Source organism: Algorimicrobium echini, assembly GCF_900115185.1.
Classification (GTDB): Bacteria; Bacteroidota; Bacteroidia; order Flavobacteriales; family Flavobacteriaceae; genus Algorimicrobium; species Algorimicrobium echini.
In genome coordinates, this window is the sequence record NZ_FOVN01000007.1 from 1 (window position 1) to 57,671 (window position 57,671).

General features: G+C 32.4%; 58 protein-coding genes and 1 other RNA gene (1 of these 59 running past the window's edge). 34 read left to right on the forward strand and 25 right to left on the reverse strand.

Going from position 1 to position 57,671, the window contains the following annotated elements; all coding sequences use genetic code 11:
- The 3 genes from BM239_RS13365 to ssrA form a co-directional block, all read right to left on the reverse strand.
- Positions 1 to 286: transposase (locus tag BM239_RS13365; RefSeq protein ID WP_092209487.1), on the reverse strand; the 286-nt coding region annotated here is incomplete at its 3' end.
- 188 nt (positions 287 to 474) lie between these two features.
- Complete coding sequence (locus BM239_RS13370) at positions 475 to 1,086, reverse strand: hypothetical protein (RefSeq protein ID WP_092209489.1); 612 nt, start codon at positions 1,084 to 1,086, stop codon at positions 475 to 477.
- Positions 1,087 to 1,671: 585 nt separating this feature from the next.
- Positions 1,672 to 2,067, reverse strand: a transfer-messenger RNA (tmRNA) gene (ssrA, locus tag BM239_RS13375).
- A gap of 272 nt (positions 2,068 to 2,339) precedes the next feature.
- On the opposite strand from ssrA, the gene BM239_RS13380 reads away from it, so the two are divergent.
- Together BM239_RS13380 and BM239_RS13385 are read left to right on the forward strand one after the other, a co-directional pair.
- Positions 2,340 to 3,542, forward strand: coding sequence for an NAD(P)-dependent oxidoreductase (locus BM239_RS13380; protein WP_092209491.1), 1,203 nt, complete (start codon positions 2,340 to 2,342; stop codon positions 3,540 to 3,542).
- Positions 3,543 to 3,552: 10 nt separating this feature from the next.
- Positions 3,553 to 4,335, forward strand: a complete 783-nt coding sequence (locus tag BM239_RS13385) for an SDR family NAD(P)-dependent oxidoreductase (RefSeq protein ID WP_092209493.1) — start codon at positions 3,553 to 3,555, stop codon at positions 4,333 to 4,335.
- Here the strand turns inward: BM239_RS13385 and BM239_RS13390 are convergent.
- From BM239_RS13390 to BM239_RS13420, 7 genes are all read right to left on the reverse strand, one after another.
- Positions 4,332 to 4,997, reverse strand: coding sequence for a DUF1361 domain-containing protein (locus tag BM239_RS13390; RefSeq protein ID WP_092209495.1), 666 nt, complete (start codon positions 4,995 to 4,997; stop codon positions 4,332 to 4,334). The genes BM239_RS13385 and BM239_RS13390 overlap by 4 nt on opposite strands.
- Positions 4,994 to 5,368, reverse strand: coding sequence for a ribosomal maturation YjgA family protein (locus tag BM239_RS13395; RefSeq protein ID WP_092209497.1), 375 nt, complete (start codon positions 5,366 to 5,368; stop codon positions 4,994 to 4,996). Before BM239_RS13395 ends, BM239_RS13390 begins: the two co-directional genes overlap by 4 nt.
- Positions 5,369 to 5,384: 16 nt before the next feature.
- Positions 5,385 to 5,672 carry a hypothetical protein gene (locus BM239_RS13400; protein ID WP_092209499.1) on the reverse strand — a complete coding sequence of 96 codons (288 nt, stop codon included), beginning with the start codon at positions 5,670 to 5,672 and terminating at the stop codon, positions 5,385 to 5,387.
- Positions 5,673 to 5,745: 73 nt separating this feature from the next.
- On the reverse strand, positions 5,746 to 7,122 hold the full coding sequence (creD, locus tag BM239_RS13405; protein ID WP_092209501.1) for a cell envelope integrity protein CreD: 1,377 nt from the start codon (positions 7,120 to 7,122) through the stop codon (positions 5,746 to 5,748).
- Positions 7,123 to 7,197: 75 nt separating this feature from the next.
- Positions 7,198 to 7,491, reverse strand: coding sequence for a winged helix-turn-helix domain-containing protein (locus BM239_RS13410; RefSeq protein ID WP_092209503.1), 294 nt, complete (start codon positions 7,489 to 7,491; stop codon positions 7,198 to 7,200).
- A gap of 42 nt (positions 7,492 to 7,533) precedes the next feature.
- Positions 7,534 to 7,824 carry a hypothetical protein gene (locus BM239_RS13415; protein WP_092209505.1) on the reverse strand — a complete coding sequence of 97 codons (291 nt, stop codon included), beginning with the start codon at positions 7,822 to 7,824 and terminating at the stop codon, positions 7,534 to 7,536.
- An 11-nt stretch (positions 7,825 to 7,835) separates the two neighbouring features.
- The gene (locus tag BM239_RS13420) at positions 7,836 to 8,450 is read right to left on the reverse strand and encodes a hypothetical protein (protein ID WP_092209508.1); all 615 of its coding nucleotides are present in this window, start codon (positions 8,448 to 8,450) and stop codon (positions 7,836 to 7,838) included.
- An 88-nt stretch (positions 8,451 to 8,538) separates the two neighbouring features.
- Between BM239_RS13420 and BM239_RS13425 the strand changes: the two genes are divergently transcribed.
- On the forward strand, positions 8,539 to 8,904 hold the full coding sequence (locus BM239_RS13425; protein ID WP_317042742.1) for a DUF1801 domain-containing protein: 366 nt from the start codon (positions 8,539 to 8,541) through the stop codon (positions 8,902 to 8,904).
- Here the strand turns inward: BM239_RS13425 and BM239_RS13430 are convergent, their stop codons facing one another.
- From BM239_RS13430 to BM239_RS13445, 4 genes are all read right to left on the reverse strand, one after another.
- Positions 8,905 to 9,369 (reverse strand): GNAT family N-acetyltransferase, encoded by a 465-nt coding sequence (locus BM239_RS13430; RefSeq protein WP_092209512.1) that lies wholly within the window; start codon positions 9,367 to 9,369, stop codon positions 8,905 to 8,907.
- A 2-nt stretch (positions 9,370 to 9,371) separates the two neighbouring features.
- Positions 9,372 to 10,211, reverse strand: a complete 840-nt coding sequence (locus tag BM239_RS13435; RefSeq protein ID WP_245758243.1) for a hypothetical protein — start codon at positions 10,209 to 10,211, stop codon at positions 9,372 to 9,374.
- A 193-nt stretch (positions 10,212 to 10,404) separates the two neighbouring features.
- A complete protein-coding gene (gene kdsA / locus BM239_RS13440) occupies positions 10,405 to 11,223 on the reverse strand; it encodes a 3-deoxy-8-phosphooctulonate synthase (RefSeq protein ID WP_092209516.1) in 819 nt (272 codons plus the stop codon).
- Positions 11,224 to 11,256: 33 nt separating this feature from the next.
- On the reverse strand, positions 11,257 to 11,616 hold the full coding sequence (locus BM239_RS13445) for a hypothetical protein (RefSeq protein WP_092209518.1): 360 nt from the start codon (positions 11,614 to 11,616) through the stop codon (positions 11,257 to 11,259).
- A gap of 349 nt (positions 11,617 to 11,965) precedes the next feature.
- On the opposite strand from BM239_RS13445, the gene typA reads away from it, so the two are divergent.
- Complete coding sequence (typA, locus tag BM239_RS13450) at positions 11,966 to 13,765, forward strand: translational GTPase TypA (RefSeq protein WP_177209047.1); 1,800 nt, start codon at positions 11,966 to 11,968, stop codon at positions 13,763 to 13,765.
- A 138-nt stretch (positions 13,766 to 13,903) separates the two neighbouring features.
- On the opposite strand, the gene BM239_RS13455 is transcribed toward typA, so the two are convergent.
- Positions 13,904 to 15,067, reverse strand: coding sequence for a glycosyltransferase family 2 protein (locus BM239_RS13455; protein WP_092209522.1), 1,164 nt, complete (start codon positions 15,065 to 15,067; stop codon positions 13,904 to 13,906).
- Positions 15,051 to 15,917, reverse strand: a complete 867-nt coding sequence (locus tag BM239_RS13460) for a hypothetical protein (RefSeq protein WP_143094929.1) — start codon at positions 15,915 to 15,917, stop codon at positions 15,051 to 15,053. Before BM239_RS13460 ends, BM239_RS13455 begins: the two co-directional genes overlap by 17 nt.
- A gap of 14 nt (positions 15,918 to 15,931) precedes the next feature.
- Between BM239_RS13460 and BM239_RS15325 the strand changes: the two genes are divergently transcribed.
- From BM239_RS15325 to BM239_RS13490, 7 genes are all read left to right on the forward strand, one after another.
- The gene (locus BM239_RS15325; protein WP_143094930.1) at positions 15,932 to 16,135 is read left to right on the forward strand and encodes a hypothetical protein; all 204 of its coding nucleotides are present in this window, start codon (positions 15,932 to 15,934) and stop codon (positions 16,133 to 16,135) included.
- 476 nt (positions 16,136 to 16,611) lie between these two features.
- Positions 16,612 to 17,544 carry a glycosyltransferase gene (locus tag BM239_RS13465; RefSeq protein WP_092209526.1) on the forward strand — a complete coding sequence of 311 codons (933 nt, stop codon included), beginning with the start codon at positions 16,612 to 16,614 and terminating at the stop codon, positions 17,542 to 17,544.
- Positions 17,545 to 17,587: 43 nt separating this feature from the next.
- Positions 17,588 to 18,895: a glycosyltransferase family protein gene (locus BM239_RS13470; protein ID WP_092209528.1), complete on the forward strand. Its 1,308-nt coding sequence runs from the start codon at positions 17,588 to 17,590 to the stop codon at positions 18,893 to 18,895.
- Entirely contained in the window at positions 18,892 to 19,890 is a 999-nt protein-coding gene (locus BM239_RS13475; RefSeq protein ID WP_245758244.1) for a GNAT family N-acetyltransferase, read from the forward strand. Before BM239_RS13470 ends, BM239_RS13475 begins: the two co-directional genes overlap by 4 nt.
- Positions 19,887 to 20,987 (forward strand): DegT/DnrJ/EryC1/StrS family aminotransferase, encoded by a 1,101-nt coding sequence (locus tag BM239_RS13480; RefSeq protein ID WP_092209530.1) that lies wholly within the window; start codon positions 19,887 to 19,889, stop codon positions 20,985 to 20,987. The genes BM239_RS13475 and BM239_RS13480 overlap by 4 nt, the downstream gene beginning before the upstream one ends.
- Entirely contained in the window at positions 20,988 to 22,301 is a 1,314-nt protein-coding gene (locus tag BM239_RS13485; RefSeq protein WP_092209532.1) for an O-antigen translocase, read from the forward strand.
- A 2-nt stretch (positions 22,302 to 22,303) separates the two neighbouring features.
- Positions 22,304 to 23,134, forward strand: coding sequence for a phytanoyl-CoA dioxygenase family protein (locus BM239_RS13490; protein WP_092209534.1), 831 nt, complete (start codon positions 22,304 to 22,306; stop codon positions 23,132 to 23,134).
- Here BM239_RS13490 and BM239_RS13495 read toward each other — a convergent pair.
- Positions 23,124 to 24,266, reverse strand: coding sequence for a glycosyltransferase (locus BM239_RS13495; RefSeq protein WP_092209536.1), 1,143 nt, complete (start codon positions 24,264 to 24,266; stop codon positions 23,124 to 23,126). The genes BM239_RS13490 and BM239_RS13495 overlap by 11 nt on opposite strands.
- A gap of 57 nt (positions 24,267 to 24,323) precedes the next feature.
- Here BM239_RS13495 and BM239_RS13500 point away from each other — a divergent pair, with 57 nt between their 5' ends.
- Entirely contained in the window at positions 24,324 to 25,412 is a 1,089-nt protein-coding gene (locus tag BM239_RS13500; protein ID WP_177209048.1) for a glycosyltransferase, read from the forward strand.
- A complete protein-coding gene (locus BM239_RS13505; protein ID WP_092209540.1) occupies positions 25,396 to 25,806 on the forward strand; it encodes a sugar 3,4-ketoisomerase in 411 nt (136 codons plus the stop codon). Before BM239_RS13500 ends, BM239_RS13505 begins: the two co-directional genes overlap by 17 nt.
- Here the strand turns inward: BM239_RS13505 and BM239_RS13510 are convergent.
- The 3 genes from BM239_RS13510 to BM239_RS13520 form a co-directional block, all read right to left on the reverse strand.
- Complete coding sequence (locus BM239_RS13510; protein ID WP_092209542.1) at positions 25,789 to 26,727, reverse strand: glycosyltransferase family 2 protein; 939 nt, start codon at positions 26,725 to 26,727, stop codon at positions 25,789 to 25,791. The genes BM239_RS13505 and BM239_RS13510 overlap by 18 nt on opposite strands.
- Positions 26,728 to 27,621: a glycosyltransferase family 2 protein gene (locus BM239_RS13515; protein WP_092209544.1), complete on the reverse strand. Its 894-nt coding sequence runs from the start codon at positions 27,619 to 27,621 to the stop codon at positions 26,728 to 26,730.
- A gap of 161 nt (positions 27,622 to 27,782) precedes the next feature.
- Positions 27,783 to 28,463: a cell division ATP-binding protein FtsE gene (locus tag BM239_RS13520; protein WP_092209546.1), complete on the reverse strand. Its 681-nt coding sequence runs from the start codon at positions 28,461 to 28,463 to the stop codon at positions 27,783 to 27,785.
- A gap of 244 nt (positions 28,464 to 28,707) precedes the next feature.
- Here BM239_RS13520 and BM239_RS13525 point away from each other — a divergent pair, with 244 nt between their 5' ends.
- The 5 genes from BM239_RS13525 to BM239_RS13545 all read left to right on the forward strand — a co-directional run bounded on the left by BM239_RS13525 (position 28,708) and on the right by BM239_RS13545 (position 38,709).
- Entirely contained in the window at positions 28,708 to 31,740 is a 3,033-nt protein-coding gene (locus BM239_RS13525; protein ID WP_092209548.1) for a tetratricopeptide repeat protein, read from the forward strand.
- A 54-nt stretch (positions 31,741 to 31,794) separates the two neighbouring features.
- Positions 31,795 to 33,549: a porin family protein gene (locus BM239_RS13530; protein WP_092209782.1), complete on the forward strand. Its 1,755-nt coding sequence runs from the start codon at positions 31,795 to 31,797 to the stop codon at positions 33,547 to 33,549.
- 199 nt (positions 33,550 to 33,748) lie between these two features.
- Entirely contained in the window at positions 33,749 to 36,286 is a 2,538-nt protein-coding gene (locus BM239_RS13535; RefSeq protein ID WP_092209550.1) for a T9SS type A sorting domain-containing protein, read from the forward strand.
- Positions 36,287 to 36,430: 144 nt separating this feature from the next.
- Positions 36,431 to 38,053, forward strand: coding sequence for an amidohydrolase (locus tag BM239_RS13540; protein WP_092209552.1), 1,623 nt, complete (start codon positions 36,431 to 36,433; stop codon positions 38,051 to 38,053).
- 29 nt (positions 38,054 to 38,082) lie between these two features.
- The gene (locus BM239_RS13545) at positions 38,083 to 38,709 is read left to right on the forward strand and encodes a hypothetical protein (protein ID WP_092209554.1); all 627 of its coding nucleotides are present in this window, start codon (positions 38,083 to 38,085) and stop codon (positions 38,707 to 38,709) included.
- Here the strand turns inward: BM239_RS13545 and BM239_RS13550 are convergent.
- Positions 38,682 to 39,386: a class I SAM-dependent methyltransferase gene (locus BM239_RS13550; protein ID WP_092209556.1), complete on the reverse strand. Its 705-nt coding sequence runs from the start codon at positions 39,384 to 39,386 to the stop codon at positions 38,682 to 38,684. The genes BM239_RS13545 and BM239_RS13550 overlap by 28 nt on opposite strands.
- Before the next feature lie 75 nt (positions 39,387 to 39,461).
- Here BM239_RS13550 and BM239_RS13555 point away from each other — a divergent pair, with 75 nt between their 5' ends.
- The 4 genes from BM239_RS13555 to BM239_RS13570 all read left to right on the forward strand — a co-directional run bounded on the left by BM239_RS13555 (position 39,462) and on the right by BM239_RS13570 (position 42,384).
- A complete protein-coding gene (locus BM239_RS13555; protein ID WP_092209558.1) occupies positions 39,462 to 39,956 on the forward strand; it encodes a YkgJ family cysteine cluster protein in 495 nt (164 codons plus the stop codon).
- Between the two features lie 34 nt (positions 39,957 to 39,990).
- The gene (locus BM239_RS13560; RefSeq protein ID WP_092209560.1) at positions 39,991 to 40,830 is read left to right on the forward strand and encodes a sterol desaturase family protein; all 840 of its coding nucleotides are present in this window, start codon (positions 39,991 to 39,993) and stop codon (positions 40,828 to 40,830) included.
- A 166-nt stretch (positions 40,831 to 40,996) separates the two neighbouring features.
- Positions 40,997 to 41,380 carry a hypothetical protein gene (locus BM239_RS13565; RefSeq protein WP_092209562.1) on the forward strand — a complete coding sequence of 128 codons (384 nt, stop codon included), beginning with the start codon at positions 40,997 to 40,999 and terminating at the stop codon, positions 41,378 to 41,380.
- Between the two features lie 215 nt (positions 41,381 to 41,595).
- The gene (locus tag BM239_RS13570; RefSeq protein WP_143094931.1) at positions 41,596 to 42,384 is read left to right on the forward strand and encodes a hypothetical protein; all 789 of its coding nucleotides are present in this window, start codon (positions 41,596 to 41,598) and stop codon (positions 42,382 to 42,384) included.
- A gap of 7 nt (positions 42,385 to 42,391) precedes the next feature.
- Here the strand turns inward: BM239_RS13570 and BM239_RS13575 are convergent, their stop codons facing one another.
- Positions 42,392 to 43,657 carry an exo-beta-N-acetylmuramidase NamZ family protein gene (locus BM239_RS13575; RefSeq protein WP_177209049.1) on the reverse strand — a complete coding sequence of 422 codons (1,266 nt, stop codon included), beginning with the start codon at positions 43,655 to 43,657 and terminating at the stop codon, positions 42,392 to 42,394.
- Here BM239_RS13575 and BM239_RS13580 point away from each other — a divergent pair, their 5' ends adjacent.
- Together BM239_RS13580 and BM239_RS13585 are read left to right on the forward strand one after the other, a co-directional pair.
- Positions 43,658 to 44,893: an ABC transporter permease gene (locus tag BM239_RS13580; RefSeq protein ID WP_092209566.1), complete on the forward strand. Its 1,236-nt coding sequence runs from the start codon at positions 43,658 to 43,660 to the stop codon at positions 44,891 to 44,893.
- Between the two features lie 238 nt (positions 44,894 to 45,131).
- Entirely contained in the window at positions 45,132 to 46,112 is a 981-nt protein-coding gene (locus BM239_RS13585; protein WP_092209568.1) for a PLP-dependent cysteine synthase family protein, read from the forward strand.
- A gap of 14 nt (positions 46,113 to 46,126) precedes the next feature.
- Here BM239_RS13585 and BM239_RS13590 read toward each other — a convergent pair whose 3' ends face one another.
- The 3 genes from BM239_RS13590 to BM239_RS13600 are packed head-to-tail and all read right to left on the reverse strand — an operon-like array spanning position 46,127 to position 47,850.
- Complete coding sequence (locus BM239_RS13590) at positions 46,127 to 46,510, reverse strand: DUF3037 domain-containing protein (RefSeq protein WP_092209570.1); 384 nt, start codon at positions 46,508 to 46,510, stop codon at positions 46,127 to 46,129.
- Positions 46,500 to 47,279, reverse strand: a complete 780-nt coding sequence (locus tag BM239_RS13595; protein WP_092209572.1) for a HipA family kinase — start codon at positions 47,277 to 47,279, stop codon at positions 46,500 to 46,502. Before BM239_RS13595 ends, BM239_RS13590 begins: the two co-directional genes overlap by 11 nt.
- 34 nt (positions 47,280 to 47,313) lie before the next feature.
- Positions 47,314 to 47,850, reverse strand: coding sequence for a CIA30 family protein (locus BM239_RS13600; RefSeq protein ID WP_245758245.1), 537 nt, complete (start codon positions 47,848 to 47,850; stop codon positions 47,314 to 47,316).
- A 91-nt stretch (positions 47,851 to 47,941) separates the two neighbouring features.
- Here BM239_RS13600 and BM239_RS13605 point away from each other — a divergent pair, with 91 nt between their 5' ends.
- The 10 genes from BM239_RS13605 to hpf all read left to right on the forward strand — a co-directional run.
- Positions 47,942 to 49,213 (forward strand): DUF2851 family protein, encoded by a 1,272-nt coding sequence (locus BM239_RS13605; RefSeq protein WP_092209576.1) that lies wholly within the window; start codon positions 47,942 to 47,944, stop codon positions 49,211 to 49,213.
- A 15-nt stretch (positions 49,214 to 49,228) separates the two neighbouring features.
- Complete coding sequence (locus tag BM239_RS13610; RefSeq protein WP_092209578.1) at positions 49,229 to 49,456, forward strand: PspC domain-containing protein; 228 nt, start codon at positions 49,229 to 49,231, stop codon at positions 49,454 to 49,456.
- Between the two features lie 2 nt (positions 49,457 to 49,458).
- Positions 49,459 to 50,481, forward strand: a complete 1,023-nt coding sequence (locus BM239_RS13615) for a potassium channel family protein (protein WP_092209580.1) — start codon at positions 49,459 to 49,461, stop codon at positions 50,479 to 50,481.
- A gap of 95 nt (positions 50,482 to 50,576) precedes the next feature.
- Entirely contained in the window at positions 50,577 to 52,646 is a 2,070-nt protein-coding gene (locus BM239_RS13620; RefSeq protein ID WP_092209582.1) for an amino acid carrier protein, read from the forward strand.
- An 18-nt stretch (positions 52,647 to 52,664) separates the two neighbouring features.
- Positions 52,665 to 53,534 (forward strand): ComEA family DNA-binding protein, encoded by an 870-nt coding sequence (locus BM239_RS13625; protein ID WP_092209584.1) that lies wholly within the window; start codon positions 52,665 to 52,667, stop codon positions 53,532 to 53,534.
- Positions 53,535 to 53,556: 22 nt separating this feature from the next.
- Positions 53,557 to 54,726, forward strand: a complete 1,170-nt coding sequence (locus tag BM239_RS13630) for an acyl-CoA dehydrogenase family protein (RefSeq protein WP_092209586.1) — start codon at positions 53,557 to 53,559, stop codon at positions 54,724 to 54,726.
- Positions 54,727 to 54,824: 98 nt separating this feature from the next.
- Positions 54,825 to 56,252 carry a carboxypeptidase-like regulatory domain-containing protein gene (locus BM239_RS13635; protein ID WP_092209588.1) on the forward strand — a complete coding sequence of 476 codons (1,428 nt, stop codon included), beginning with the start codon at positions 54,825 to 54,827 and terminating at the stop codon, positions 56,250 to 56,252.
- Between the two features lie 136 nt (positions 56,253 to 56,388).
- A complete protein-coding gene (gene rpsU / locus BM239_RS13640; protein WP_092209590.1) occupies positions 56,389 to 56,583 on the forward strand; it encodes a 30S ribosomal protein S21 in 195 nt (64 codons plus the stop codon).
- A gap of 137 nt (positions 56,584 to 56,720) precedes the next feature.
- A complete protein-coding gene (locus tag BM239_RS13645; protein ID WP_092209592.1) occupies positions 56,721 to 57,614 on the forward strand; it encodes a tyrosine-type recombinase/integrase in 894 nt (297 codons plus the stop codon).
- Positions 57,615 to 57,652: 38 nt separating this feature from the next.
- A protein-coding gene (gene hpf, locus BM239_RS13650) for a ribosome hibernation-promoting factor, HPF/YfiA family (protein WP_092209594.1) crosses the window boundary here: on the forward strand, positions 57,653 to 57,671 show its beginning. The gene runs 284 nt beyond the window's last position; the window shows 19 of its 303 coding nt (coding positions 1-19); its start codon is at positions 57,653 to 57,655; its stop codon lies off the right edge, out of view.

The following is a 57,671-nucleotide window of genomic DNA, read 5'->3' on the forward strand; positions in this document are numbered from 1 at the left end:
GTACCATAGCATCTAAATCCTTTTTTAGCAAGAGTTTTTTAAGCTGTTCAATCTCTTTTTGCAGTTCTTTAATACGTGTTATTTCATCTTTTGTTTTCACAGTTATTCTAGTGTTCATAAGGTCTTTACGGTTGTACTTTTTTATCCATTCATTAATGGTAGTAGGTGCAATACCGTAGGCTTTACCTAGTTGATACTTGTTTAGTTTTCCAGTGGTAAGTTCGTCTAAAATTTTCAGTTTAAAAGGTTCTGAATACCGTCTAATTACTTTGTCATTTTTGTACATAATGTTTAAAATTATGTAGCCTTTATTCAGGACGGGTCAACATTACTGCCAACGGTTTTGTGTATGGTTAGTTGCGTGTTTAAGCAACTAATTTAGTAAACAAAAACGAACGCGAGAAAATTCCGAAGGAATTTTCCAAATAAACAACGACCAAAGCAATTAATTATACACGTTGTTGTAAAACGTTTTTATTTTTGCTTTAATTCAATCGAATCAGCACTATGGATTTTGATTTCCCAATCTTTATCTATCACACGCCATCTACTAAATCCGCTCAATATTTTATTTTCCCTCCATTTATTGTCGAAATAGTAAAGTAAACGAATTTCATTTTCATAATCGTTTTCCGTTTTATAGTTGATTCGTTTTCCTTTAAAAATTTTAGTCTCATTTTCGTCAGGTGCTAACGTGTCAATTTTAGTCATTGCATTCCGACCAATTAGCGTAATATTTGAAATTCCGAGTTCAGTTTTGTTAATGACTTTTACATTAATCCGATTACTTTTTTCAAATGCAAAGGATTGAAGAAAATAGATTAGAGCTGAACATAACATTAACGCGAAAATATTAACACTCGATTCTTTAATTCCGCTTAAAAATCCAAATTTTTTAAAATTCGAAATGAGCAATGTTAATAGCGATAATGTAAATAAAGGAATTATTAAATAGACGAATGAATAACCAACTAAAAGATAAAGGTTCTTAAAAATTCCAAATCCGAAAACTGCGATTCCGAGTAAAAGTGAAATACCTAATATGTAATAAAAAACTTTATTTGCTATTCTCGAAATTTTATACATTCACGGTTTTTTTTCAAATGTGTTACAACGTATGTGTATGTGTAATGGTGTGTATATATCTATTATATCTACACCAAATCTAATCATTTCCAATAAGTTTATGCATACGTAGTTCTACGTAATTTTAATTATAATTTAATCGGGTTTTTTATTAAGACCTGTAATGGATTGAAGCTTTTTTAAGTTTAAAAATCTTAAAAACAACTAAAACAAATTGTCAACTAAAAAAAACAAAACCGTGTAAGTCAATTTAATACAGGGTTTGAAGTGGAGTTGTCGAGATTAACTACGTTGTTCCCAATGACTCCCATGTTGTAAATGCAACCTGTTGTACTTTCAGTCCAAGCGCTTATAAACAACAAAGCACAATCAAGTAAAACTTGTTGCGCTTTTTATGTTTAAAATCGCAACCATGTTGCGAGTAATTGTGGAGTCGTCGAGATTAACTGCGTTGTTCCCAATGTCTCCCATGTTGTAAATGCAACCTGTTGTACTTTCAGTCCAAGCGCTTATAAACAACAAAGCACAATCAAGTAAAACTTGTTGCGCTTTTTATGTTTAAAATCGCAACCATGTTGCGAGTAATTGTGGAGTCGGAGGGAATCGAACCCTCGTCCAAACAAGCCATCAAAGGGCTTTCTACACGTTTATTCTTTTCTTGGTTTTTCGTGTGTTAGCTGGTTAAAGACAACCTACTAACACCTTATCTTTTTTAGTTTCACATACACATCAAAGCGCCATGTATGCTATATTAACTTTTACGATGCCTCTAATAGAACGCCGTTAATCAAGGCTTTCAGGAGACATTTAGCCTTCCTACCTAGTAGGAACTAGCACAATCTTACTGTAATTCAGATTACGCAGCTAAAGCGTAGTTATTCTCGCCGTTTAAAAGTGTGACCTAGCCTTTTACGTGTTTCAAAGTCATTACACGACGTGCTTACCAAATGAGTGATCTCGCTGTCAAAACCAGTCGACCCCATTTTCATACAGTAGCAATATGTTGGTTGCTACTTTCGGTGCTTTCCAAATTTACATTGGAAACCTAGTTCAAAAAAACGTTTTTATAATTTTTCTGAAAAGGAAGGCGAAGTTACCAAAAAAAAGTTGTGCAACAATCGAATTCCATGTATTTTCGTGCAAAACATGTACCAAAATTTTATTCGGTAAATGTGTCAGTTAAGTATTAACGCGTTTTTCGTTTTTATAAACAGACTGGGTTTGGTAAACGAAAATATAATAAAAGAGTATTCATGAAATTTGCCATTATAAAAGAACGTAAAAATCCACCAGATAGACGTGTGGTATTTTCACCTGAAAAATTGGCTGAAGCCCGAAAGCAATTTCCTCAAGCGGAATTTATTGTGGAATCTAGCGATATTCGGATTTTTCCAGATTCTGCTTACCAAGCACTTGGTTTTACCGTTACTGATAATGTGAGCCATTGCGATGTTATGCTGGGCGTTAAAGAAGTGCCAATTGCCAATTTAATTCCAAATAAAAAGTACTTTTTCTTTTCGCATACCATTAAAAAACAGCCTTATAACAGGAAGCTTTTATTGGCTATGTTGGAGCAAAATATTGATATGTATGACCACGAAACGATTGTTAAACAAAGTGGTGCTAGACTTATAGGCTTTGGTCGTTATGCCGGATTGGTTGGTGCATACAATGGGTTTCGGGCGTTAGGTTTGCGTGATGGGTTGTTTAACTTACCAAAAGTAGAAACCTTGGCAGATTTAGATGCTGTAAAAGCCGAATTAGATAAAATTACGCTGCCTAATATTAAAATACTACTAACTGGAACTGGAAAAGTAGCTTATGGAGCCAAAGAAATTCTAGATCATTTAAAAATTAAAGAGGTTAGTGATGCGTTGTATTTAACCAGTAAGTTTGCGGAACCTGTTTATGTCATGGCCGATGTTATGGAATATAACAGACGGAAAGATGGTAAAGTAGGTTTTAAACATGAGTTTTATAAGGACCCAACAGGTTATGAAAGTAATTTTATGCCCTATGCTAAAGAAACAGATTTCTTTATTGCAGGGCATTTTTATGGAAATAATGCGCCTTACTTATTTACCAGAGATGATGCAAAACATGCGGATTTTAAAATAAATTTAGTGGCGGATATTAGTTGTGATGTTGATGGTCCAGTAGCTTCTACCTTGCGAGCATCAACCATTGCAGATCCGTTTTACGGATATGATGCGCAAACGGAAAGCGAAGTTTCTTTTAATGCTAAAAATGCTATAACGGTAATGGCTGTAGATAATTTACCTTGTGAATTACCAAAAGACGCTAGTGAAGGTTTTGGCGATATGTTTTTAGACCACGTTATTCCTGCTTTTTTCAATAATGATGAGCGAGGAATTTTAAAACGTGCCCAAATTACCGACCAAGGTAAACTGACCAAACGATTTGCGTATTTACAGGATTATGTAAACGGCAATTAATTATTGGATTATGAAAAAAACCGCATTAATTACTGGAGGTGCATCAGGATTGGGGCTGGAATTGGCACTATTGTTTGCCAAAGATGGTTATAATTTGATATTGGTAGATATTAATGCTGAAAAACTTGAAGCAACTAAACGGAACATTGAAAATTCATTTTCTGTTTCTGTGAAGATATTGGACAAGGATTTAAGTCAAATTAATATATCTTCAGAAATCATGTCGGAAATAGGCGATGTTGAAATTGATGCGTTGGTTAATAATGCTGGTTTTGGTTGTTTTGGTGCCTTTCATGAAGTGGAGTGGGAGCGCCAATCTGAAATGTTAAATTTGCATGTACTAACAACTACGCATTTAACTAAATTGGTGGTTGAAGGTATGGTGAAAAGAGGTTCTGGAAAAATATTAAACCTGTCCTCGTTGGCTGCCTTTCAACCTGGTCCATTAATGAGTTTGTATTATGCTACGAAAGGGTATATTTTATCGTTTTCAGAAGCAATTGCCAACGAGCTTAAAGGAACAGGTGTAACGGTTACCGCCTTGTGTCCTGGACCTACAAAAACATCGTTTCAACAGGTGGTGGCTAGTAATTCTTCAGAAAATAAAATTACGTTTAATATGGCCAGTGCCCAAGCCGTTGCTGCTTACGGTTATAAATCCATGATGAAGGGTAAATGCGTAGCCATTCCTGGAGGTATTAATAAAATACTAGGAACCTTACCGCGTTTTATTCCTAGAAATATGGCAGCCAATATTGTTCGAAAAATTCAAGAAAAGAATCGGGAGGATTAGCGTTCATCTGTTTTCTGAAATGTTGAAAACAGACTAAATCCAATTCCTAAAAATGCAGCAAATGCAAAGGTAAATAACCATGCTTCTCTATGAAGATTGGGTGTTAATAAAATATTCAGACTATCATTTAATAGTTGAATTGGTTTATTGAGTATTTCCCACGAGTTATACCTTAAAAATCGACCTAAATAAACTCCAAATCCAGTTAGTAAAAATATAAGCGGAAAACCATAGCTAACAATTGATTTCTTAATGTGTGCTAAAAGTAATTTTTGCATGTCCATTAGTGTCAGGAAAAATAGCATCAATCCGTTGTAGGCGAATGATGTTATCAGTAAAACATCAAACCATAAAAGTTTATTAGAACTAATTTTTAAATGCAATAAATCTGTAATTATATAGGGTGCATTTGGTAGAAATAATAACCAAATACTTCCACTTAAAATTAATGAGGGTTTTGAAATCTTGGGTTTGCTTATTATAAATGTAGATATGGCATACGAAATGGCAGCTAAAAACAGATTCCAAACTAAAAAAATAAGAAAGAAGGACTGGGTAAGTTTCATTCTGATTACTAATAATCCCATGCTCAATGTCATGGATATGGTTAGTAGAGATAGGATTTTAAATCGTTTTATAATATGTTTTTTTAGGGTACTCATAAGTTTTTAAGTTTAAGTTCAAAAATCAAAACGGTAAAAATCCCTAAAGTATAAGCAACTAAATCAGTTGTTTGAAATGTGCTTCCTAAGATGAGAATAGCAACTGAATGATCTTGAAGCTGTAAGTGTTTTAATAGGTTTCCCATTTGTAAAAACTCTATAATGAACGCAAAAACAAGTACGCTAATAGCAACGGGAAGTGGTTTGGTTTTTATAAAACTTTTGGTAAAACAGTAAAGTAGGATTACAATAAGAAAATCGCCAAATGTATGACGGATAAAACCTGACTTTAGAAAGTATGCAATGAGTCCTTCAATTATAAATAATATCAAAAAGCCTAAAAAATATGTTTTATTAAAATAGCGTGTCATAAGTATTTTTAAATAATTAGATAATAAAGAGAAGGTAGAAATATAAAATGACGACTGGAATATTTAACAACATAATTCCGCATGTTTTTAGTAATTCTATTCTGTTTTCAGACTTTAATAATGCCGCACCAATTAAAACTAAAACAATGGCAGTATTTATAACGAGTGCTCCTATAACAAATAGGATTCCAATTTGAATTGGGAAATCTGGCTCACCAAAATATGAATACAATGCAAATATGGTAGAGCCTGCTACAAAGCTAGCTAAAGCGGTTATTTTTCCGAAGTTTTGTAACTCGTTCATATATTTGTTTTTTTTTATAAACCTCACTCAATATACATGATATGCCGAGTGAGGCTTGCGTTACCAACCAAACTTAATCGTTATTCCAATCTATTTTTCTAGAAACAAACATAACGCTTGCTAATATTAGAAACAGACCAATACTACCCACTAAAAGGGCATAGTTTTCTAATTGAATAATAACATAAATAAATGTGTATAGAGCTGTTAGAGAAAAGCCAATAAATAGTGGGAATTTCATGGTTTTCAAAATGGATTTTGAATAGATAGTAATTAATACAATAACAGCTACTCCAGCAACCAAATACGCTTTTAAAAAGTTGCTGTGTTCTGAAATAGAAACCAACAATGTATAAAACATGGTTAATGCTAAGCCAATCATTAAATATTGAAAGGGGTGGATGTTTATATTGCTTAGGGTTTGAATAAGAAAGAATACTAAAAACGTTAATCCAATAACCAAAAAGCCATATTTTGCAGAGCGTTCACTTTTTTGATATTCATCAACCATAACCATAAACTTGGTTCCAAATGCAAACTGGTTTAGGTTTGGGATTTTATTTAGATACTGTTGGGAAAATGCCCGATTAATATGAAGCACTTTCCATTGAGCTTTAAAACCGTCTTTTGATATATGCTTTGTTTCATCATTAGGTAGAAAATTACCAATAAAACTCGGGTCTGCCCAATTGGAACTCATAGTCATAAAAGTGGTTTTTCCAATAGGCACAATTTGAATGTCTTGACTACCATTGAATGCCATGCTAAAACTAAATGAAACAGCTTGGGATTTTGGAACATCGGTTTCATTTAAAAAGCCAGATTCCAATTCGTCCAAATTTCCAGAATAGTGATTGGTATTATCGGTAAAATTGGTTTCAAATTTATAATTGGTATCGTTCAGATTCAGGTTTACATCATTTTTAATGCCTTTTAAATTGGAGGTTTTTATAATGATGCTCGCCTTGTCCCAAATTATATCAGCATCCTTGATGCCTTTAAGTTCGAGTTCCGGCTTGCTGTAATGACCGTTAAATGTCATATTTGATGTATATACAGCCGATTCAAAATTACCACGTTTGAGTGTTTTAGAATTAACATCAGCGGTTGCGTTTAAATTTTCTGGAAATATATAAGCGTGGTTAATATTTGTTTTAGTTTCAGTAAAATAGGTTTTTGTTTTTTCATTAAAGGTTTTTGTTTCAGTATAGGTTTTGTAAGGTAGCTTTAAAATGGGGCCAAAAACCAATATGTTATTTCCCCATTTATCATTAATTTCACTAACAACGTCTTGCTGTCTTCGGGAGCGTTCTGCTATCAACTCATTTATAAATGACAAGGGAATTAGTAGCATTATAACTAAAAAGCCTACCATGAGCATTCTAGCTGTTATGGATGTTTTAATCCAGGTTCCAAATTTGTTTTGATGCGGTTTGTTTGTGTGATTCATATGGTTTATTTTAAAGTACTTTGAAATACAAAGTAAATTGATAAAAAAATAGTGCTCGTTAAGCGAAGTTAAATTTTACGTTTTATGTATTAAGGTTTCAAGGGCTTCAATATGTTTTTTAAATTCCATTCTGCCTAGTTTTGTGGTGGCATAACGCGTATTAGGTTTTCTAGCAATAAACTGTTTTTCTACAGAAATGTATTCAGCTTTTTCCAATGCTTTGGTGTGGCTAGCTAAATTGCCATCTGTAGCACCTAAAAGGTCTTTTAACATATTAAAGTCTGCATACTCATTTACCATCAGTACAGACATGATGCCTAAACGGATTCTATGATCAAAAACTTTATTTATGTTGTTTATTATACTCATGAATATCTAGTTGCGCTAGATTTAATTTGTAAAAAAATAGTATTAATTGCCAGCAAAAGGTGTTCCTAAAATACCAACAGCTAATTCTATAAAAACTGTAATGAAAATAAGAATCATTAGTCCAATTAGCCCTATACGGATGTTCTTTCTTTTTGTTTTTTGCAGAATATAATCCGTCATCAAGAGTGTACCCAATACTAATATTCCGGCTACAATAAAATCGGAGAGTTTCCAATTTACTTCTGTTGTAAACTGCATGGCCACCAAAGGGATGGCTAATAGAATCATTGTAATTACTACAGAAATTATTTTTCTTTTAATTTGTACAGTCATAGGTGTTATTTTTAAGGTTGTTTTCTATCGTATTTTAAATACATCCAGGTGCCATAAACAATATGCATGATGCCAAATCCTAATATCCAAAGCCAAAATCCGTATCCAGGAAATAAAGCACATATTAGGCCAATTATAATTTCAATAAAGCCTAAATAGCGAATGTCTCCAATACTATATTTAGAAGCATTAATTAATGCTAATCCATAAAAAATTAGCATTAATGCACCTGTTTGCCCATACTTTTGTTGACCTAAAATAATTAGAATGTATAAACCGCCTACTAAAAGCGGAATTAAAAAATTTACAACTAATCTTTTGGATGTACCATCCCATATTTTTTCACCTTGTTTTTTTGCTTTTCTTGTTGTTAGTATAATTGCAGTAACAATACTAAAAAAAGCAACTAGAAATAAATCAATTAATACAAGTTTAAAAATAGTACCGTCCAGAAGCAGCGTGCCGTTGCTATAAGTTTTAACTAGCCAATAAGCAAAACCAGCACCAATAAGTGCATATATTCCAGCAAGAATACCAGATAATCCACTCAAGGAAATAAACCGTGAGGATTTATTCATTAAATGTTTTATTTCACTTATATCCTTTAAATAATCTTTTGACTCCATATAAAAGTACTTTGAAAAACAAAGTTAATATTTTATTTTTAAATGTAACTGATAATTTATTGTTAAATTTGAAAGTGCCAATAAACTAATGATGAAACCAGCTGAAGTCTACATATTAAATAAACCGGAGCCCTTTAAGTCTATTTTGATGCATCTTCAGGCTGTTATAGAGCATACTTTGCCAACAGCTGACTTAAAATTTAAGTGGAAATTGCCGTGTTATTATATTGGAAAACGGCCTATTTGTTATATCAATCAAAGTAAAGATTATGTGGATGTTGGTTTTTGGCATTCGGCATATATATCTAAAAAATTCGATCAGTATTTAGTTTCAGAAAAGCGTAAAATAGTCAAATCGCTCCGGTATAAAACTCTAGATGGCGTTAATGATTCTGTTTTAATAGATATTCTAAACGAAGTTTATGAGCATAAACACAAATCGTTTTGGAAGTAACTACAAGGTTTTATAAATAACATAATTTTCAAAAACTTCACCTTTTAGATGCTTAAGCTGTTTTTTTTCAACTTCGTAGTAGTAATCATCAAAAAAAGGAAGGGCTGTTTTACTAACGTCCGATTTTATTTCTTTGTAGCCAGTCATGATTACTTGCGACTCTATAACCCGTAATAATTTAGCGCCAATGCCTTGTCGTTGAAAATCTTTATGCACAAACAAACCATCTAAATTATTGCCTTGTGTTAAGTAGGCAAATCCAACAATGGTATTATGCTGTTCGGCAACAATAAAATAATTTTTTGCGATGCGAGCTTTCCATTTCTTTTCATTATCTGCTCCAGATGCCCAAACAGCTATTTGATTTTCAGTATAGTGCTTGGAATTAATATGTGTAATGGTATTCCTGAAAAGCGCTGTTATTTCAGGTAAATCAGTTAAATTGGCCTCTCTTATTTCAATCATGATTATATTCTAAATATACCTCCTAAAGATATAACACTTTGAATAAACATAAAATGTTGTGATGCACTATCATTAGGATTACTTGTTGTTTTGATGTCTGGCATATTTATAAACCCACCTCTTAAATCACCCTGAATAAAAAAATGTTTGAAGAACGTTAAATTTAATCCTGCATTTAAAGACACGCCATAGCCAGATATATGAAATTCATCATAGCGGTTTTTTTGTAATAATTTGGTGTTTGTTTTTGGGTATAAAACACCAGCACCTAAAGCTTCAGTTAAATTAATTTGAATTATATCTGTATTCTTGATTCCAAATACAAATGATAAATCATCAAATCTTCCAAATTCCAAATACACGTAGTTTAATCCGTTGGTGTGTTCAAAGGTTAAGAAATCTTCCGTGGTTTTAATTTGTTCGTTTTGATAATTGCCATTATATAAAGCACCAGGTTCATCAGTTGGTAAGTTAATATAACCATTTATATTGGCATATTGATTTTGGGTCATTACATATTTCATATGATCCACACCAAATGCAATATAGTAGTTGTCAGTTATAAAATAGCCAACTTTTAAATTGGTTTGTGGAATGGTAATACGTGTTGGGTTAATATAATCTATATGCCAACCTTTTGGTTTATCATGAGCTTCCACGTCTTGAAGTGTGAAATGGTAATTATCACCTTTAAAAGTGATATCAGACTTTGTGAAAGCCTCTCTATTGCCTCCCCAACTTAAAAATATTTTACCTTTGTTAAAGGCTGTGTAACGTGAAGTTGAATCTTTTTGAGAAAATGCACTCCAATTAAAAATGCTAAAAAATACTATTACTAGCATTTTAGTTGGGTTTACTATCATTCGTTGGTATAAATTTAGTTAGTTGAATGCTTGGACGTAAGAAAAATGATTTCCTTAACCTTTAGATATAAAAAAGTAGCAGTTTTGTTGTGTACTGAATTACCGTGATAATTCAAATGTCTTAACAAAACTGCTACAATATTTTTATCCAGTACTCAAAAGTAACTAAATTTTATAGATTTTGTACTGTTTTTCTAATAGCAACTAAATTAGTTAATAGCTTTTCCAGATTGTCTAGGTGTAGCATATTAGCGCCATCGCTTTTGGCATTAGCTGGGTCAAAATGGGTTTCAATAAATAAACCATCCACATGATTTACAATTCCAGCTCTAGCAATAGTTTCAATCATTTCTGGACGACCACCTGTTACACCTGCTGATTGATTAGGTTGTTGTAGTGAGTGGGTGACATCCAAAATAGTTGGTGCGTATTCACGCATGGTTGGGATACCACGAAAATCGACTATCATATCTTGATATCCAAACATGGTTCCTCTATCCGTTATCCAAGCTTTGGTACTACCTGAATCTTTCACTTTTTGTACGGCATGTTTCATAGATTCAGGGCTCATAAATTGCCCTTTTTTCAAGTTTACTACTTTGCCAGTTTGGGCTGCAGCAACCACTAAATCCGTTTGGCGTACCAAAAAAGCAGGTATTTGTAAAACATCTACAAAATCAGCAGCCATGTTAGCATCTGCAACTTCGTGAATATCAGTAACTGTAGGAATATCAAATGTGTCAGATACTTTTTTTAGAATTTTAAGTGCTTTTTCGTCTCCAATTCCTGTAAAACTGTCAATACGACTACGATTTGCTTTTTTGAAACTTCCTTTAAATATAAACGGAATTTCAAGTTTATTGGTTATGTTCAGAATTCTTTCTGCAATACGCAGCGCCATTTCTTCACTTTCAATGGCACATGGTCCTGCCAGTAAGAAAAAGTTATCAGATTCTGTGTGTTTTATTTTTGGAACGCTTTTAAGTGTCATTTGGACTAATTTTTAAGCTTCAAAGATACACATTTAAAAAGTCTTTTTAATGCTATTTCGTATCATCCATAATGACATGGCAAAATTGGTAAAAACAAAAAGACCTCCAACAATGATAAAGCTTTTAACGGTTTCAGAAAATGAAATGATTTTAAACAAATCTGATAAATAAGCAAGTATCATATAGGATGATAAACATACAAACACAATACCGAGCGTAAAGTTAAGGTGTTTACTAGGTTTAAAAAGTTGCCAAATAAAAGGAACGGCAAACAATAAAATGGGATAGGCAGATATACCTTCTTGCTTATTTACATCCGTAAACCAATAGGCTATGGCTGCAATAAAATATAAATAGGGAATAAATTTGTAATATTGATTTAATGGTTTCATGTCTACAAAAAATTAGGTTTTACACCGATGTTTCGTAGTAAATAAAAGCCTCTTTTTTGCTATTAATCGAGGGAAAGTTATATTTACTATCAATTATTATACAACGAAATATACAAATTGTTCGTATATTAAAAACAGACTATAACAAATTATTAACGAAAGTAAAATAGATTTTGGAGATTACTATCCAGAAATATTTCTCACCGTTTATGGCGTTAAAGTACAGATTAATCTTACAAAAATAAATATATAACCCTTATATTTCAAGGTGTTTAACATTTATTGATTTTGATGTTTATTTCCATTATAAATTAACGTACATTTGCGCGCTTAAAATAAGGCACTAATTATGGCTCAAATAAAAAATATAGCAATCATTGCTCACGTCGATCACGGTAAAACAACATTGGTTGATAAAATTATGTATCACTGTCAATTGTTTCGTGAAAATGAGAACACTGGTGATTTAATTTTAGATAATAACGATTTAGAACGTGAACGTGGTATTACCATTACGTCTAAAAACGTATCTGTAATTTACAAGGATACTAAAATTAATATTATAGATACACCAGGTCACGCCGATTTCGGAGGTGAAGTAGAACGTGTATTAAACATGGCAGATGGGGTTTTATTATTGGTTGATGCCTTTGAAGGTCCAATGCCTCAAACACGTTTTGTATTACAAAAAGCAATCGATTTAGGTTTAAAGCCTTGTGTGGTTGTTAATAAAGTAGATAAAGAAAACTGTACTCCAGATGAGGTGCATGAAAAGGTATTTGATTTAATGTTTGAATTAGGTGCAGAGGAGTGGCAGTTAGATTTTCCAACTGTTTATGGTTCAGCCAAAAATAACTGGATGAGTGACGACTGGAAAATAGAAACAGATAATATTGAACCACTTTTAGATATGGTTATCGAGCATATTCCGTATGCTAAAATTGAAGAAGGAAATACACAAATGTTAATTACATCTTTAGATTTTTCGTCATTTACTGGTCGAATTGCTATTGGTCGTCTAACACGTGGAGGTCTTAAAGTTGGCCAAAATATATCGCTAGTAAAACGAGACGGAAGTATCGTAAAAAATAAAATTAAAGAACTACATATTTTTGAAGGTGTAGGACGTAAAAAAGTTGATGAAGTTCAAGCAGGTGATATTTGTGCCATTGTAGGTCTTGAAGGTTTTGAAATTGGTGACACAGTTGCCGATGCAGAAAATCCTGAAGGATTAAAGACAATTGCTATTGATGAGCCAACTATGAGTATGTTATTTACCATTAACGACTCGCCATTTTTTGGTAAAGATGGTAAATTTGTAACGTCTCGTCATATAAAAGACCGTTTATATAAAGAGCTTGAAAAAAACCTAGCATTGCGCGTAGAAGAAACAGATAGTGCTGATAAATTTATGGTTTTTGGTCGTGGAGTTTTACACTTATCAGTTTTAATTGAAACCATGCGTCGTGAAGGGTATGAATTACAAATTGGTCAGCCACAAGTAATCATCAAGGTTATTGATGGTGTTAAATGTGAGCCAATTGAAGAAATGACTATTGATTTACCAGAGCACGTTTCCGGTAAAGCCATTGAAATGGTGACGATGCGTAAGGGTGAAATGACGAGTATGGAGGCTAAAGGCGACCGTATGGTTTGTCAGTTTTTAGTACCATCACGTGGGATTATTGGTTTACGTAACCAATTATTAACAGCTACAGCTGGTGAAGCTATTATGGCACACCGTTTTAAAGAATACCAACCCTTAAGAGGTGGAATTCCAGAACGCCAAAATGGTTCTTTAGTGTCAATGGAAAAAGGTCAAGCTATTCCTTATTCTATTGATAAATTACAAGATCGTGGTAAGTTTTTTGTTGATCCAGGTGAAGATATTTATGAAGGTCAAGTAATTGGAGAAAACTCTCGTGGTGATGATATGGCTGTTAATGTTACAAAAACGAAAAAGTTGAGTAATGTTCGTAGTTCTGGTGCAGACGATAAAGCAAAAATTGTACCTGCAATTAAATTCTCTTTAGAAGAAGCTTTAGAATACATTCAAAAAGATGAATATGTTGAGGTAACTCCAAACCACATTCGTTTGCGTAAAATTTTCTTAACAGAAGTTGAAAGAAAGCGTAACAAAAATTTCTAATAAAATTTAGTTAATAAATAATCTAAATTAAGAGGAGTCTGTAAAAAGGTTCCTCTTTTTTTTATTTCAAATAATTAGTGAACACCTATAAATAAAAAATAGTCATTTATTTACCTAAAAAAAGAGCGGTATAAGACTTTAGTCATCCTGATTGTTTTTTAAGCCCAGAATACTAAAAAATAAGCTAAAAAAAATAATTTGCATACCAAATAATATTGTAAAAACAGCTGGTATTATTATTCGAAATGTATGTGATGGATTTAAGTTGCCAAAATGCGAGTCTTTCCATATGGAGAAACCATAGAAACTTAATAGTAGTCCAAAGATCAATAACAACCCACCAACAAGTAAACCTAATTCTAAATTTATATACTTAAACAGTTTGTGGTACCGGCTACTTTTGGGTAGTAAGCCATTTTCAACAGCGTATATTTTAGTTAATGCATAAAATACAATAAATTGAAATCCAATAAGAATCATACTGGATGTATACAATAAGGTGTGTATATCAAGCATGATATACTCAATGGTTAAGGGTTCAATAATTAATAATGTTGAAACTGAAAAACCTATAACCATTAAAATTATTCCAGGAATTAAAAATAGCCAAGTTGGACTGTATAATAATAAAAAGCGAAGGTGTCTCCAGCCGTCGCGCCATGTGTTTAAATGTGGTGGTCTGCTTCTGCCATCTTTATGTAGTTTTGTTGGAACTTCAATAATGGAGAGATTATTAAGTTTGGCTTTAACAATCATTTCTGAAGCAAATTCCATACCCGTAGTTTTTAAATTCATTTTTAAGTATGCCTCTTTAGAAAATCCGCGTAAGCCACAATGAAAATCACCTATTTTTATTTTAAAAAATAAGCGACCTAAAAATGATAAAACAGGATTTCCCAGATATTTATGTAAAAAAGGCATGGCGTTTTTGTCTATACCTCCTTTAAAACGATTGCCAATGACAAAATCTGATCCTGACCTTAAGGCTGATAAAAATGGTTGAAGTGATTCAAAATCATAACTATCATCTGCATCTGCCATAATAATATACTTTCCCGATGCAGATTCTATACCGCCACGTAAGGCGCTTCCGTAACCCTTTTCTGATATTGAAATTATTTTGGCATTATGAGAGTTCGCAATTTTTTGCGAACCATCAGTACTACCATTGTCCGCAATTATAATTTCACCATGAACTTGATTTTGTTTTAAAAAATTTTGAGCTTTTCTAATGCAAATCTCTAAAGTTTCTGCCTCATTTAAGCAGGGCATAACAATAGATAATTCAATTTTTTCTGACATCTTTTATAAATTTAAAAATTGATACGAGGATTAAAAAAAACAGTGAATAATTATAAAACAAATACCTCATGATAGAATGGCTAGCAAAGGCAACTACTAGTGCGTTAGATAGTATTAAGGCAGATAAAAACAATAAAATATAAACGTATTTGTTAGCCGATTTAAACGTGTAAACAGCACTTAAAATAGTTATTGATAGAATGAAGAAAAGTACCAAATGATGTTTAAACCCATGGATTAAATTACTATAAAACAAACGAATCCATTCTTTAAAATTATTTGTCACCAATGTGAAAAACATATTTTTTGCTGTTTTTTCTACCAAATATCGTGCTTCTACAATTGTTTTGTTTTGGTTTAAATAATATGTAGTACCACGCTCATGTAGCGTTAAATTGCAAATCTTACCTAGATTTTTATGAAAGTGCTCATAATCTTCGACATTGTTAATTCTATCTTCACTAGATAAGAGCCATTTGTTTTTGGATATAAATGCATAACAATCCTTAAAAATGATTTTGGTATCCTTGTTTTCAAAGCTGTTAGCATCTTCGGGTGTGCTAATATACAATGCGGATGCAGTAGCGTTTATATATGTAAATGGAGTGGAGATAAATAAGCCGTCTTTTATTTTGTGATATGATTTATCTAATAGTATTGAGCCTAAAGGAACTACTAATAATATGATGAATTTTATAAAATAAGCTCGATTAAAAATAATTGCCTTATTTTTTAAAAAATAAACAATAGCTAGAACAACAGGAAGAATTAAAAACTGTCCTCTGGTTAAAGCAAGTAGTATGGAGCAAATTATTAAGTAAAAGAAATGTGTGTTTTTTTTTAGGAACAAAAAGTTTAGAGAAAGTGATAGAAAAAATAAATATAAAGGATAGCTTAATCCTTCAGAACTTATATTATTTGCCACTTGAAGAGGAGCTAAAAAAGGAAAAATTAAAAGGAGTATTAAAAATATTCTCAATAAAAAATTCAATCGAAATGTTCTTTGAACTATTGATGAAAAAGTATAAACAGCAAAAAGACCTAATGATGTTTGAATTAAAACTATAAAAAAATTAAAATAATCTTGCGAAATAACCTTAATAATACGTACAAAAATGGGATAGCCAGGAGATCTAAAGATATTTGCATTTATATAGCTGGGAGTATCAGGAGAATATATAGCATCATGGAAAATACAAATGGCAAGAACCATTATATATATAATAATTTCAACACTTCTTTTATAAATTATGCTCCATTTTCTTGGCATTTACAAACTATTAATAATTAAGTTTGAAATATAAACTAATAATATTTTTACAACAACCAAATGTTTTAAAATAATAAGTATTTTAGTGCTTGTATTTTCAGACTAGATAAATTAAGCCAAATTTATTTGAAACAACTTCAAGCTAATAAAACGTATATTCCTATTTACGAAAGATGCACTTTTTGGTATCAATGAGTATATTAAAGAGCCGATGAATTTGTTTGTAAAAAAAACTGTTAAATAAAGAAACTATATTTTTGAATTATAAGAGTGTATGAAAAAAATAGCCATTCTGTTGCCTTGTTTTAATGAAAATTCAGGAATTGAGATTCTAACGAATCACTTGGTTTCAGAATTAGAAAAACTACCTTTTTTATTTGAATTAATCTATATTGATGATGGCTCCTTAGATGACACAAAAACCAGAATTGAAAGTTTGAAAATTAATTCACCCTCTATAAATGCTGTGTTATTAGCCTTGAATTTTAATGTGGGACACCAAAAAGCTATTCAGCAAGGCTTATTATTTGTAGAAACTAAAAAATTTGATAATGTGATTATCATGGATGCCGATGGTGAAGATGATCCTGGAGCCATACAAGAAATATTGAAACATACAGATAAAGATTTGGTGCAAGTAATCCGTGGAAAACGGAATGAAAACTGGCGTTTTAAATTCTTTTATAGGTTATACCAAAATTTATTTAAGGTGGTTATCGGTAAGCGATTAAATTTTGGTAATTTTTGTATGTTGAGCCCCAAATTGGTTACTACTGCTACCGAAAATTCCTTTGTACATTTAGCAGCATTTCTAGATAATCAGAAATGTTTTAAAACCAAAGTCACTTGGGATCGTAGTCACCGAATTTCGGGCGAATCCAAAATGGGATTTAAAAACTTATTTTATCATGCAGTAAACTCTTTTGTTGAAAATGCACAAAGCCTACTTTTTATCTTTATAAAATTGTGTATGTTTTTAATTTTGGGCATTATTATTTTAACGGGTTTTATTCTTTACAAGAAATATGTAACAAACGTTGCTGTGCCAGGCTGGAGTAGTACTTTAATGGCCACACTGTTTAATTCCCTATTAATAAGTATAGGTGTTTTTGTTTTAGGGTCTCTTCAATTAAATATTTTAAATAAACAAACAGCCAGCAGAAAGGTTATTTATTTTACCGACAAACAAATTACTACCAACTGGTAATTTTAAATTACTCATTCTTTAAGTTTAATACCATTTACCTGTTATGATAAAAGATAAAAATATACTATATATTAGTAGCTTTGGCATATTGATACGTTTGTTGCTGTTTTTTGTTTTTTACACCCATGTAACAATTTATCCAGATAGCTCTGGTTATATTGATTTAGCCGAACACATTGCCGCTTTAAGCTATTCTGGTTATGATGGTGCACGAACACCAGGTTACGCTTTAATTATAGCACTATCCTTTGGTAATTTGTATGTAACGGTTTTTTATCAATTTCTATTAGGCGTTATTACAGCAATACTGTGGTATTTACTATTACAAAATTTAAGATTTTCTAAAAAGCAAAGTTTATATATCACACTGTTTCTACAAACATTCATTCATATATACTTTTTTGAGACCGCTATTTTAATGGAGTCTTTTATTCTCTTATTAATAACATTAGTTTTTTACTTAATAACATTAAACAAACAAACGTTTGTTATGCACGTTATACTTGGTTTGTTATTTGGGTATTTGGTACTTACCAAACCATTCTATTTGTATATCCCTTTTCTACTATATGGTTTTTGGTTTTTGAAGGCACCTAAAAATATAAAATTATTAGCTTCCCGATTTATTATGCTAGTATTTCCTGTTTTAGCTTATTTAGGATGGTCATCAGTAATTGAAAAACATCATGGTTATTTTTCATCCACTACACTAATGGGTGTTTATATTTCTCAAAATTGCGTGCGATTTGCAGAAAAGTCTCCCGATAAGTTTAAATGGCTTTCAGAGCCTTACGTGGCTTATCGTAACAAAGCTATCAAAGAAAATAAGGATATTGCCATGTCTATTTGGTATGCTTATGATGATGGTGCTTACAATAAATATGGTTTGGAGTTTTCAGAATTATCTAAAGCTTTAACCGAATACGCCAAAGTAACCATAGCCAATAACCCTTTAGAATATTTGCATCAAGTGGTTTTCTATTCGTGGCGTGATTTCTGGAAACCCACACTTTATTGGAATTATAACGACTTCAATTTTAAATATGCTAATAAATTTTTTCGTGGTATTTGGTATGTACAAGAACCCATTTTATATTTATTCCGATTTGTATTTTTACTTCTAGTTCCTGTTATAATTATTAAAGCTATTAAAAAGAGAACGATAGATATCGGTTTTATCATAATGTCTGTTATATTTATAGCATCAATACTTCAGGCGCTTTTAACCTATGGTACTAATAATAGATTTAGTTTTCCATTTGAATTTTTAATCATCATAAGCGTTCTATTGTATTTTAAAGATAGAGATTGGTGGTTTTTAAAACCCCTTGTAAATAAATTTAAATTTTGACAGATTATACTATAAATAATTCAAACTATGTTGTAAAGTTTTATGAACCATCTTATTATTCTCATTGGAATAAATTGGTTCATACAGCTAAAAATGCTACATTTTTGTTTCATAGGGATTTTATGGATTACCATCAAGATCGCTTTCAAGATGCGTCTGTTATTGTATTTAAAAATAGTAAACCAATTGCCCTTTTTCCTGCTAATAAAACAGAAAATACCATTTTTAGTCATCAAGGACTAACCTATGGTGGTTTAGTTTATGGCTTAAAGTTAAAGTTCCAAACAGTTTTAGAAATTTTTAAACACCTTTTACAATTCTACAAATCGGAAGGGTTTGATTTTTTGCAAATTAAACAGTTGCCTGAAATTTACGCAAGTGCTCCCAATGATGAATTAGACTACCTGATGTTTTTGTTAGATGCTAAACTAACAAGACGAGATGTGTTGTCTGTTGTAAAACCTGCCGAAGAAATAGCTTTTTCAAAGGATAGAAAAGATGGTGTAAAACGGGCTGTTAAAAACAAATTGATTGTTAAGAATGATAATTTTTTTGATAGTTTTTGGAATACCATCCTTATTCCAAACCTAAAGGAAAAGCACCAAACTAAACCCGTTCATTCTCTGCAGGAAATAAAATTATTACACCAACGATTTCCTAATAATATTAAACAATTTAATGTGTATCAAGAAACTGAATTGGTGGCAGGAACAACTGTTTTTATTACAAATCGTGTAGCACATTCGCAATATATATCGGCAAATTCAGATAAAAATAAGTTAGGAAGTTTGGATTTTTTACATGACTACCTTTTAAAAAATATATTTAAGGAAACACCTTTTTTCGACTTTGGTATTTCTAATGAAAATCAAGGTAAACAGGTTAATTCTGGATTATTATATTGGAAAGAAGGTTTTGGAGCACGTAGTATAACACAAGATTTTTACACAGTTTCAATAGCGAATCTTAAAAAATTAAACAACGTAATGCTATGATTAAATTTTTAGATCTTCCAGCCATTAATGCACGTTATGAAGTTGCGTTCCAAGAAAAGTTTCAACAGTTTTTAAAAAGTGCTAATTATATTTTAGGTCCTGAAGTGCAAACTTTTGAACAGAATTTTGCAAGTTTTTGTGGAACCAAACATGCTTTAGGGGTAAGTAATGGTCTAGATGCTTTAATACTAATTTTTAAGGCTTATATAGTATTAGGGGAGTTGTCTCCAGGTGATGAGGTAATAGTACCTTCAAACACATTTATAGCAAGTATTTTAGCAGTTGTTCAAGCAGATTTAAAACCCGTATTTGTTGAGCCAGATTTCGCGACTTTTAATTTAGATCCGGATAAAATAAAGAAATATATTTCGCCAAAAACAAAAGCTATTCTAGCTGTTCATCTATACGGTCAGTTGGCAAACATGACAGCTATCAATCAAATTGCCAAGGATAATAAACTACTCGTTATTGAAGATGCTGCCCAAGCCCATGGCGCAAAAGACGTTTTTGGAAAAAGAGCAGGTAACCTTTCGGATGCAGCGGCTTTCAGCTTCTATCCAGGTAAAAATTTAGGAGCTTTAGGTGATGCAGGAGCTGTAACTACAAATAATAACCCATTAGCAAAAATTATTTTGGAATTGCGGAATTATGGTTCAGAAAAAAAATATGTAAATTCGCGTCTTGGTTATAATAAGCGTTTAGACGCATTGCAAGCAGCTTTTCTATCTATTAAATTACCAGATTTAGATGCTGATAATAATCAACGTCGCCGTATAGCAAATCAGTATTTGAAAGGAGTTAAAAACCCTAAAATTAGATTGCCATTTTATGATGGTTCTGAAAATCATGTGTTTCATTTGTTTGTCGTAACAGTTGACGATAGAACTAGATTTATTACCTATTTAGAATCTCATGGTGTTGAAACATTAATTCATTACCCTATTGCTCCGCATCGGCAAATAGCGTTACATGATTATGCCCATTTGAAACTGCCAATTGCAGAAACCATGCACAAAAATGTGGTGAGTATTCCTATAAGTCCCATACTTTCAATGACAGATGTTTCTACCATTATAAACCTATTAAATGCCTATTAATTGAAACGCCTACTAAACTATATTAACAGTAACGTCTTGTTTAAAGTAGCATCTTTAAACTCGGTTTCTATGATTGTAAAAATCATTTCTGGATTTTTAACATCTAAAGCTATTGCTTTATTTGTTGGAGCAGAAGGGATGGCTTTAATAGGGAATCTGCGTAATTTTTTAAGTTCAATTCAGGCCGTTTCAATACTTGGGCTTTATAATGGAATTGTGAAATATGTTGCCGAATTTAAGGAAAACACTTTAGAGTTAAGTAAAACAATTTCCACTGTTTTCTATTTGGGTTTTATAGCCACTATTCTTGTTTCATTTTTCTGTTATTTTAATGCTGAAGCTTTAAATGATTATGTGTTTTCTTATTATAATGATTATGCATACGTTATTCGAATCATGGCTATTGCATTACCGTTTTATGCCTTGAATATGTTCATTTTTGGAATTCTGAATGGGTTTTCCAAATATAAAATCCTGATTATTATTAATATTATAGGCCAGATTTTTGGCTTGTCCATAACCATTTTATTAATTTATAAAGAACGTATAGATGGTGCTTTAATTTCAGTAGTAATTTCAGAATCTCTACTGTTTTTTATTACACTGGTAGGTATTGCTAATAGACGTAGTTTGGCACCTTTGGTTCAAGTAAAACGTATTAGTTTAGAGTATATTAAAAAATTGAGCTCTTACTCGATAATGGCTATTTTTTCTGCTTTTTTGTTGCCCATTGTAGCAATTGCCATACGAAATTATATTACTGATACGGTTGGGCTCAAAGAAGCTGGTTTTTGGGAAGCTATGAATCGTGTTTCTAGATACTACTTAATGTTTGTGTCTTCTTTGCTAACACTATATATTTTGCCTCGATTTTCAGAAATCGATAATAAAAAAGAGTTTCGTGCTGAAGTTTTTAATTTCTATAAATCTATTATTCCAATATTTGCAGCTGGATTAATTGCTATTTATTTATTACGGCATATAATTGTATTAGTGGTGTTTTCGGAAGAGTTTGAGCCTGTAGCCGATTTGTTTTTGTGGCAATTATTGGGCGATTTTGTAAAAGTACTCTCCATAGTTATTGCCTATCAGTTTTTAGCTAAAAAAATGTTTTGGCATTATATTATTACCGAGGCTTTTTCTGTTGCTATTCTATATCTTACAAGTATTTATTTTATAGATATATATGGTGTAAAAGGCGCCAATATTGCTCATTTTGCATCCTATGTTTTATATTATGGACTTATATTACTTATTTTTAGTTCATCTTTATTTGGCGTGATTTCTGAAGATGATAATGAATTAAACTCTTAAAAATGGATGTAAAAACTTGTCGGATTTATATTGATGAAAAACCTTATGAGTTTAATGTTAAGGGCCAATTTTTCTGGGGACAAGAAGAATTACTTTACAACAAAGCAAATAGTGTTTTATCTAAAATGCCATGGGAGAAGGAAGGTTATAGCATTGTAAAGGCCTTTATTAATGACGAATTTTATAGGCTAAAAGAGTCCATAAGGCAAAATATAACTAAAGCTATTAAGGCTAACAACATACCTTTTAATGAAGCAGATTTTACGCTGGCCAAATACCATGAAATTGTAAATACAGACCAACTTCATAATCAAGTTATTAATATCACTAGAAATTTAGAAAATCACGATTTCGATTTTAATATTGATGCTTTGGCAGAGCGATTTGGTTCTATTTTAGGTTATAGACTAACATCTTGGATTGAAGAACTCCAAAAATCGCATATCCAAATCAGAATTAGCAGGCCAAATTCTTTAGATATAAATCCACCTCATAGAGATGGGTATTTAAGTTATTGGGAAGATATTATTAACGTGTGGATTCCAATTGAAGGTTGTAATGAAAATTCATCTTTACCTGTTTTTCCCGGGAGCCATCTGATTTCAGAAAATAATATTTTACGGACCGAAAGTAAGGGCGCCGAAATTAATGGCAATACTTATTATGTGCCATGTATTTTAGAAACGAAAAAAGGGAGTATTAACATGATTCGTCCAAACCCCAAAGAGGGAGAGGCTATAATATTTACGCCTTTTTTAATTCATGGTGCAGCCGTTAATAATAATAAAAATATAACAAGAGTTTCTTTAGAGTTACGATTTCCTAGGGTTTAGACTCCCACTTTTCTAAATACAGTTTTGCAACAGCAACATAATGGTGTTCTTTTTCAATAAAAGCTCTGGCGTTTTTGGAAATTTTAGTAATTATTTTTGGATTTAAAATGAGCCACTCTAGTTTTTTAGCAATTTTTTCAGCATCAGGTTCCGCATTAATAGCAACGGTATCTTTTTCAATATTATAATAATCAAGCCATTCTTGTTCTGCTCCAGTAAATACAACTTTTCCTTTAGCCATGGCTTCTAAAGCATTAAATCCTTGGTCATAAGCAAATACTTGGTCTAATAAAATATGTGCTGCATCAAAAGCTTTAATATACGCATCATAGGGCAAGCTCTTTACGGTTATAATTTCAATTTTATTAGGGTGTTTTTTCTTTAAAATTTCCAAAGCAGCTTCAAAAATATCATTACCTTTTTTGTAATAATTTTTTTCGTTGATTCCATGAAAAATAACAATTTTATCAGTCACTTTTAAATCAATAAAATTTAGTTTTTCTAAATTTATTGGGTTTGGCATCATCCCTAAATACTTTTCGTTTTTTAGTAGTGGTATGTGGTAGTCTAAATCGCTAGCTAAAACACCTTGTATATTATTGTACACATATGTATGTAAGTCCACATAGGGTTTTGTTAAGTACATTAGTGCATGCCAAAAATCTTTTTTAGAACCTTTTTTTTCAAAATATGGTGTTAATATGGAATATTTAAATTTTTTATCAAAGGCATATTTTACGCTTACGTAATCGGTTCCGCAAGACAATAAAAAAACCTTTTTATTATTTTTAAATATAAACTCTAATAGGGTTTTTTCTGTTTCAGGCGTGGTGTTAAAAGCTGTTTCGTTAATTAATTGAACAACATCAAAACCTGTTAATCGGTCTTTAAAAGATTCAAATTGTTTTTTAACATCCATGGATGTTATATCGAAACCAAATAATCTGTATAATACAGATTTAAGCTTACCAGAAAAGCCTTCAGTATATTTTAATGTGTACTTTATATCAACTTTTCTTTTTTTAAAACCATCACCATGTCCTACTACCAATACATCATGTCCCAGTTTTTCCAAGCCTTCTTTTAAAGTATAATGTGATGAGTTGTATTCTCCTAATAATAAGATTTTCATTTACTATATTTGATTTCTAAAAACTAATTCTTGCAAAGTAACAATAAAAAGATTTGTTTGGTAGTATCATCCCTTGGAAAAGGTGGTGCACAACATGCAGCAGCTTTGCAGTCTAAATTGCTATATAGGTTAGGTTACGATGTGCATATTGTTACCATTTTTCCGGACATATTTTATGCTTATTCTGGAACCTTATTTAATCTAGGGCTTTACAAATCTGAAAAACATTCGCTTTTCAACCGAGTTTCTAGACTATTTAAATTTAGAAGTTATTTAAAATCACAAAATTTTGATGTTATTATAGATCATCGTTCACGGGTACAATCCTACCGAGAGTTAATTATTTCAAAATTCATTTATAAAACGCCAACGGTATATGTAATTCATTCATTTGAAAAGAATATCATGTTTCCAAAACAAGACTGGTTAAGTGAATATTTGTATAAAAATGAGGTTATGGTTGGTGTTTCTGAAGGTATAACAACTCATTTTAAAAAGAAATATAACTTAAAGCACATTGAAACAATTTATAATGCTTTTGACTTTGAAACCATAGTAAAACGTGCGTCGGAGTCTCAAAGTGATCCGTTTTTAAAAAATGATTTCATCTTGTTTTATGGACGATTAGATGACCTTTCTAAAAACCTAAAATTGCTTATAAAGGCTTACAAAAATTCTGCTTTAATAAAACACAATTATAAACTTTTAATTTTAGGAAGTGGTTCTGATAAAGCCATGTTGACCGACTTTGTACAAACCCTTAAATTAGAAAAAGATGTCGTTTTTAAACCGCAAACCGATAATCCGTATGTGTATGCAAAACGTGCAAAATTTACGGTTTTAAGCAGTCGCTATGAAGGCTTTCCGTTGGTGTTACCGGAATCCCTATATTTAGAATCACCAGTTATTTCTGTTGATTGCCAATCGGGTCCCAATGAAATTATTAGCCATAAACATAACGGATTGTTAGTTGAAAATTATAATATAAATGCGCTGGCAGAAGCCATGAATAGTTTTATATTTGATGAACCACTTTATCAACACTGTAAATTTAATGCCAAAAAAAGTGTAGAAAAATTTTCGTTAGAAAATATTAGTAGTAATTGGAGAAAATTAATTGAAAATTTAAATGAAAACAACTATTAATGACGTTTTAACTGTTCAAATTCCAACAGTTAGTGATACACGAGGGAAATTGGCAGTAATTGAAAAAGATTGTGCTCCATTCGGTATACAAAGGGTTTACTACTTATATGATGTGCCAAGCGATTCCTACAGAGGTGGTCATGCACATAAAAAGCTATACCAAATGCTTATTGCTTTAAGTGGTAGTTTTGAAGTGCATTTAAAAGATGGTGAAAATGAACGCAAAATTACCTTAAATAAACCAGATAAAGGCTTACTCATTGTTCCAGGTATTTGGCGAGAAATTGATAACTTTTCTTCAGGTTCGGTCTGTTTAGTGTTAGCATCCGAAGCGTATGATGAAGGTGATTATATTCGTGATTTTGAAGATTTTAAATTATTTAAACGGACTTAAGTCTATATGAAACTGGCGTAATGCATTTTGAATGTTTAGTAATAATACAAGCATTCTTTTATTACAACCTAAAATAAAACGCTGCTTTCTATTTAAATTTCGCTGATCTAGCTGTTCTAAATAATGAGCCTGTTGTATTTTATTTCCAGCTAACTTATATTGAATGGCTATTGAAAAGCGGTTAAAATCTAAATACTTTTTTAAAGATGTATTGTGTTTTGCAGCTTCCTCATAGTCATCTAAATTTAAAAAACGCCGTAAATTGGTATTAGAGTTAGAAATTCTGTTTTCAGCATGTAAATTGTAAATGGCAGTAATGTTATTATTAAATGCTACGGGATGATTTAAGGCAATTCGAATCCATAAATCGGTATCTTCACCAGCGCCAAGTGTAATGTTTTCATCAAAACAGCCTAAAGTAATTAGGAGGTCTTTTGGGGCAGCTACAGCAGATGTCCAAGCTATACTGCTACTTAAACTGGATTTAAAATAATCTTCAACAATTCCTTTCCAATTTTTCGGGATGTTTATATAGTAGGGTTCTAAAGTAATATCACCTTTTTTCTTAATATAAGCATTCGCATATAAGCCACAATTTGGAAAGGTGTCAATAAGCTGTTTTAAGGATTTTAAATGGTTTGGTAACCACAAATCATCTGCATCCAAAAAAGCAATAAATTTAGCCGATGCTTTAGCTATACCATAATTTCGAGCATGAGACACTCCTTTGTTATTAATAGTATAAATATTAATTCTAGAATCTGTAAAACGCGTTAACTTTTCTAAACTGCTATCCGTAGAGCCATCGTTAACGATAATAATTTCAAAATCGGTAAAGGTTTGGTTTAACGCACTTTCTACGGTTTTAACAATAAAATTCTCCTTATTGTATAACGGAATAATAATAGAAAACACAGGCATTTATTTGGTGTATAGATTACAAAGGTAGCTTAATCTACATAAATCGAAAATGAAAAGTGACGGTTTTTCAGAAAGTAAGTTTTTTCTAAAAAAACCTTTGAATATCTTATAAACCAAAGCTAATAAATAATGAAGTCCCAATTTTTTTAGTTTAAAAAATACGCGTGTAATTTTCGTGTAATCTTTTGGAATAAGTTCTTGTTTTAAAAACAAATGTAAAGCATCAACTGATTCTAATGATTTTTTAAAAAAATGGTCACTTTCTTCTAAACCCAAATGATAAGTTGGATTTTCAATGTGTTCTACTAGAATGTTTTTCATTTTTAAATTATAAGAAAAAAGGGTGTCCTCATGTCTTAAATTAGGAATATTTTCATTGAAAGATACATTTGAAAAGACCGCTTTTTTAATCAGAAAATTTAAGGTTAAAAACGTCACGTAGCAGTTTTCTTGTCTGTATTTTGTAGGTAAAGCTTCTCGTTTATGACCATATACCCAGCGTAATAAATGACTTTGATTTGGCTTTTCTTTAGTGTATAAAATGCCACCATAAATAACTTCCGATTCAGGCTTAATGGCATCTAAATAAGTTGTAATAAAGTCTCTGTTTTTAGGAAATACATCGGCATCTAGAAACAACAACCAATCAAATTTGGCGTCTGTAGCTAATAGGTTTCTAATGGCGCTTCTTCCCATGTTTTTAGTTTGTACATGATAAGACGTGAATGCTAATGTATTGATGCTTTTATTCACGTTTATTATAAACTTATTCGTAGAACCATCATCATAACACCGAATTTCAAATGGAACATTTAAAGGGGTTATTTGCTTGTGAATTTCTTCAACAAGAGCGGTAATGTTATAATTGTATGTTGGAATTAAAATTGAAAGCATATATAACTTTGGTCAGTCGTTCAAATCTACAGTATTAATGGCGGTTTTTAAGCTTTAAATTATAGGTAAAACGGACTTTGTACATTTTAAAATTGTCTTAAAATAAAATATAAGCTTATTTGTAACGCTGTCAATTATTAAAGAAAGGCTTTAAATGTAAATTAGGCTTTGCGTTGCACCACCTCAAAAATCTGATTGTCGTCACATTTTAGGGTTTTACTCGGGTATTTCAATAGTAACGCATAATCGTGAGTTGCCATTAAAATGGTATTACCATTTTTATTAATATCACGTAGTACTTCCATGACTTCCACACTAGTTTGGGGATCTAAATTCCCAGTAGGTTCATCAGCTAAAATAAGTTCCGGATTGTTTAATAGCGCGCGTGCAATAGCCACACGTTGCTGTTCGCCACCGGATAATTCATGAGGGAATTTAAACCCTTTTGTTTTCATGTCAACCTTATCTAAAACCTCCTCTACACGTGTATTCATTTCCTTTTTGTCTTTCCAGCCAGTTGCTTTTAAAACAAATAGTAAATTCTCGTTTACCGTTCTGTCGGTTAATAATTTAAAGTCTTGAAAAACGACACCTAGTTTTCGTCTTAAAAAAGGAATGTCTTTTTCTTTTAAATTGCGTAAATCGAAATCTACAATACTGCCTTCACCTTTAGTAAGCTGTAAATCACCATACAGCGTTTTCATAAAACTACTTTTGCCAGATCCCGTTTTACCAATTAAATACACAAAATCACCTTTGTTAATTTCCACATTAACATCAGATAAAACTAAACTATCGCCTTGAAATATAGAGGCATCCTTAAGATGAAGTACGTGCTGCATGAATTTAAATAAATTATTTGTATTGTTTTATTACGCCTGACAAAGTACGTAATTATTGGTAAAATGGGAAAGCAGTTGGATAATTTGTTGCATAAATTTCGGCTTTTGGTATTCAAGTTGTAATCTTTGCGGTTTTCTGCCTAACAAGTCATATTTTTATATGTCTGTTTATAATTATAACATATTTCTAACGTTATAAAATACATATTAAATTATCTTTGATTTTAAATCTAAAAACGGTTTCATGTTGAAAAAAACGGTTCTTTTACTCATATTCTTATTAGGAATTCTTCTAAAAAGTCATGCCCAGCAATCCGAGGCTTACACCAATCATTTAGTGGATTATCAAAAAGCACTGACTTTATATAACAATAGTCAATATCAAGCAGCACAATCCTTATTTAAGGAGTTAAAAAAAACAGCAGACAATGATGAAATTATTGCTGATTGCGATTATTACGTGGCTAATTGTGCTGTTCGTTTAAACCAACAAAATGCCGATAAACTTATTGAAGATTTTGTTGAAAATCATCCAACAAGCACCAAGCGAAATTCGGCTTTTTTAGATGTAGCCGACTATTACTTTACTAATGGAAAATATGCGTATGCCAAAAAATGGTATGATCGTGTAGATGAAAATAGTTTGTCTAGAAGCGAACGTGATAAGTTTAGTTTCAATATGGGCTATGTAGCCTTTGCAACCAAGGACTATAAAACGGCTAGAAACTATTTGTCGCGTATTGAAAACTCCAAAGAATATGGCTCTCAAGCTAAATATTACATTGGGTTTATGGCTTACGAAAGTGATGATTATCAGGAAGCAAATACCTACTTTGATCAAGTTAGCGATCAAGAAAAATACAAAGAAAAACTGTCTTATTATCAAGCAGATTTAAATTTTAAATTAGGGAATTTTGACGAAGCTATTAAACTTGCCAAAGCCCAATTGCCAAAAAGCAACCGAGTTGAAATTTCAGAGCTCAATAAAATTATAGGTGAAAGCTATTTCAACCAGCAAAAATATGCGGAAGCCCTTCCTTATTTATCCGAATACCAAGGTAAAAATGGCAAATGGAATAATACGGATTACTATCAATTAGGTTATGCGTATTACAAACAAGGCGATTTTGAAAAAGCTATTTCAGAATTCAATAAAATTATTGACGGTAATAATAGTGTGGCGCAAAATGCCTATTACCATCTAGGAGAAAGCTATATCAAATTAAATAAAAAACAAGAGGCTTTAAATGCGTTCCGAAATGCATCACAAATGGATTTCGATTTAAAGATTCAAGAAGATGCTTGGTTAAACTATGCTAAAATTAGTTACGAAATAGGTAACCCGTATCAATCGGTTCCGCAGGTGTTAACAACCTATTTGGAAACCTATCCAAACTCAACCTATAAAGAGGAAATAGAAATTCTATTAATTGACTCTTATATCACCTCTAAAAATTATCAAGAAGCCTTAAAAATATTAGAAGGAAAACGCAGTTTTGCTAGTAAGGAAGCCTATCAGAAAGTAACCTTTTATCGTGGATTAGAATTGTACAATGAAGGCAATTATCAGGAAGCAAAAGCACTTTTTAATAAATCCATTAAAGAAGCCATTAACGAAACTTACACAACGCGTGCAACCTTTTGGAAAGCCGAAAGCGATTATAATCTAACAAATTATGATGAAGCATTAATAGGTTTCAAACAGTTTCAACAATCCAATACCGCTCAAGTAACACCAGAATATAAAAACAGTGATTATAACCTAGCTTACACGTATTTTAAACAAAAAAATTACACGAAATCGAGTGAATATTTTAACAAATTTCTTCAAAGAGCAGATTTAGACCCTGTACACTTAAACGATGCGTATTTGCGTTTGGGTGATGCGCATTTTGTATCCAGTAATTACAGTGCTGCTATTGCTGCTTATGAAAAAGCTGTAAAAATAAACAAGGTGGATGCTGATTATGCATTTTTTCAAAAAACATTAAGTGAAGGTTACGAAGGTAAATCTTCACAGAAAATAAGTGGTTTAAAAGAATTTATTCAGAAATATCCAAATTCAACACTTCGTGATGATGCCATGTACGAACTGGGAAATTCTTACATAAAAGCAAATGAAACGGTAGAAGCCATGAAAATGTACGATCGTTTAGCAAATGAAAACCCGAGAAGTACCTTCGTTCCTAAAGCCTTATTGCGTCAAGGTTTGGTGCATTATAATGCCAGTAGAAATAACGAAGCACTCGATAAATTTAAAACCGTAGCAACTAATTATCCAAATACAGCGGAAGCCAATCAAGCGGTTTCAACTGTCAGGTTAATTTATATAGATTTAGGTCGCGTTAATGACTATGCATCATGGGTTCAAACGCTAGATTATGTATCTGTTTCTGATGCCGATTTAGATAATGCTACTTATGAGTCTGCCGAGAAGAAATATTTAGATAATAAAACAGACGATGCCATTAAGCAATTTAATGGCTATTTAAATCAGTTTCCAAATGGGCTTCATAACTTGAAAGCGCATTTTTATGTAGCCCAGTTGTACTTTAAGAAGGATTTAAAAGAAAATGCAGCGCCACATTACCAGGCGGTTATTAGTGCTACACCAAGTGAGTTTACTGAAGAAGCTTTATCAAGATTATCACAAATTTATTTAGATGCAAAAGATTGGTTGTCGGCTATTCCAGTACTAAAACGCTTGGAAAGTGAAGCCCGTTTTCCTCAGAATGTCGTTTATGCGCAATCCAATTTAATGAAAGCCAATTATCAATTAAATAAATATAATGAAGCTGTTGGGTATGCTGAAAAGGTATTGCAACAATCAAAAATTGATAATAAAATTACCAGTGATGCTTATGTTATCATTGCGCGTTCTGCCATGAAAACAAACAATGAAACGCGTGCGAAAACAGCTTATGCCGAAGTAGAAAAAACGGCGTCTGGCGAAACAGCTGCAGAAGCTTATTATTTTAAAGCATATTTTCAAAATAAAGCAGGAGATCATGAAGCGTCTAATATTACGGTTCAAAAATTAGCCAAGGATTTTTCAGGTTATAAAAAGTATAGTGCCAAAGGTTTGGTACTTATGGCTAGAAATTATTACGCTTTAAATGATGCCTTTCAAGCTACCTATATTTTAGAAAGCGTTATTGAAAATTTTAAAGATTATGACGATGTGGTTACAGAAGCTCAAATTGAACTAACCAAAATTAAAACTGAGCAAGCAAAAACAAACGCATCCGTACAAGAACAAGATCCAGAAGGAAACTAATTGGATATAATTATGACAAAACAGCAGCAATTTCAGCAATCTAAAAATAAATCTATGCGCAAGCACATTCAGATAATAGTTACAACTTTATGCCTTTTAACAACCGTTTTTTCTTGGGCGCAAGAACGCGATAAAGATACTTTAGATACCAACGTTATTAATGTGGTTAAACCGTATACGCCTTCTATTTCCGATGCGTTCAAGGTGAAAGAAACACCATCATTAGATGACGATGTTACGGCAACTAAAAAGGACATTGAGTATAATATTTTTTCCATTCCAGTAGCGTCAACATTTACGCCTGCAAAAGGTAAAGCAGCTGTTTTAGATAAGCAAAAGGCACCTAAATTGTATGATAATTATGCATCTTTAGGATTTGGAAGTTATACGAGTATTTTAGGAGAGGTATATTTAAATCATGCCATTAGTAGAACAGAAAATGTTGGCGGTTATTTTAGCCATCATTCGTCGCAAGGTGGCATTGATGACTTACTGGTGGATGATAATTTTTACGACACCAAAATGCAAGCAACTTACGGTCAAAACAATCGCGATATGTCTTGGAATGTCAATCTTGGCGGTTTGCACCAAATGTATAATTGGTATGGATTAGATCAATTGCGTTTTACAGAAGCAGATGCTCAAGGCCTTGACGTTGGACATACGTTTTATGGTGTTCATGTTGGAGGTGATGTTGCTTTCGAAGATTCCTATGTCGATAAAGGAACTGTATTGTTTAGATATTTTGGAGATGATAACGGGTCGGGAGAAAATCATTTCAATGCGAAAATAAGTTCCGATATTGCTATTAGCGATTTCGAAATCAATGCAGAATTAACCATTGACTATCTTGGAGGTAGTTTCGATAGAAATTATATAACGAATAACGAATTGAAATACGGAAATTTCAACATTGGTTTAGCACCAACGTATCAATTAATTCAAGAGGATTTAACATTAGATCTAGGTGTAACCTTGGTATACTTAAACGATACCGAAGCTGGAGACAACAAATTCTATGTGTATCCAAATATTTCTGCTTCCTATCGTGTGGTGGATGAGTTGGTTATTGCGTATGGTGGTATTAAAGGAGGCTTAATTCAGAATACCTATTATAGCTTTGCGCAGGACAACCCATTTGTGTCACCAACATTAGGCATTATGCCAACAGATCAGCAATATCACGCTTTTCTTGGACTGAAAGGAAAAATATCGAATAGTATGGGTTATAATATAAAAGGTGCTTACATAGCTGAAAATGATAAAGCCTTATTCCGAAACAATTTAATTCCTTTTGGTTTCGATTTAAATGAAACCTATCAATATGGGAATTCGTTTGGTGTTGTTTATGATAATGTATCAACCTTTTCATTTGGAGGCGAATTGAATGTGGATGTGAATCGTAATTTCACCTTAAGTCTGGCTGCCGATTATTTTATTTATGATACTAAATATGAAGCCGAAGCCTGGAATTTACCTAACTTAAAGGCATCGTTATTTATGGACTATCAAATTAGCGATAAATGGTTTGCAGGTGCGAGTCTGTTTTATGAAGGTGAACGCGAGGCATTATCAGGTTTTCAAACCATTGATAATCCGTTATTTCCTTCATTGTTAAACCCAACACAACAAGTAACATTAGATGGCTTTTTTGATGCCAATGCACATGTTGGTTACCATATCAACGACCGATTATCAGTATATGCAAAAGCTAATAACATAGCAGGCCAGAATTACCAACGCTGGGTGAATTATCCTGTTCAAGGTTTTCAAGCTTTAGCAGGTGCGACTTATAAGTTTGATTTCTAAAAGATAACAGGTCATTGCGAGGAGGTAACGACGTAGCAATCTCATTAATTACATCTAAAATTACTATAAAAGCGTTCAAATTTGAACGCTTTTTTTATTTACTAACGTCTGATATTCAATCGCATTTATTTTATCAATATTTGGAATCATTTAATTTGTTAAAATAAATATTATATTGCCTGCTCTTAACTAATATATAATGAAAAAAATCTACTTTTTACTATTGGCTTTTATGGTCATTACGTTTGCCCAAGCCCAAATTGTTAATATTCCTAATTCTAGTTTTAAATATAATTTAGTGAATTTAAACTGTGTTGATGTCGATAATGATGGTGTGGCTGATTTTGATGCTGACACAAATAATGATGGTGAAATTCAGGTTTCGGAAGCTGAAGCTGTGGTCCATTTAAGGTTAACTAGTGGGAATATCACTTCTTTAATTGGTATTGATGCATTTTCAAATTTAGAAACTTTATATATTCGTAGTAATACTAATTTGACATCACTTGATGTTACAACCTTATCGAATTTAACTAGTCTCACTTCATTTCAAAATGGATTGACTTCAATAAATGTTAATGGGTTAACCAACCTAACTTATTTGCAGGTAGGCTTTAGTCAATTAACAGCAATAGATTTAGGTGGGTTAACAAATCTTAATGAATTAATTCTTAATAATAATTTATTGACCACGTTAGATATAAGTAGTTTAACAAATCTTGAAATTTTGCAATGTAGTACAAATCAATTAACAGAATTGGATGCAAGTGGTTTGTTGAATCTTGAAAATTTAGATGTTGGAGCGAACCCCTTAAATACGTTAAATTTATCAGGATTAATAAATCTTGAAACCTTGTATTGTTTCAGTAATTCCTTGACAACTTTAGATGCAAGTAACTTAAGTAGCTTAAGCTATTTAAATTGTAATTTCAATCCAATGACACTATTAGATATTAATGGGTCATTTAACTTAATTGAATTACAGTGTCGCGATACTCAATTGGAAACAATTAATTTAGATGGATTATATAACCTTAGAGAAATATATGGTGATGGTAGTCAGTTTACAGAATTAGATGTTAGTATGTTGCCAAATCTTCAGGCATTGGATTTAAAAAATAATCAGTTAGAAACATTAAATTTAAGTGCATCTTCAAACATTACTTTCTTACAGCTTCAGAATAATCAATTAAAATCAATGTTTCTTAAGAATGGAAGCGAGTTTACAGGTTCTACTTTAAGTTTTAATTTTATAAATAACCCTAATTTGGAATATATATGTGTTGATGATTTTGAACTTGATAGCATTTTAGCTAAAGTTGATAATTATGGCTATACAAATTGTGTTGTTAATTCCTATTGTTCATTTGCACCTGGAGGCGAGTTTTACACCATTCAAGGAGAAAGCAAATTAGATACAGATTCCGATGGCTGTAATATTAACGACCCAATATTTCCTAATTTAAAATTTAATATGACAGATGGGAATAGCACAGTAACTATTATTTCTAACGCAACTGGAGACTATTCTATTCCAGTACAGACAGGCAGCCAAACCATAACACCAATTTTAGAAAACCCAACATACTTTACTGCGACACCTACAAGCGTAATTGTCAATTTCCCTTCAGATTCAAGCCCATATAATCAAGATTTTTGTGTACTGCCAAATGGTATTCATAATGATTTAGAAATAATCATTTTAGCATTAGAACAAGCACGACCAGGTTTTGATACAGATTATAAAATAATATATAAAAACAAGGGTAATACAGAACTTTCGGGAACAGTGAATTTAACATTTCAAGATGAGGTTATGGATTTGATTTCCGCAAATCCTGTTGCAGATACACAAATTGTTAATGAATTATCATGGAATTTTTCAAACTTACTACCTTTTGAGAGTAGAGAGATTAAATTTACCATGAATTTAAATGCTCCAACTGAAGCACCTCCTCTAAATGTAGACGATGTTTTAATATTTACTGCAACCGCCAATCCAGTTTCTGGAGATGAAACACCTGATGATAATGAATTCATTTTAAATCAACCCGTGGTAAACTCGTTTGATCCAAACGATAAAACTTGTCTGCAAGGTGAAACTATCACGCCTGAACAAGTTGGCGAGTTTGTGCATTACATGATTCGTTTTGAAAACACAGGAACAGCTAGTGCTATAAATGTGGTGGTTAAGGATGAAATAGACACTAATAAATATGATGTGTCTTCGCTTATTCCACTAAATTCAAGTTATGAGTTTGTTACAAGAATTAAAGATGACAATGTGGTGGAATTTATTTTTGAAAACATCAATTTACCGTTCGATGATGCTACTAATGATGGTTATGTATTATTCAAAATTAAAACATTAGAAAGTTTAACGCTTGGCGACACATTTTCAAACGATGCGGAAATTTATTTTGATTACAATGCGGCAATAATCACAAATGACGAACTAACAACGGTTGCCGAAAACCTATCCATTCAAGAAACAGAATTACAATCAACAGTCGAGATTTACCCAAATCCAACAAGCGATTTTGTACATTTAAAAAGTGTTAATCCAATAGAATCCGTAGTCGTTTATGATATTCATGGTAGACAAATTCAAGCTTTTTATGTAACAGGATCATCTAATAACACAAAAATAAACTTGGTTAATCATGCTAATGGTGTTTACTTCTTAAAGATTAAAACCACAATTGGTGTACAGACTTCAAAAATTATTAAACAGTAGGTTTTTAGCTGAATATATTAATAAGCACATATTTAAAATAGTAAAAGCGTTCAAATCTGAACGCTTTTACTATTTTTACAAAACGGTCATGTACCTATGCCAGCTTATAAGCGGAACGCATTGATAACTTATATTTAAATTACTATGAAAAAACTTTTAACACTAGCCATTTTTGCAACCATACTTTCTTGTGAAAAAGAAAAAATAGCAGTTGATACACTTGTAATTAACGGAAACATCTACACGGTAAACGGTAATTTTGATAAAGCGGAAGCCTTCGCCATAAAAGATGGTAAGTTTTTAGAAATTGCCTCTTCAAAAATACTTCAGGAAAAATACGCTGCAGATACTATTATAGATGCCCAAGGCAAAACTATTGTGCCAGGTTTAATTGATGCCCATTGCCATTTTTATGGATTGGGAATGAATTTGCAAGAAGTAGATTTAACAGGAACGACTAGTCTGGACGCGGTAATAAAACGTGTATTAGACTATCAAAACGAAAGGCAAATGCCCTTTATAATTGGTCGTGGTTGGGATCAAAACGATTGGGATGACAAAAATTTCCCGAATAAAAAGTTATTAGATGCTTTATTTCCTGAAACTCCTGTAGCATTAACTAGAATTGATGGTCATGCTATGTTATGTAATCAAGCGGCATTAGATTTAGCTAAAATTACTAAAGACACAAAAATTGAAGGAGGCGAAATTAGTGTTGAAAATGGTGAACTAACAGGTATTTTAATTGATAACCCAATGCTTTTGGTGGAAGCTGTTTTTCCAAAACCAACCAGAACACTTCAAATTAACGGATTATTAGATGCTCAAAAAATATGTGCTGATTTCGGTTTAACCACCGTTTCAGATGCTGGATTAGATAGAGGTGTCATTGAATTAATTGATAGTTTACAACAAACAGGCGATTTGCAAATGCGTGTTTATGCTATGATTTCTAACACGAAAGAAAATTTAGATTATTATTTGCCTAACGGAAAAATTAAAACAGATAAGTTAAATGTGCAATCAGTAAAAGTCTATGCAGATGGCGCATTAGGTTCCCGTGGAGCTGCCCTTAAAGCACCATATTCGGATAAAGAAAATCATTTTGGTGCCATGGTTATTGGTCTGGATGATTTTAAAAAGTTAGCCACCCGTATTGAAGCTGCAAATTTCCAAATGAATACGCATGCTATTGGAGATTCCGCTAATAGATACGTTTTAGCAACGTATAATAAAACCTTACAAGGAAAAACCGACAAGCGATGGCGCGTGGAACACGCACAAATAATTACAGACAACGATTTTGATTATTTTAAAAATGAAAACATCATTCCTTCCATTCAGCCAACACATGCCACTAGCGATATGTATTGGGCGGAAGACAGGTTAGGAGCCGAACGTATAAAAGGGGCATATGCTTATAAAACACTTTTAGATATAAGTGGAAAAGTAGCATTAGGAACTGATTTTCCAGTAGAACAGGTGAGTCCGTTTTTAACCTTTTATGCAGCCGTTTCTAGGAAAGATGTTTCTGGCTTTCCTGATAATGGCTTTAATATGAAAGATGGTTTAAGCAGAGAAGAAACTTTGAAAGGGATGACTCTTTGGGCTGCTTACTCTAATTTTGAAGAAACCGAAAAGGGCAGTATTGAAGCTGGAAAACTTGCCGATTTTATTATTCTTGATCGTGATATAATGAGTGTCGATATTCATAAGGTTCCTGAAACAAAAGTTGAGCAAACTTATATAGGTGGTAAAAGTCTATAAAAAAATATAAGTTAGATTAAATTATTAAGATGAAAAAAATTAGTACCCTAATTGTTTTCCTGTGCTTTCAGTTTAGTTTTTCTCAATATAATACGGATTGGGAAGAAGCGGTTGTTTATTTAAAAGATGGTACATCTTTAAAAGGTGAAGGAAGAATGTCTATGCAATCTTCTCCTATTACTTCAGGTGGTAACGAAACGTTCCGGCTTTCGGAAGGCAAGGGGAAACCAACACATACTTTAAAAGCTAAAGACATTGATAGTATTGTTTTTAAATTGGATTTCAGAACAAAAATAAACGGGAGAAAAGAGGATAGAAAAAGATCTGCTAGATTTGTTGTTTTTCCTAAAAATGAGAAAGAATCTAAATTTGGTTTTGCTGAATTGCTTGTTGATGGAAAATTACGACTGTTGCAAAGAACGGTATCTTCATCAAATAACAACCATCACAGAATTTTTGATCAACAATTGCTTCAATTTAAAGGAGAAATTCCTTTAATCGGGTCTACCAATATGGGTCTACCAGCGTTTAAAAAGAAAGCGAAAGAGTACTTTCAAGATTGTCCTACCTTGGTAAGTAAATTAGAAGCGAAAACCTATAGAAGTGATGATTTGGAAGCTATAGTAAATTACTTTAACGCTAATTGCGCCAAATAATCAAAATGTTCACCTTCCAGTATCTTTTTACATTTTAAACCAACCGATTGACAAGCAAGGTTTAACGTTTCAAAATCTAAATACAACCATTTCATTGGAATTTCATCTTCGCCTTGGTAACTTAAATAGTAGTCCAATTCGCCATAATAATTCGCTTGGGTGTCAATCCATAATCCGCCATCATCATCTTCGTACATATATTTTATATCTGAAGAATCTATTAAAATCTGACCATCAGGTTTCAACAGCGATTTTAAATGTTTTAGGTACTTACTGACTTCCGATAGCTCTTGGAAAATTCCCGTACCATTCATTAATAATAAAACGGTGTCAAAAGTTTCGGTTTCATCCAAAAGTGATTTTAACACCGCGTTTTTAACACCGCGTTTTTTAGCAACAGCAATGGCTCCCTCGGAAATATCAATGGCTTTAACCGAAAAACCTTTTTCTTGTAAATATAAGGTATGACTTCCTGCACCACAACCAACATCTAAAATGGTTCCTCTTGCTAATTTTAATGCTTTTTGTTCTAGTTTGGGCATTTCTTTAAAGCGCCTAAATAAATAAGGAATGGGTAATTCATCATCTTCAGAAATATTAGTAGATGTGATTATGTCTTCTGTGTAATTGCCAGATTGGTAGTCTAATAACGCCTTCCCGAATAAATCTTTTGTCATAACTTTTATAATAGGCAACTCTTAAAATGGTTTAAAATAGAAAAGGTTTAAGCTAACTTTCGTTACTTTTGCAATATGCAAAACATGTTAAATATCCTTCCAAAACTTGCCAAAGATAAGCATAAGGAAAATAAAGATTTCTTTAAAAGGCTAAAAAAGAAGCCACCCAAACAATTGGATTACATCATGCAAGAACTTCATGATGCTGAATTTCAAAAAACCGATTGTTTAGCATGTGCAAATTGTTGTAAAACAACAGGGCCTTTATTTACAAATAAAGATGTAGAGCGCATTTCAAAGCACTTTAAAATGAAACCACAACCCTTTATCGATCAGTTTTTGCGTATTGATGAAGATAACGATTACGTGTTACAATCCGTGCCATGCACGTTTTTAGGTGCCGATAATTATTGTAGTATTTATGAAGTAAGACCAAAAGCCTGTAGCGAATTTCCACATACAGATAGAAAGAAGTTTCAGCAAATTTCTAATCTTACTATGAAAAATGTTGAAATCTGTCCTGCAGCTTATAATATTGTTGAAGAAATGAAAAAACGGATTAAATTTTAAATTGAACTTTTACTATATTTAAGCAAAAAAGAATTTGGAGGCTATTATTACATACTTTGAAACCATTCCTACTTTACACCGCAGTATTTTATTAGTTGGTGGTATTATGTTTTTCTGGTTTTTAGAAGGCGCTTTACCTTTGTTTCAATTTAGCTATAAAAAATGGAAGCACGCTTGGCCAAATTTATTTTTTACGCTAACAACCATCATAATTAACTTTGGATTAGCTTTTTTATTACTAAAATCGACAGATTGGGTTGCAGCAAATAATTTCGGAATCATTAATTGGTTACCCGACATGCCATTAGGTTTATATGCACTTTTAGGTGTGTTACTATTGGACTTTTTCGGAGCTTATTTAGCGCATTTTGTAGAACATAAAGTTAAACCGCTTTGGATGGTTCATTTGGTACATCACACTGATCATTATGTAGATACCACAACTGGAAACAGACACCATCCAATAGAGAGTGTTATTCGGTTTACTTTTACCATTCTTGGTGTGCTCATTGTGGGAACACCTATAGCTATTGTGTTTTTATACCAATCGCTTTCCGTTATATTTACACAATTAACACATGCTAATATAAAAATGCCTAGAAAGCTTGATAAATTCATGAGTTATGTGTTTGTGTCGCCTGATATGCATAAAGTTCACCATCATTATATTCTACCATATACAGATTCTAATTATGGTAATATTTTTTCTGTTTGGGACAGGCTCTTTGGAACCTACATGAAATTAGATCGTGATAAAATTGTTTATGGTGTAGATGTGTTTCCAGATGAAGTGGCTAATGGTAAAATAGGGGAATTATTAAAGCAGCCTTTTCAAAAATATCAAAAGCCCACTGTTATAGCACATAAGGAGTAGAATTGGTTTGTGTTTTTAATATAAAACACCTACTTAAGCCATTTTCATCCGAGTTTCTTGCTGTTTATAGATATTATGATAATAAACTTACTCCGTTTGTTTAGATTTATCACGAGAGATTAATATACTGTTGTTGTGTTAGTTATGAATATAACACAATGATTTTATGAGAATATACATTTTCCTGATATTACTATTAATTGTTTTTTTTAATAGTCATTTAGCCATTTCCCAAAGTAGTTATAGAGCCAAAATAGAAAAGAACACTAATTTAGAAGCGCAAACGTTATTTCACGAATTAAATAAAACTACGGATACACTCCTATTACAAAGTCCTACCAAAATTAGTCATATTTATTCTATTAATACAGCCTATAAACGAGAAATAGATAGATATATAAATACAAAAAATTATAAGTTACCACTTCAAAATTTATCTAAAGGTAAACATGTTTTAGTAGTTTCTCAATCAGCTAAAAAAATAGTTTTTGTAATTCACATAATAGATGCTTTTGCAACTATTGAAAGGAGCAAACTAACCTATAACTAAATAAGTTAGAACCGTATTTTAATAACCTGCAAGCGCCATATTTTATCTGTTTGTCGATTATTTCTTCAACAATAATCTGTTTGTCTAATAAATATAAAACCTGAACGAATAAATATTCATTTATTTGAGGTGCTTGTTGCAACTCATTACTTTTACAGTATTAAATATCTGATTAATAGCCCTAAAACAGATTGTTTAATTTAAAGATATTCGTCATGAAACTATTTAGTAAAATGATGTTTATGATTTTAGTTACTAGTTGCCATTTTGTTTCCCTCGCACAAAGTAATATCTATTCTACTATAACAAAAAACATAAATAGTAAAGCAGCCACTTTGGATCATAATTTGAACACTTCAGGTGATACCTTGTTGCTTAAAAGTAAATTTCCTCTTTCAAAAATTGAAATTATTAGTGATTCTGGTGTACAAGTTATGCCACTTGGTGGTGATAAAAAGGATGTAAAAGTGCCTTTAAGTTTTTTAGATGTTGGTAATTATACGCTTTCTGTATTATTTATAGAAGGTAAAGATGATACTTATATCTACAGTAAAACCGTGGTTTTTAAAATTGCTAGATTGCTACCAATAATGGAGTTTACAGCGGCTAATACACGATTAGCAACAACTACAGACCTGGATAACGACATGGTTTTAAAATCGTCTGAAGTAAACGATTCAGAACCAAATAAATTTGCGAATTCAGAAAAGAAATCCAAACAACTTCATGACATAAAAAGTGTTTTGATAAATGAACAAACCCGAAAGCAGTTTTATCCTTCAGGTGAAACAACGTTAAAGGAAGAAAAATTTATTAATAATAATGAAGCCTTAGCGACATCCAACAATTCAAAAATTAGTAAACGTGATACCGAAGGGACAATTTTTGTTCCTTATAGTTTGTCTGATCCGAGACGTCTGAGTAATGATAAACGCTACGTCATTCAAACACGAGCAGAATACAGAGCAGTTAACTTAAGACCAAACGGAAAGCCCTACGATTAGTAATGGCCTACTGGTATATTAAATAAGGCTGTCGCATGGTGTCATAGCTTTGCAAATCACGAACCCATGTTTTCTTAATTTCATATGCGGTATGACGTGTTTCAATTTGTTTTTGCAACTCATCGGTTCCAGCTAATTTTATGAAAAAGTTATTGAAAAAAGTGTCCTTATCCGGTGTTGCCTGGTAAGCTCTAATTAAATAATTCAAATCCAATCGGTTTAATGGTTTCGTGTCGCTTAAATCCAAACCATAACAAACTTTTCCTTCATGTTTTGGATATTTGGAACCTTCATTTGGTTTTGGAGTAAACTCAAAATTATAATTGAACATCTTTTTGTCCAGAAATGGACTTCCAAAAATTTGAAACTGTTTGTCTGTTCCTCGTCCAGCACTCACGTTGGTGCCTTCAAAAAAACACAAACTTGGATACAGATTTATAGCCACATCATTCGGTAAATTTGGCGATGGTTTAATGGGTAAACTATAAGCTGTTTGGTGCGTATAATTTTTTACAGGGATAACAGTTAGCTTACAATTAACGTTGTTTTTCAACCACTTTTCGCCATTTATCATTTGGGCATATTCGCCAATAGTCATACCATGAACCACAGGAACTGGATGCATGCCAACAAAACTTTTATGAGCCATTTCTAAAACAGGACCATCTATATAATGACCGTTTGGATTGGGTCTGTCTAAAATTAAGAGCGGAATATTTTGTTCTGCACAAGCTTCCATAACATAATGTAATGAGGATATGTAAGTGTAAAAACGGGCACCAACGTCTTGAATGTCAAAAATTATATAATCAATATCAGCCAATTGTTCAGGTTTTGGTTTTTTATTATCGCCATAAAGTGAAATTATAGGCAAGCCGGTTTTGGTGTCTATTCCATCTTTTACAACTTCGCCAGCATCAGCAGTTCCGCGAAAACCATGTTCGGGCGCAAATACTTTTTTTATGTTTAAGTCTAATGCCGCTAATGAATCTACCAAATGTGTGTAACTTGAATGTCCCGAGTTTTTAAATATAACGGAAGTCTGATTGGCAACAATGCCAATTCGTTTTCCTTTTAAAAGTGGTAAATAGACATTAGTTTGATTAGCACCAACCACTAAATCTTTTTTCGTTTCAAGATTAGAATGTGCTGCTTTTTGAAGCATATTTGTTTTTTCAGCTGATTCTGTTTGTGAAAAGTTTCCACAAGAAATCAGTACCATAACAAATAATAAAACTGTATTTTTGAATCGATTTAAAAGTAATTGCATCATTTGAATTTCGAATATTTTATAGCAAAACGCATTATTGACAGTAAAGCGTATAAAAGTAGCGTTTCGGCACCAATAATAAAAATTGGAATTGCTGCTATAGCTATTGGTATTATTGTGATGATGATTTCCATTGCCACTGGAATAGGGCTTCAACAAAAAATTCGTGATAAAGTAGTGGCTTTCAACGGTCATTTAATGATTTCCAAGTTTGGTGATAATAATTCGCAAGAGAGTGATGGGGCACTTTCATTAGACCAAGATTTTTATCCTGAATTCAAATCGGTTAAAGGTGTTTCTCATATTCAGGGTGTAGCCACTAAATTTGGTATTATAAGAACGGAAACTGATTTTGAAGCCGTTATTGTAAAAGGTGTTGGTACGGATTATAAATGGGACTATTTCCAAGAATACCTAGTTAAAGGCAAATTACCAGAATATACAGATGCCTACAGTGAAGATGTGTTACTATCTGAATACATAGCCAATAGGTTGCATGTAACAGTTGGAGACACCATTCAAACCTATTTTGTTAATAATGACTACAACAAACAGCCACGTATTATTCCGTACAAAATTGTGGGTATTTATAATTCTGGATTTCAGGAGTTTGATAAAACCTATGTTATTTCGCATATCAAACATTTGCAACGTATTAATAAATGGGAAAAAGACCAAGTAGGTCATTTTGAGCTTTTTGTGGACGATTATTCGCAACTAGACCCTGTACGCGAGCAAGTTTATCAAAACACACCACCTGAATTTAATACGGTTACAGTAGAGAAAAAATTCGAATCTATTTTTGAGTGGATTACTATTTTTGTTAAAAACATTTATGGTATTATTGGTATTATGATTCTAGTCGCCGGTTTTAATATGGTTACTGCTTTATTAGTACTTATTTTGGAACGAACCCAAATGATTGGTATTTTAAAAGCATTGGGAAGTAATAATTGGACCATTCGGAAAATATTTTTATACAACGCCTCCTATTTAATAATTTTAGGCTTATTCTGGGGAAATCTCATAGGTTTAGGTATTCTATTAACCCAAAAATATTTTAAAATTTTCCCGTTAGATCCTAATGTGTATTATGTAAGTGAAGCACCTGTTTACTTAAGTATCACTTATATTGCCGCTTTAAATATAGGAACGTTTATTCTTTGTTTACTCATGTTGTTGATTCCTTCTTACATTATTACTAAAATATCGCCAGTTAAAGCTATTCGTTTTGAGTAGTAGGTAGTTTGTGGTAATCAGGGAGTTACATTAAGTTTTTTAAGCTATCTCCATAATATCTGTAAAATCGGCTCTATGAATCACTGCATATTTCCATCAATCTGTGTAAACACACTCCCAAACAAAAAACTTTCGTGCTTTCCTATCAAAATCATACCTTTGCAATTCTAATTTAAGAACGCATGTAAAAAGGTGCTCGTTATAGCTTAATTAGCACGATTACCTGAAATAATAACTTATGGATTACGCAGAAAATATACTAGAAACTATTGGTAACACACCTTTGGTGAAACTAAATAAACTAACAGCAGATTTGCCCTGTTTGGTACTTTCAAAATATGAAACTTTTAATCCTGGAAACTCTGTTAAAGACAGAATGGCATTAACCATGATTGAAGATGCGGAAGCTGATGGTCGTTTAAAACCTGGTGGAACTATTATAGAAGGAACATCGGGAAATACAGGAATGGGATTGGCGTTAGCTGCTATTGTAAAAGGTTACAAATGTATTTTTGTAATTTCAGATAAGCAGTCTAAAGAAAAAATGGATATTCTTCGCGCTGTTGGAGCGGAAGTCGTTGTGTGTCCTACAGATGTGGAGCCAGATGATCCACGAAGTTACTATTCCGTATCCAAACGTTTGGGTGAAGAAACGCCTAATTCTTGGTATGTTAATCAATATGATAATCCAAGTAATGCCAAAGCACATTACCAAAGCACAGGTCCAGAAATTTGGAAACAAACCGATGGAAAAATTACGCATTTCGTTGTTGGTGTTGGAACAGGAGGAACTATTTCGGGTGTTGGTAAATATTTAAAAGAGCAAAACCCGAATGTGAAAATTTGGGGAATTGATACCTACGGAAGTGTCTTTAAAAAATACCATGAAACAGGAATTTTTGATGAGAAAGAAATTTACCCGTATGTTACTGAAGGTATCGGAGAAGATATTCTACCAGAAAATGTGGATTTCAGTATTATAGATGGTTTTACTAAAGTAACCGATAAAGATGCTGCTATTTATACCCAGAAATTAGCCAAAGAGGAAGGTATGTTTTTAGGGAATTCGGCTGGAGCAGCAATAAAAGGTTTGTTACAGCTTAAAGAGCATTTTACCAAAGACGATTTAGTGGTTGTGTTGTTCCATGACCATGGCAGTCGTTATGTTGGTAAAATGTTTAACAACGAATGGATGGAGAAAATGGGTTATGTTGAATAAGCAATAACCTAATTTCATAATACAAACAATTCAAAGAGGCCTTCCAAGGTCTCTTTTGGATTTGTACAGAGTCCTGAGTGTGTTTTGGAGCATTGAAGAATGGTGCTTTTGGAAGCTGCCAACCATCTAAACCTATCAGAAACTTCCATTTTTTCAATAAGGCCACCAGAAGGATTGCCTTGGCAAACGGACTTCCAAGCTTTTAAATAACTCTCAACTTCAGCTATATCTATCTCGCTTGAAAATGCGGCTAGTTTTTTAGGATCTATACAATACTTTAAACCTAGAAATTTTTTCCGCTTCGAAAAAAGAATCACACCAATATTAAAGAATTCCTCCCGTTCAACTTTAGGAACCAATCTTATAATGGCATATTCAAAAGTAACGTTATCTAGCATCTTCAGCTTCTTTAACGAGTTTATCAATCATGGCAAGTTTGGCCTTTAAATAGGTTGCATAAGCTGCTCTCATGTCGTTTGGAGAAAACGCATCCGCGTCACTTTCAAGCCAATCTTCTGGGATTAATGAAATAATTTCTTCAATTTTTTTCGTGTTGAGGTGCGTTGTAATATATTGAGAAGCTTCGTTTAAGTTTTTAGCAAATTCCAAGAGTACATGATCTTTAATAAGTGGAAATGTTCTTGTTAAATGGCTTTCCCATGTTTGCCAGTTATGGTGAAAATAAAAACTGGCACCATTATCAATAACCCATAATTCTTTATTCCAACTTAAGAGGTTGGTGTTTTTAGCGGTTCGGTCAATATTACTAATGATGCTATCCATTAAAACTATTTTGGAAGCGGTCAAAGAATCAATAGCGGTTACTAACGGATCAAAAGTAATAGCACTAGATAAATAGTGAAGTCCGAGATTTAAACCCACACTAAATTTGAGTAAATCTTGAATTTCCTCATCAGGTTCGGTTTTGCTGAAGGAATCATCTAGATTCATAAACACCAATTCAGGCACATGTAAACCAATAGCGCGTGCAATTTCGCCACCAATAAATTCGGCTATCAATGCTTTTTTGCCTTGACCAGCACCTCTAAATTTTAAAACATACAAGAAGCCATCATCTGCTTTTACTATAGCAGGAAGCGAACCGCCTTCGCGCAACGGATTGATATATTGCACCACATTTACGTGTCGGATTTCTATTCTATTCATGAATGTGAAGATACTAAAAAGTTCAGATGAAAAGTTACTTTACTAAAACAATACTTTCAATTTCCAATTGGAATTTCTGTGGCTTTTTATTACCGATTAAAAAGCCAATTTCTGAAATTTTATTTCCTGCAAAAGTAGGTAGATCTAATTCGCGACCACGAAAAACAGCAGACATATCAGTAAAAGCAATATCTATGGTTTCCCAATTTCCGCTGGTTTTAAATGAAGCAGCATAGGAGAAATTTTGAGATTTATCAGATTTTAAACGAAATTGAAACGGACTACCATCGCCTTTTATTCGGATTCTTACATGTGTGAATTTTTCAGAAATTTTCATATCACAATCATGTCTTACAGATGAAAAACCACCATTATTTTCTAATGATATGTCTCCCTCAAAAACCCCATTTCCAGCTTCATTAATACTAAACGTGCCATTAGATTTTCCGCCCATTACCACATCATCAAGAATATACCAATCGGTTTGTTTACTATCTGTATTAAATTTATAAATTGTCATAGATGTCTGTGTCAGGAAAATTAAAGAGAGTAGCGTAATATTTTTCATCATGTGATTCTTTTTCTCTTAATTTCAGTTTTTGTAAAAATACGAAACTATTTGTAGAGCACTAAAATTGGTTTAAAATATGTAAATTAGAAGAATGCAAGAAGCGTTTTTACATTATTTGTGGCAATTTAAAAAGTTTCAGCTTTTGGATTTGAAAACAACTCAAGGGCAGCATATTACTGTGATAAATTCAGGTCAGCATAACCGGCTTTCTGGTCCTGATTTTTTTGCTGCACAACTTAAAATTGATAATCAGCTTTGGGCAGGAAATGTAGAAATTCATATTAAATCTAGCGATTGGTATGTACACCATCATGAAAAAGATTCAGCTTACCAAAATGTAATTCTTCATGTGGTTTGGGAGCATGATGCAGACGTATTTAGGAAAGATAATACCGCTTTGGCTACTTTAGAACTAAAGCACTACATCGATAAAAAATTACTAGATAATTATTACCACTTGTTCAGTAAAAAGCAAACTTGGATAAATTGCGAAAATGAGTTTGGTGATACCCCTGAATTTTTATTACAAAACTGGCTAGAACGATTATATGTAGAGCGTTTGGAGCGTAAATCTGTGGTTATTATTGATTTGTTAGAGCAGTCTAAAAATAATTGGGAAGCTGTTTTATTTATAATGCTTGCTAAAAACTTTGGGCTGAACATAAATGGAGATGCTTTTTTTAGCATGGCACAATCACTGGATTTTTCAGTTGTTAGAAAACATCAAAGCAAGCCAAATGAACTTGAAGCCTTATTTCTAGGGCAATCAGGTTTGTTAAATACTAAAAGTAGCGAGCCTTATGAGTTACATTTGATTGAGCTTTATCATTATTTAAAGCATAAGTATCAACTAAATAATAGTCATGTGCCACGACCAGAGTTTTTTAAGTTACGGCCACCTAATTTTCCAACCATACGCTTGTCTCAATTGGCAATTTTATACACAAAAAATGATACGCTGTTTTCTAGGATTTTGGAAATTAAAAAGTTGGAGCATTTTTACGAGCTTTTTCAAATAGGTTGTTCTGAATTTTGGAAAACACATTTCACATTTGAAACCACTTCTAAAACATCACATAAGGTTTTAACTAAAAATTTTATTAATCTGCTAATAATCAATACGGTTGTTCCTTTGAAATTTACTTACAATAAGAAGCAAGGAATAGATGAAATATCAGAACTTCTAGAATTAATGACTAAAATACCTGCAGAAAACAACACCATAACGAAGAAATTTTACAGGTTAAAAACCCTGCCAAATTCAGCAAATACATCTCAAGCATTATTGCAACTAAAGACGCAATATTGTAACCCAAATAAATGTTTGCAATGTGCAGTTGGTAGTCGCTTAATAATTAAATAATTATTACATTGCGTTATGAATTATTTTTACAATATTTTACATTATTTTCAAAAACGTGGGTATTATGTTTGCCAGCGTATTGCTGACCGTTTGGGTATTCGTGCTAAAGTGGTAAGAACCTCATTTATGTATCTCACTTTTGTAACATTAGGTTTTGGTTTTGCACTTTATTTATTCTTTGCATTCTGGATGCGTATTAAAGATTTATTATTTACAAAGCGTTCATCAGTTTTTGATTTATAAATATGAGAAATCTTGTTTTAAGCCTTTTTCGTTCTAAAATAATAACAGCTATTATTTTATTAGTTTTACTGCTTATTGTTGGTGTCGTTGGCTTTATGCTTATGTCGGGTTATCGTTGGGTTGATGCGCTTTACATGACGGTTATAACGGTAACAACGGTTGGGTTTGGGGAAGTGAGACCCTTGGATGATGCATCTAAAGTATTTACTATTTTTCTAATTCTTACAAGTGTCGTTATTGTTGGTTATGCTATTAGTGTGATTACAGAATATATTCTAAGTAAAAATAATTTTGAAGATTTAAAACAAAAGAAAATGCAAAAAAAGATTGATAATCTTTCTAGTCATATAATTATTTGTGGCTATGGCAGAAATGGCAAACAGGCTGCTCATAAATTAATGACTTATAAAAAACCGTTTGTAGTAATTGAGCGGAATAAAGATATAATTGAAAAATTTCAAAGTGAAATGGTACCCTTTGTCCATGGCAATGCTAATGAGGATGACATTCTTTTTCAAGCAGGAATTGACAGGGCTACCACGTTAATTTCCGCTTTACCTAATGATGCCGATAATTTATTTGTGGTATTGTCTGCACGCCAAATAAATAAAGACATGACTATTATTAGTCGAGCATCGCAAGAAACTTCTTATAATAAATTAAAATTAGCAGGTGCTAATAATGTTATTTTACCAGATAAAATTGGCGGAGACCACATGGCATCTTTAGTTGTGGTTCCAGACTTAATTGAATTTATTGATAATTTATCTATAGTTGGTAAATCCAATATTAATATCGAAGAAATTGCTGTAAGTAAGTTCTATGATACCACCGAAATTAGGACCATTCGCGATTTAGATTTGCGTAAAAAAACAGGTTGTAATGTTATAGGTTATAAAGATGGTAATGGCGATTATATTATTAATCCAGAGGCCGAACAGCGCTTAATGCCCAACTCTAAAGTTATTGTACTTGGAAGACCAGAACAAATTATGAAGCTTAATTCGGTATACAATATCACGTAATTGAATTTTGTTTTTAACAACAGATGTTTTAAAAACTCAATTTTTTTTAGCATCTTGTCCTACTAATTAAAAAAAACTAACTAATAAATAATCTTATGAAGAAAATTCTTCTTTCAATTCTTACTGTAATTCTGCCAATATTAGCGTTTGCTCAAGATTTTGAAATAGAAGGGGTTGTTTCTAACCCTTCAACTACTATAAACGATGGTGTTATAACGCTTAAAGTTACAGGCGGAGTCGAGCCTTACACGTATCGATGGAGTAACCAAAGTACGCCTTTAACTTCTAACAGAGCAATGGGTTTAACAGAAGGAATTTCCTATACTGTTGTGGTTACAGATGCTACTGGCGAAAGTAAAACAGCTGCTTTTAAAGTAGAAACTGAAGCTATAACAGAAGTATTTAACGGTACCATGACACCGGCAGTTAGTGCTTTAGGTTCGGTACTTTTTTGGGATCCTTTTGCAGCAATAGGTATATACGACCCTATCGTTTATGCAGATGTTAAGAATATTGGTATTCCAAATTGGACAAATGAAGTAGAGAATAAATATACGCTTAAAACATGGCTTAAAAATGAAGGAGAAAAAGTAACTAAAGATGAACCAATAGCTATTATTCAAGATAAATTAGGAAATGATATTACGGTAAATGCGTCAGCAAAAGGAACATTAAAACATTTAACTGCTGAAGGAAATGTTATTTTTAATTCGGATAATGCCGAGCACGTTATAGAGCAAGGCGCACATAATTTTGCTCAAGTTACCTATGATGAGCCTATTGTTTTAACACACCCTAACGGCGATCCGTTAACAAAGCCAATCTCATTTATTGTTATTTGGCTCGTATTTGGTGCACTATTTTTTACAATTAGAATGGGCTTTATTAATATCCGTGGGTTTGGACATGCAATTGATTTAGCTCGTGGAAAGTATGATGATCCGGATGCACCAGGACAAGTAACTCATTTTCAAGCTTTGGCTACAGCCGTTTCTGGAACAGTAGGTTTAGGTAATATTGCAGGTGTTGCGGTAGCTGTTTCGTTAGGAGGTGCAGGCGCAACATTTTGGATGATAGTTTGTGGGTTTTTAGGAATGTCTACTAAATTTGTTGAATGTACTTTAGGCGTAAAATATCGCGATATTTTACCAGATGGTCGCGTATTTGGTGGGCCTATGAATTATTTACGCTACGGACTTGAAAAACGCAATTTAAAAGGATTTGGTAAAGTGCTTGCAGGATTGTTTGCTGTTTTGGCTGTTGGTGCCTCCTTTGGTGGTGGTAATATGTTTCAAGCAAATCAATCTTTTGAGCAATTAGCAGGTCAGTTTCCTATGTTAGAAGGCAATGGCTTTTATTTTGGGATTATAACAGCTATTTTAGTAGGTGTTGTCATCATTGGAGGAATTAATAGTATTGCAAAAGTAACAGGTAGAGTGGTTCCAGTAATGGCTAGTATTTATGTTATTGCAGCATTGGCCGTTATTATTATGAATATTCAAAATATAGGTCCTGCTTTCACAGCAATTTATGAAGGTGCATTTAGCCCTTCAGCATTAAAAGGAGGTATTATAGGTGTTTTAATAGTTGGTTTTCAACGTGCCGCATTTTCTAATGAGGCAGGTGTTGGATCGGCTGCTATTGCACATAGTACAGCAAAAACCAATAATCCGCCTTCTGAAGGTTTTGTAGCTTTATTAGAGCCTTTTATTGATACAGTTGTTGTGTGTACATTAACTGCTTTAGTATTAATATTTACAGGAATGCATGAAGTAGAAGGGATGGCAGGTGCGCAATTAACGTCAGATGCTTTTGGTAGTCAAATATCTTGGTTTCCTTATGTGTTAGCCGTTGCCGTATTCTTGTTTGCTTTTTCAACCATGATTTCATGGTCGTATTATGGTATGAGAGCTTGGACGTATTTATTTGGAAAGAGTAAGAAAATTGAATTTATCTATAAAATGTTATTTTTAGTATTTGTAGTTATTGGCGCGTCCGTAAGTTTAGGTGCTGTTCTTGACTTCTCAGATATGATGATTTTAGCGATGTCATTCCCTAATATAATTGGACTTTATATTATGTCTAGTGAAGTGAAATTCGACTTAAGTGAGTACATTAAAAAAATTAAATCTAACCAATTATATAAGAAGTTGGAGAATAAGTAACCCAATAAATTTATAGTTATGAAATCCCATTTCACGTTTACTAAAAAACAGCGAAGTGGGATTTTTCTATTAGTTGTTTTAATGGTGATTTTACAAGTTTTATTTTATTTCTATAACAAGAAATTAGATGTATATGATAAAAAGAGAATTGTTAATACGCGACTTCAACAAGAAATAGATTCCTTAAAACTTGTTCAGATAGAAAACACTAAATTTAAAGTGTTTCCATTTAACCCAAATTACATTACCGATTACAAGGGATATACACTAGGTATGAGTGTTGAAGAAATTGACCGACTTCATGCATACAGAGCAACAAATAAATGGGTAAATTCGGCTACGGAATTTCAACAAGTCACGAAGGTGTCTGATTCGCTTTTGGCTATACTATCACCAAATTTTAAATTCCCAGAATGGGTTACTAATCCGAAGCCAAAATCTTTTAAAGCGAATAGTTATCATACTAAACCTAAATCTTTTTCAGAAAAAATAGATTTAAATACGGCAACTGCTTCACAATTAAAACGGGTTTACGGTATTGGTGATGCCTTATCAGAACGTATTGTTTCTTACCGTGAAAAGATAGGTGGTCAATTCATAGCGGATGTAGAGCTGACACAAGTTTATGGACTGTCACCTGAAGTCATTGAAAACGTTTTAGAGCAATTTACCGTGAAAACACCAAAACCCATTACCCGCTACAATATAAATACAGCTACACGAGACGAGTTAGTTACTATTCAATACATAGATTACGAAGTAGCCCACAACATTATCGAGCAACGAATTCTTTTAGATGGCTTTAAATCCTTGACCGATTTAACGAAAGTTAAAGACTTCCCTGTAAACAAGATTGAGATAATTACGTTATATTTGACACTCGAATAATGATAAAAAAAAACCAAAATTTATGAATACTATGTACTTCACCGAAGAGCATAACTTGTTTAGACAGAGCTTAAAAGATTTTTTACAGAAAGAAGTAGTTCCACATATTGAAAAATGGGAGAAAGAAGGGACGGTTGAACGTTTCATTTGGAAAAAGTTTGGAGAAATGGGCTTCTTTGGTGTTAATTACCCAGAAGCATATGGTGGATTAGATTTAGATTTATTTTATACCATTATTTTTCTCGAAGAATTACAAAAAGTAAATTCTGGCGGTTTTGCCGCTAATATGTGGGCACATGCCTATTTGGCTATGACCCATGTCAATGCTGAAGGAAGTGATGCTATTAAGGAAAAATATTTAACAGCTAGTATCTCTGGAGATATGATTGGTTGCCTTTGTGTAACAGAACCATTTGGTGGTAGTGATGTTGCAGGAATGCGCACGACTGCTGAAAAGAAAGGTGATACCTATGTGCTAAACGGATCTAAAACTTTTATTACAAATGGTGTTTATAGCGATTATCTAGTAGTTGCCGCTAAAACAAATCTGGAGTTAGGAAACAAAGGGATAAGTATGTTTATTATGGATCGTGATACACCTGGTATTTCGGCAACCAAATTAGATAAATTAGGGTGGCGTGCAAGCGATACGGCTGAAATAGCTTTTGATAATGTAACCATTCCTGCTGAAAATTTAATGGGAGAAGAAAACAAAGGATTCCCATACATTATGCAACACTTTGCCTTTGAGCGTTTAATTATGGGTGTCAATGCACATGCGCGAGCTGAATTTGCTTTAGATTATGCCAAACAATATATGAGTGAACGTTATGCGTTTGGTAAGAGTATTAATAAATTCCAAGCCTTACGTCATGCCTATTCAGATGCATATGCGCACATGGTGGTTTGTAAAGAGTTTAATTATTCGGTAACACACCGAATGAACAAAGGAGAATACGTGGTAAAAGAAGCCACAATTTCTAAATTACAATCTACCAAAATGGCCGATGAGGTTATCTACCAATGTCTTCAGTTTTTAGGTGGTTATGGTTATATGGAAGAGTATCCTATGGCGCGTTTATTGCGCGATAGCAGATTAGGTCCAATTGGAGGTGGTACGTCCGAGATTCTTCGTGAAATAATCGCGAAAATGACTTTGGACGGAAAAGATTATAAGCCAGCTACAAAATAAAAACCTAGTTGCTTTGGTGAAATAGGCTAAAAGAAATTGCCGCAAAATGACATTATCGGCAAAAGACTATAAGTCAGCATTAAGTAAATAAATTTTAAATGACAAATCGTTTGAAAACCTACATTTTAAGTGTCTTCCTAATTGTAATTGGAACATGTGCTTCAGCTCAAACCGAGTTAACAAACACGGTTTTGGAAGGGAGTACCTTTCAGCCTATAGAAAGCGCCAGCGTTTACATTAAAAATACCACTATTGGAACCGTAACAAACGCTGATGGTAAATTTTTATTAACCGTTCCAAACAAGTATAAAAAAGACACGTTGATAGTATCATCCATAGGTTTTAAAAGCTATAAAATTCCTGTAGATGAGTTTGATGCTGCTTTTGAAATTTATTTAGATGAAGACGTAGCATCTTTAGATGAAGTATTGTTAGTGGCAGAAACTAGACCAAAAACCGGTAAGGATATAGTTATGCGTGCTATAGAAGAACTACCAGAAAATCTACCAGATTCATCCTATTTACAAAAAGGCTTTATGCGTCATAAAGAGCGTAATAAAAAAGAATTCAAATGGCTCATTGAAAGTGCTATTACTTTATACGACTCTAGTTATATGACCAACACGGCAGAAAATCTTAAAATTAATGTCGACCAAGTAAGAAAAAGTTATGATTTAAGAGATGTAGATAGTTTATTGGCATACACATCGTATTTAAAATTTAAGAACAAGAACATCAGGTTTTCAAAAAATAATTTAAAACGAGACACTATCCAAAAGCGTTCTTTAGTAAAAGCTATAAAATGGAATGATAATCGAACCAACGGACTGGAAACCTTATTCCAAGGAAAATTGAATATGGTGCGTAATTCAGGAAGTTCACGTGCATTATTTGGTGAAGATATCATGAGCAAACACCAATTTGAATTAGATACAATTCTTGTAGAAAACGATAGAAAAATATACAAAATTAAAATTTCAGAAAGTTTTGAATATGTAAATTTAGAAACGCCTGGAATTTTTAATGATGGCTATCATCCAAAAGGCTGGATTTATATTTATTGGGATACTTATGCCATTAAAAAAATTGAATATGAATTGGTTGCAGCCTCCAAAGCACAGCGTAGCAGAAGTAAAACATTGTATGATACAGATATAACGCATAAATTGGTTTTAACTTACAAGGAGTATCAGGATAAAATGTATTTAAATTATGTGTACTATGAAACGCCAAAATTGGTTAATGTAGGCGTTGCTATTGATGATCCTAAAACTGAAATTGACGAATCGGCAATCAATAAAGACGAGCGCTATTACTATACGGTTCAAGAAATTCTGTTCACCGAAATTATTACCGATGATACGCAAGTAAAGACAGTCTTGTCGCAGCCATGGGATGCCGATTTGTTTTCGCCAAAACCTTATGATAAAGAATTTTGGAAGAACTACAATACCCTATTGGAAAGCAAAGAAGAAGAAAAACTCATCCAAGATTTAACCAAGCGTTACGCTTTGTTTAAAGAATGACCTCTAAATTTCACAATCAGAATTCATTTTTAAACTTTAAATTAAAGTTTACATTTTTTTATTTTTTTATTGCGCAATTTAAAATTGTTAGTATTTTTGCATCCTGAAAATTCTAAAAGAGAGGAGGTTAAGAACTATGTTAATTATACCAATTAAAGAAGGAGAAAATATAGATAGAGCGCTAAAACGTTACAAACGAAAGTTTGATAAAACAGGAACAAAACGTGCTTTAAATGCGCGCAAGCAGTTTACAAAGCCTTCAGTAGAGCACAGAGCTCAAATTCAGAAAGCCCAGTACATACAGCGTTTAAGAGATCAAGAGAATATCTAATCTTAAAAATGATAATAACAAAAATCCTGCAATCATGCAGGATTTTTTTTGCTTTAAATTTAAATACCAATTAATCTTTGTAGATTTACCTGTAAGCAATTAATAAAAATGCATACCACCATATAATTCATATTAACATGTCATTGAAACCTTTTCTTGATTATTTGCTTTTGGAAAAACACTATTCCAAGCTAACTGTGAAAGCCTATGAAAAAGATTTAAATGATTTTCTCACTTTTTTATCAGAAACCTATCAATCTAATGATATGTTATCTGTTAATTATCCAGAAATCAGGAATTGGATTGTTAGTTTGGTAGATTCTAAATTGAGTAACCGATCTATAAACAGAAAAGTTTCTGCATTAAATTCCTTTTACAAATTTCAATTAAAACTGGGTGATATTGAAATGAATCCGCTTTCTAAACATAAAGCCCTAAAAACAAGTAAAAAAATACAAATTCCATTTTCGGAAGTTGAAATTGCTTCTGTTTTAGATGAATTAAATTTCGATACTAGTTTTGAAGGTATAAGGAATAAACTGATTATTGAACTTTTTTATTCTACAGGAATTCGTCGGATTGAATTAGTAGAAATTCAATTGAATCAAATAGATACATCCAATCAAACCTTAAAGGTTTTAGGTAAGCGAAATAAGGAGCGCATTATTCCATTATTGGATTCTGTAATGAAAACAATTATGCAGTATTTAGAAGTTAGGAAGACGTTAGAAATTATAGTGGATACTAACCATTTCTTTTTAACCCAAAAAGGCGTTAAAATTTATGAAACGCTTGTCTACCGAATAATAAATGATTATTTTAGTTTAGCATCTTCAAAAGTTAAAAAGAGTCCACATATTTTAAGGCATTCATTTGCCACTCATTTACTAAATCAAGGTGCCGATTTAAATGCTGTAAAAGAATTACTTGGTCATTCTAGTTTAGCTGCTACACAAATATATACACATAATAGTATATCCGAATTAAAAAAAGTGTACCTAAAAGCGCATCCTCGAGGTCAGGAAAAATAACAGCAAAATTGATTGTTTAATATTAAAAATAGAACCGTATGAAAGTAAACACCCAAT

Coding starts and splice junctions, on each gene's coding strand:
- BM239_RS13370 (WP_092209489.1), bottom strand. CDS start 1,086: ATGTATAAAATTTCGAGAATAGCAAATAAAGTTTTTTATTACATATTA.
- BM239_RS13470 (WP_092209528.1), top strand. CDS start 17,588: ATGATAAAAGATAAAAATATACTATATATTAGTAGCTTTGGCATATTG.
- BM239_RS13600 (WP_245758245.1), bottom strand. CDS start 47,850: ATGATGAAAAATATTACGCTACTCTCTTTAATTTTCCTGACACAGACA.
- BM239_RS13545 (WP_092209554.1), top strand. CDS start 38,083: ATGAAAAAAATTAGTACCCTAATTGTTTTCCTGTGCTTTCAGTTTAGT.
- BM239_RS13615 (WP_092209580.1), top strand. CDS start 49,459: ATGAGAAATCTTGTTTTAAGCCTTTTTCGTTCTAAAATAATAACAGCT.
- BM239_RS13380 (WP_092209491.1), top strand. CDS start 2,340: ATGAAATTTGCCATTATAAAAGAACGTAAAAATCCACCAGATAGACGT.
- BM239_RS13530 (WP_092209782.1), top strand. CDS start 31,795: ATGCGCAAGCACATTCAGATAATAGTTACAACTTTATGCCTTTTAACA.
- BM239_RS13540 (WP_092209552.1), top strand. CDS start 36,431: ATGAAAAAACTTTTAACACTAGCCATTTTTGCAACCATACTTTCTTGT.
- BM239_RS13610 (WP_092209578.1), top strand. CDS start 49,229: ATGAATTATTTTTACAATATTTTACATTATTTTCAAAAACGTGGGTAT.
- BM239_RS13555 (WP_092209558.1), top strand. CDS start 39,462: ATGCAAAACATGTTAAATATCCTTCCAAAACTTGCCAAAGATAAGCAT.
- BM239_RS13535 (WP_092209550.1), top strand. CDS start 33,749: ATGAAAAAAATCTACTTTTTACTATTGGCTTTTATGGTCATTACGTTT.
- BM239_RS13445 (WP_092209518.1), bottom strand. CDS start 11,616: ATGAAACCATTAAATCAATATTACAAATTTATTCCCTATTTATATTTT.
- BM239_RS13645 (WP_092209592.1), top strand. CDS start 56,721: ATGTCATTGAAACCTTTTCTTGATTATTTGCTTTTGGAAAAACACTAT.
- BM239_RS13505 (WP_092209540.1), top strand. CDS start 25,396: ATGAAAACAACTATTAATGACGTTTTAACTGTTCAAATTCCAACAGTT.
- kdsA (WP_092209516.1), bottom strand. CDS start 11,223: ATGACACTTAAAAGCGTTCCAAAAATAAAACACACAGAATCTGATAAC.
- BM239_RS13480 (WP_092209530.1), top strand. CDS start 19,887: ATGATTAAATTTTTAGATCTTCCAGCCATTAATGCACGTTATGAAGTT.
- BM239_RS13550 (WP_092209556.1), bottom strand. CDS start 39,386: ATGACAAAAGATTTATTCGGGAAGGCGTTATTAGACTACCAATCTGGC.
- BM239_RS13520 (WP_092209546.1), bottom strand. CDS start 28,463: ATGCAGCACGTACTTCATCTTAAGGATGCCTCTATATTTCAAGGCGAT.
- BM239_RS13490 (WP_092209534.1), top strand. CDS start 22,304: ATGGATGTAAAAACTTGTCGGATTTATATTGATGAAAAACCTTATGAG.
- BM239_RS13620 (WP_092209582.1), top strand. CDS start 50,577: ATGAAGAAAATTCTTCTTTCAATTCTTACTGTAATTCTGCCAATATTA.
- BM239_RS13585 (WP_092209568.1), top strand. CDS start 45,132: ATGGATTACGCAGAAAATATACTAGAAACTATTGGTAACACACCTTTG.
- BM239_RS13525 (WP_092209548.1), top strand. CDS start 28,708: ATGTTGAAAAAAACGGTTCTTTTACTCATATTCTTATTAGGAATTCTT.
- BM239_RS13495 (WP_092209536.1), bottom strand. CDS start 24,266: ATGAAAATCTTATTATTAGGAGAATACAACTCATCACATTATACTTTA.
- BM239_RS13385 (WP_092209493.1), top strand. CDS start 3,553: ATGAAAAAAACCGCATTAATTACTGGAGGTGCATCAGGATTGGGGCTG.
- rpsU (WP_092209590.1), top strand. CDS start 56,389: ATGTTAATTATACCAATTAAAGAAGGAGAAAATATAGATAGAGCGCTA.
- BM239_RS13575 (WP_177209049.1), bottom strand. CDS start 43,657: ATGATGCAATTACTTTTAAATCGATTCAAAAATACAGTTTTATTATTT.
- typA (WP_177209047.1), top strand. CDS start 11,966: ATGGCTCAAATAAAAAATATAGCAATCATTGCTCACGTCGATCACGGT.
- creD (WP_092209501.1), bottom strand. CDS start 7,122: ATGAATCACACAAACAAACCGCATCAAAACAAATTTGGAACCTGGATT.
- BM239_RS13400 (WP_092209499.1), bottom strand. CDS start 5,672: ATGAACGAGTTACAAAACTTCGGAAAAATAACCGCTTTAGCTAGCTTT.
- BM239_RS13465 (WP_092209526.1), top strand. CDS start 16,612: ATGAAAAAAATAGCCATTCTGTTGCCTTGTTTTAATGAAAATTCAGGA.
- BM239_RS13430 (WP_092209512.1), bottom strand. CDS start 9,369: ATGATTGAAATAAGAGAGGCCAATTTAACTGATTTACCTGAAATAACA.
- BM239_RS13605 (WP_092209576.1), top strand. CDS start 47,942: ATGCAAGAAGCGTTTTTACATTATTTGTGGCAATTTAAAAAGTTTCAG.
- BM239_RS13425 (WP_317042742.1), top strand. CDS start 8,539: ATGATGAAACCAGCTGAAGTCTACATATTAAATAAACCGGAGCCCTTT.
- BM239_RS13635 (WP_092209588.1), top strand. CDS start 54,825: ATGACAAATCGTTTGAAAACCTACATTTTAAGTGTCTTCCTAATTGTA.
- BM239_RS13455 (WP_092209522.1), bottom strand. CDS start 15,067: ATGTCAGAAAAAATTGAATTATCTATTGTTATGCCCTGCTTAAATGAG.
- BM239_RS13510 (WP_092209542.1), bottom strand. CDS start 26,727: ATGCCTGTGTTTTCTATTATTATTCCGTTATACAATAAGGAGAATTTT.
- BM239_RS13420 (WP_092209508.1), bottom strand. CDS start 8,450: ATGGAGTCAAAAGATTATTTAAAGGATATAAGTGAAATAAAACATTTA.
- BM239_RS13415 (WP_092209505.1), bottom strand. CDS start 7,824: ATGACTGTACAAATTAAAAGAAAAATAATTTCTGTAGTAATTACAATG.
- BM239_RS13395 (WP_092209497.1), bottom strand. CDS start 5,368: ATGACACGCTATTTTAATAAAACATATTTTTTAGGCTTTTTGATATTA.
- BM239_RS13570 (WP_143094931.1), top strand. CDS start 41,596: ATGAAACTATTTAGTAAAATGATGTTTATGATTTTAGTTACTAGTTGC.
- BM239_RS13435 (WP_245758243.1), bottom strand. CDS start 10,211: ATGCTAGTAATAGTATTTTTTAGCATTTTTAATTGGAGTGCATTTTCT.
- BM239_RS13410 (WP_092209503.1), bottom strand. CDS start 7,491: ATGAGTATAATAAACAACATAAATAAAGTTTTTGATCATAGAATCCGT.
- BM239_RS13565 (WP_092209562.1), top strand. CDS start 40,997: ATGAGAATATACATTTTCCTGATATTACTATTAATTGTTTTTTTTAAT.
- BM239_RS13595 (WP_092209572.1), bottom strand. CDS start 47,279: ATGAATAGAATAGAAATCCGACACGTAAATGTGGTGCAATATATCAAT.
- BM239_RS13625 (WP_092209584.1), top strand. CDS start 52,665: ATGAAATCCCATTTCACGTTTACTAAAAAACAGCGAAGTGGGATTTTT.
- BM239_RS13390 (WP_092209495.1), bottom strand. CDS start 4,997: ATGAGTACCCTAAAAAAACATATTATAAAACGATTTAAAATCCTATCT.
- BM239_RS13515 (WP_092209544.1), bottom strand. CDS start 27,621: ATGCTTTCAATTTTAATTCCAACATACAATTATAACATTACCGCTCTT.
- BM239_RS13630 (WP_092209586.1), top strand. CDS start 53,557: ATGAATACTATGTACTTCACCGAAGAGCATAACTTGTTTAGACAGAGC.
- BM239_RS13590 (WP_092209570.1), bottom strand. CDS start 46,510: ATGCTAGATAACGTTACTTTTGAATATGCCATTATAAGATTGGTTCCT.